Annotated in this window: 53 protein-coding genes and 2 tRNA genes (2 of these 55 running past the window's edge); 22 read left to right on the top strand and 33 right to left on the bottom strand. The window is 62.6% G+C overall.

The genetic code is table 11. The features are described from left to right. A protein-coding gene (gene ttcA, locus LB543_RS02315; protein WP_140755186.1) for a tRNA 2-thiocytidine(32) synthetase TtcA crosses the window boundary here: on the bottom strand, positions 1–518 show its 5' portion. 370 nt of this gene lie to the left of the window's left edge; only the first 518 of its 888 coding nucleotides appear in the window; the start codon lies at positions 516–518; its stop codon lies beyond the left edge, outside the window. A gap of 150 nt (positions 519–668) precedes the next feature. After that, positions 669–1286, bottom strand: a complete 618-nt coding sequence (rpsD, locus tag LB543_RS02310; RefSeq protein ID WP_140755188.1) for a 30S ribosomal protein S4 — start codon at positions 1284–1286, stop codon at positions 669–671. A 374-nt stretch (positions 1287–1660) separates the two neighbouring features. Here rpsD and LB543_RS02305 point away from each other — a divergent pair, with 374 nt between their 5' ends. Next, entirely contained in the window at positions 1661–1855 is a 195-nt protein-coding gene (locus tag LB543_RS02305) for a hypothetical protein (protein WP_140755190.1), read from the top strand. Positions 1856–1940: 85 nt separating this feature from the next. Here the strand turns inward: LB543_RS02305 and LB543_RS02300 are convergent, their stop codons facing one another. Then, positions 1941–2123: a DUF3008 family protein gene (locus LB543_RS02300; protein ID WP_140755192.1), complete on the bottom strand. Its 183-nt coding sequence runs from the start codon at positions 2121–2123 to the stop codon at positions 1941–1943. Between the two features lie 157 nt (positions 2124–2280). On the opposite strand from LB543_RS02300, the gene LB543_RS02295 reads away from it, so the two are divergent. Next, positions 2281–3663 (top strand): RNB domain-containing ribonuclease, encoded by a 1383-nt coding sequence (locus LB543_RS02295; RefSeq protein WP_224612819.1) that lies wholly within the window; start codon positions 2281–2283, stop codon positions 3661–3663. Here the strand turns inward: LB543_RS02295 and murI are convergent. Continuing rightward, complete coding sequence (gene murI / locus LB543_RS02290; protein WP_224612817.1) at positions 3607–4476, bottom strand: glutamate racemase; 870 nt, start codon at positions 4474–4476, stop codon at positions 3607–3609. The genes LB543_RS02295 and murI overlap by 57 nt on opposite strands. Beyond that, on the bottom strand, positions 4469–5389 hold the full coding sequence (locus tag LB543_RS02285; RefSeq protein WP_224612815.1) for an RNA methyltransferase: 921 nt from the start codon (positions 5387–5389) through the stop codon (positions 4469–4471). The genes murI and LB543_RS02285 overlap by 8 nt, the downstream gene beginning before the upstream one ends. Before the next feature lie 213 nt (positions 5390–5602). Between LB543_RS02285 and LB543_RS02280 the strand changes: the two genes are divergently transcribed. Then, positions 5603–6814: an NADP-dependent isocitrate dehydrogenase gene (locus tag LB543_RS02280; protein WP_140812898.1), complete on the top strand. Its 1212-nt coding sequence runs from the start codon at positions 5603–5605 to the stop codon at positions 6812–6814. 78 nt (positions 6815–6892) lie between these two features. Beyond that, positions 6893–7519: a glutathione S-transferase family protein gene (locus LB543_RS02275; protein WP_224612813.1), complete on the top strand. Its 627-nt coding sequence runs from the start codon at positions 6893–6895 to the stop codon at positions 7517–7519. 22 nt (positions 7520–7541) lie between these two features. Here the strand turns inward: LB543_RS02275 and LB543_RS02270 are convergent, their stop codons facing one another. The 4 genes from LB543_RS02270 to recA form a co-directional block, all read right to left on the bottom strand. Next, positions 7542–8021: a DUF2269 family protein gene (locus LB543_RS02270; RefSeq protein WP_224612811.1), complete on the bottom strand. Its 480-nt coding sequence runs from the start codon at positions 8019–8021 to the stop codon at positions 7542–7544. Then, the gene (locus LB543_RS02265; RefSeq protein ID WP_224612809.1) at positions 8018–9313 is read right to left on the bottom strand and encodes an SDR family oxidoreductase; all 1296 of its coding nucleotides are present in this window, start codon (positions 9311–9313) and stop codon (positions 8018–8020) included. The genes LB543_RS02270 and LB543_RS02265 overlap by 4 nt, the downstream gene beginning before the upstream one ends. Before the next feature lie 10 nt (positions 9314–9323). Beyond that, positions 9324–11990, bottom strand: coding sequence for an alanine--tRNA ligase (alaS, locus tag LB543_RS02260; protein WP_224612799.1), 2667 nt, complete (start codon positions 11988–11990; stop codon positions 9324–9326). Positions 11991–12261: 271 nt separating this feature from the next. Then, positions 12262–13362, bottom strand: coding sequence for a recombinase RecA (gene recA / locus LB543_RS02255; protein ID WP_013895892.1), 1101 nt, complete (start codon positions 13360–13362; stop codon positions 12262–12264). 302 nt (positions 13363–13664) lie between these two features. Here recA and LB543_RS02250 point away from each other — a divergent pair, with 302 nt between their 5' ends. Both LB543_RS02250 and LB543_RS02245 read left to right on the top strand, forming a co-directional pair. Then, positions 13665–14609 (top strand): carbohydrate kinase family protein, encoded by a 945-nt coding sequence (locus LB543_RS02250; protein WP_224612797.1) that lies wholly within the window; start codon positions 13665–13667, stop codon positions 14607–14609. Positions 14610–14666: 57 nt separating this feature from the next. Next, positions 14667–15584: a pseudouridine-5'-phosphate glycosidase gene (locus LB543_RS02245; RefSeq protein WP_224593754.1), complete on the top strand. Its 918-nt coding sequence runs from the start codon at positions 14667–14669 to the stop codon at positions 15582–15584. Between the two features lie 188 nt (positions 15585–15772). On the opposite strand, the gene LB543_RS02240 is transcribed toward LB543_RS02245, so the two are convergent. Further along, positions 15773–16096, bottom strand: coding sequence for a TfoX/Sxy family protein (locus LB543_RS02240; protein ID WP_224593752.1), 324 nt, complete (start codon positions 16094–16096; stop codon positions 15773–15775). A 91-nt stretch (positions 16097–16187) separates the two neighbouring features. Here LB543_RS02240 and LB543_RS02235 point away from each other — a divergent pair, with 91 nt between their 5' ends. Next, complete coding sequence (locus LB543_RS02235) at positions 16188–16685, top strand: GFA family protein (RefSeq protein WP_224612787.1); 498 nt, start codon at positions 16188–16190, stop codon at positions 16683–16685. A gap of 103 nt (positions 16686–16788) precedes the next feature. On the opposite strand, the gene sufA is transcribed toward LB543_RS02235, so the two are convergent. From sufA to LB543_RS02195, 8 genes are all read right to left on the bottom strand, one after another. Beyond that, positions 16789–17169 (bottom strand): Fe-S cluster assembly scaffold SufA, encoded by a 381-nt coding sequence (gene sufA, locus LB543_RS02230; protein ID WP_027143660.1) that lies wholly within the window; start codon positions 17167–17169, stop codon positions 16789–16791. Positions 17170–17256: 87 nt separating this feature from the next. After that, complete coding sequence (locus LB543_RS02225; RefSeq protein WP_224612784.1) at positions 17257–17757, bottom strand: DUF4375 domain-containing protein; 501 nt, start codon at positions 17755–17757, stop codon at positions 17257–17259. 18 nt (positions 17758–17775) lie between these two features. Next, positions 17776–18168 carry an SUF system Fe-S cluster assembly protein gene (locus LB543_RS02220; protein ID WP_027143659.1) on the bottom strand — a complete coding sequence of 131 codons (393 nt, stop codon included), beginning with the start codon at positions 18166–18168 and terminating at the stop codon, positions 17776–17778. Positions 18169–18173: 5 nt separating this feature from the next. After that, on the bottom strand, positions 18174–19415 hold the full coding sequence (locus LB543_RS02215; protein WP_224612773.1) for a cysteine desulfurase: 1242 nt from the start codon (positions 19413–19415) through the stop codon (positions 18174–18176). Between the two features lie 216 nt (positions 19416–19631). After that, a complete protein-coding gene (sufD, locus tag LB543_RS02210; protein ID WP_224612771.1) occupies positions 19632–20900 on the bottom strand; it encodes a Fe-S cluster assembly protein SufD in 1269 nt (422 codons plus the stop codon). 39 nt (positions 20901–20939) lie between these two features. After that, positions 20940–21695, bottom strand: coding sequence for a Fe-S cluster assembly ATPase SufC (gene sufC / locus LB543_RS02205; RefSeq protein WP_224593735.1), 756 nt, complete (start codon positions 21693–21695; stop codon positions 20940–20942). Positions 21696–21725: 30 nt separating this feature from the next. Next, positions 21726–23243, bottom strand: a complete 1518-nt coding sequence (sufB, locus tag LB543_RS02200; protein WP_224612768.1) for a Fe-S cluster assembly protein SufB — start codon at positions 23241–23243, stop codon at positions 21726–21728. A gap of 215 nt (positions 23244–23458) precedes the next feature. After that, entirely contained in the window at positions 23459–24619 is a 1161-nt protein-coding gene (locus LB543_RS02195) for a cysteine desulfurase family protein (RefSeq protein ID WP_224612766.1), read from the bottom strand. 254 nt (positions 24620–24873) lie between these two features. Between LB543_RS02195 and LB543_RS02190 the strand changes: the two genes are divergently transcribed. Beyond that, positions 24874–25548, top strand: a complete 675-nt coding sequence (locus tag LB543_RS02190; RefSeq protein WP_027028091.1) for an alpha/beta hydrolase — start codon at positions 24874–24876, stop codon at positions 25546–25548. Between the two features lie 104 nt (positions 25549–25652). Here LB543_RS02190 and LB543_RS02185 read toward each other — a convergent pair whose 3' ends face one another. From LB543_RS02185 to LB543_RS02170, 4 genes are read right to left on the bottom strand one after another with little or no spacing between them, the layout of a single operon-like run. Continuing rightward, positions 25653–26474 carry a phosphatase PAP2 family protein gene (locus tag LB543_RS02185; protein WP_140809290.1) on the bottom strand — a complete coding sequence of 274 codons (822 nt, stop codon included), beginning with the start codon at positions 26472–26474 and terminating at the stop codon, positions 25653–25655. 25 nt (positions 26475–26499) lie between these two features. Continuing rightward, positions 26500–28149: an ArnT family glycosyltransferase gene (locus LB543_RS02180; RefSeq protein ID WP_224612765.1), complete on the bottom strand. Its 1650-nt coding sequence runs from the start codon at positions 28147–28149 to the stop codon at positions 26500–26502. A 33-nt stretch (positions 28150–28182) separates the two neighbouring features. Next, the gene (locus tag LB543_RS02175; protein WP_214471789.1) at positions 28183–28515 is read right to left on the bottom strand and encodes a lipid-A-disaccharide synthase N-terminal domain-containing protein; all 333 of its coding nucleotides are present in this window, start codon (positions 28513–28515) and stop codon (positions 28183–28185) included. Then, complete coding sequence (locus LB543_RS02170) at positions 28508–29242, bottom strand: glycosyltransferase family 2 protein (protein WP_224612755.1); 735 nt, start codon at positions 29240–29242, stop codon at positions 28508–28510. The genes LB543_RS02175 and LB543_RS02170 overlap by 8 nt, the downstream gene beginning before the upstream one ends. Before the next feature lie 320 nt (positions 29243–29562). On the opposite strand from LB543_RS02170, the gene tyrS reads away from it, so the two are divergent. Further along, entirely contained in the window at positions 29563–30816 is a 1254-nt protein-coding gene (tyrS, locus tag LB543_RS02165; RefSeq protein WP_224612753.1) for a tyrosine--tRNA ligase, read from the top strand. A gap of 7 nt (positions 30817–30823) precedes the next feature. Here the strand turns inward: tyrS and LB543_RS02160 are convergent, their stop codons facing one another. After that, positions 30824–34204, bottom strand: a complete 3381-nt coding sequence (locus LB543_RS02160; protein ID WP_224612751.1) for a DUF3971 domain-containing protein — start codon at positions 34202–34204, stop codon at positions 30824–30826. Positions 34205–34299: 95 nt separating this feature from the next. On the opposite strand from LB543_RS02160, the gene LB543_RS02155 reads away from it, so the two are divergent. Beyond that, positions 34300–34767, top strand: a complete 468-nt coding sequence (locus tag LB543_RS02155) for a peroxiredoxin (protein WP_140809275.1) — start codon at positions 34300–34302, stop codon at positions 34765–34767. Between the two features lie 41 nt (positions 34768–34808). Here the strand turns inward: LB543_RS02155 and LB543_RS02150 are convergent, their stop codons facing one another. Continuing rightward, positions 34809–35945, bottom strand: a complete 1137-nt coding sequence (locus LB543_RS02150) for a GNAT family N-acetyltransferase (RefSeq protein ID WP_140809273.1) — start codon at positions 35943–35945, stop codon at positions 34809–34811. Then, the gene (locus LB543_RS02145) at positions 35942–36943 is read right to left on the bottom strand and encodes a sterol desaturase family protein (protein ID WP_140755244.1); all 1002 of its coding nucleotides are present in this window, start codon (positions 36941–36943) and stop codon (positions 35942–35944) included. The genes LB543_RS02150 and LB543_RS02145 overlap by 4 nt, the downstream gene beginning before the upstream one ends. 302 nt (positions 36944–37245) lie before the next feature. Here LB543_RS02145 and LB543_RS02140 point away from each other — a divergent pair, with 302 nt between their 5' ends. The 6 genes from LB543_RS02140 to LB543_RS02115 all read left to right on the top strand — a co-directional run bounded on the left by LB543_RS02140 (position 37246) and on the right by LB543_RS02115 (position 43666). Then, positions 37246–38550, top strand: a complete 1305-nt coding sequence (locus tag LB543_RS02140; RefSeq protein WP_140809270.1) for a M23 family metallopeptidase — start codon at positions 37246–37248, stop codon at positions 38548–38550. Between the two features lie 179 nt (positions 38551–38729). Further along, complete coding sequence (locus tag LB543_RS02135) at positions 38730–39893, top strand: ROK family transcriptional regulator (RefSeq protein ID WP_140755248.1); 1164 nt, start codon at positions 38730–38732, stop codon at positions 39891–39893. Continuing rightward, positions 39893–40657: an ATP-binding cassette domain-containing protein gene (locus tag LB543_RS02130; protein ID WP_224612749.1), complete on the top strand. Its 765-nt coding sequence runs from the start codon at positions 39893–39895 to the stop codon at positions 40655–40657. Before LB543_RS02135 ends, LB543_RS02130 begins: the two co-directional genes overlap by 1 nt. A gap of 39 nt (positions 40658–40696) precedes the next feature. Continuing rightward, positions 40697–41737 carry a sugar ABC transporter substrate-binding protein gene (locus LB543_RS02125; protein WP_224593710.1) on the top strand — a complete coding sequence of 347 codons (1041 nt, stop codon included), beginning with the start codon at positions 40697–40699 and terminating at the stop codon, positions 41735–41737. Positions 41738–41853: 116 nt separating this feature from the next. Then, on the top strand, positions 41854–42849 hold the full coding sequence (locus LB543_RS02120; RefSeq protein ID WP_224593707.1) for an ABC transporter permease: 996 nt from the start codon (positions 41854–41856) through the stop codon (positions 42847–42849). A gap of 46 nt (positions 42850–42895) precedes the next feature. Next, the gene (locus tag LB543_RS02115; RefSeq protein ID WP_224593705.1) at positions 42896–43666 is read left to right on the top strand and encodes an SDR family oxidoreductase; all 771 of its coding nucleotides are present in this window, start codon (positions 42896–42898) and stop codon (positions 43664–43666) included. Positions 43667–43778: 112 nt separating this feature from the next. Here LB543_RS02115 and LB543_RS02110 read toward each other — a convergent pair. Continuing rightward, positions 43779–43855, bottom strand: a tRNA-Asp gene (locus LB543_RS02110). Positions 43856–44071: 216 nt separating this feature from the next. On the opposite strand from LB543_RS02110, the gene LB543_RS02105 reads away from it, so the two are divergent. Together LB543_RS02105 and LB543_RS02100 are read left to right on the top strand one after the other, a co-directional pair. Continuing rightward, a tRNA-Val gene (locus tag LB543_RS02105) sits at positions 44072–44147 on the top strand. A 393-nt stretch (positions 44148–44540) separates the two neighbouring features. Continuing rightward, entirely contained in the window at positions 44541–45293 is a 753-nt protein-coding gene (locus tag LB543_RS02100; protein WP_224612747.1) for a hypothetical protein, read from the top strand. A 107-nt stretch (positions 45294–45400) separates the two neighbouring features. Here LB543_RS02100 and rbsK read toward each other — a convergent pair whose 3' ends face one another. Genes rbsK through LB543_RS02085 form a run of 3 tightly spaced genes read right to left on the bottom strand, consistent with a single transcriptional unit; the run spans position 45401 to position 47891 of the window. Then, complete coding sequence (gene rbsK, locus LB543_RS02095; RefSeq protein WP_224612745.1) at positions 45401–46357, bottom strand: ribokinase; 957 nt, start codon at positions 46355–46357, stop codon at positions 45401–45403. A gap of 4 nt (positions 46358–46361) precedes the next feature. Next, positions 46362–46814: an RbsD/FucU family protein gene (locus LB543_RS02090; RefSeq protein WP_149905107.1), complete on the bottom strand. Its 453-nt coding sequence runs from the start codon at positions 46812–46814 to the stop codon at positions 46362–46364. Between the two features lie 27 nt (positions 46815–46841). After that, positions 46842–47891, bottom strand: coding sequence for an ABC transporter ATP-binding protein (locus LB543_RS02085; RefSeq protein WP_140755280.1), 1050 nt, complete (start codon positions 47889–47891; stop codon positions 46842–46844). A 276-nt stretch (positions 47892–48167) separates the two neighbouring features. Between LB543_RS02085 and LB543_RS02080 the strand changes: the two genes are divergently transcribed. The 3 genes from LB543_RS02080 to LB543_RS02070 all read left to right on the top strand — a co-directional run bounded on the left by LB543_RS02080 (position 48168) and on the right by LB543_RS02070 (position 51981). Continuing rightward, on the top strand, positions 48168–49832 hold the full coding sequence (locus LB543_RS02080; protein WP_140809252.1) for a sugar ABC transporter substrate-binding protein: 1665 nt from the start codon (positions 48168–48170) through the stop codon (positions 49830–49832). Between the two features lie 97 nt (positions 49833–49929). Beyond that, on the top strand, positions 49930–51051 hold the full coding sequence (locus LB543_RS02075; RefSeq protein ID WP_140755284.1) for a carbohydrate ABC transporter permease: 1122 nt from the start codon (positions 49930–49932) through the stop codon (positions 51049–51051). A 12-nt stretch (positions 51052–51063) separates the two neighbouring features. Then, positions 51064–51981, top strand: a complete 918-nt coding sequence (locus LB543_RS02070) for a carbohydrate ABC transporter permease (RefSeq protein ID WP_140755286.1) — start codon at positions 51064–51066, stop codon at positions 51979–51981. Between the two features lie 53 nt (positions 51982–52034). Here LB543_RS02070 and LB543_RS02065 read toward each other — a convergent pair whose 3' ends face one another. Next, positions 52035–52778, bottom strand: a complete 744-nt coding sequence (locus LB543_RS02065) for a creatininase family protein (RefSeq protein WP_224612743.1) — start codon at positions 52776–52778, stop codon at positions 52035–52037. Between the two features lie 3 nt (positions 52779–52781). Beyond that, on the bottom strand, positions 52782–53348 hold the full coding sequence (locus LB543_RS02060; RefSeq protein ID WP_224612734.1) for an SIS domain-containing protein: 567 nt from the start codon (positions 53346–53348) through the stop codon (positions 52782–52784). A 190-nt stretch (positions 53349–53538) separates the two neighbouring features. On the opposite strand from LB543_RS02060, the gene LB543_RS02055 reads away from it, so the two are divergent. Next, the gene (locus LB543_RS02055; RefSeq protein WP_224612725.1) at positions 53539–54561 is read left to right on the top strand and encodes an aldo/keto reductase; all 1023 of its coding nucleotides are present in this window, start codon (positions 53539–53541) and stop codon (positions 54559–54561) included. 91 nt (positions 54562–54652) lie between these two features. Here the strand turns inward: LB543_RS02055 and LB543_RS02050 are convergent, their stop codons facing one another. Further along, positions 54653–54925 carry an HU family DNA-binding protein gene (locus LB543_RS02050; protein WP_027143628.1) on the bottom strand — a complete coding sequence of 91 codons (273 nt, stop codon included), beginning with the start codon at positions 54923–54925 and terminating at the stop codon, positions 54653–54655. 292 nt (positions 54926–55217) lie between these two features. Continuing rightward, positions 55218–56335, bottom strand: partial view of an endopeptidase La gene (gene lon, locus LB543_RS02045; RefSeq protein ID WP_224612723.1) — the final stretch only. The gene runs 1294 nt beyond the window's last position; only the last 1118 of its 2412 coding nucleotides appear in the window; its start codon lies beyond the right edge, outside the window; it ends in the stop codon at positions 55218–55220.

Below are 56335 nucleotides of genomic sequence, written 5' to 3'. Positions count from 1 at the left end.
GTTTCGAGAATATCCTCGCGATGATGGCCGAGGACCAGGGCCGAACATCCCTCCTCACGCGCGATCCGGTAGAGATGGCCGCGCCGCAGCCGCGAGCAGAGCGAGCAATAGGTGCTGCCTTCGGGGAGCTTGCCGGTGACGACCGAATAGGTGTCCCGGTATTCGATCCGGTGGGCTATGCCGTTGGCGTCGAGGTAGTCAGGCAGGATGTGCTTGGGGAAATTCGGCTGGCCCTGGTCGAGATTGCAGGCCAGCAACTCGACCGGCAGCAGCCCGCGCCATTTCATGTCCAGCAGCAAGGCTAGCAAGCCGTAAGAGTCCTTGCCGCCCGACAGCGCCACCAGCCAGCGCTCGCCGGGCTTCACCATCGAGAAGTCCTCGATCGCCTGGCGGGTCTGCCGCAGCAGCCGCTTGCGCAATTTGTTGAACTCGACCGAGGACGGCACCTCGGCGAACAGCGGGTGGGAGCCGCCTTCGGCGGCCGGTTCAAGTGTTTCGATGTCTGGCTGCATGTTCATGGCGCGACGGCCCCGGATGTGACTTCCGCCGGCTTAGCGCATTGGCCGGAAAATCGAAATTGATTTCAGCGACACGCCGCAAAGCGGATGCCTGAAACAAAAAGGCCGCCTCGATGGGCGGCCTTTCCGGTATCGCAGAAAAGCGTTCGCTTAGCGCGAATAGAATTCGACGACCAGGTTCGGTTCCATCTGCACGGCGAACGGAACGTCGGCGAGGCCCGGGATGCGGGAGAAGGTCGCGACCATCTTGTTGTGATCGGCATCGATGTAGTCCGGCACGTCGCGCTCGGCGAGGCCGACCGACTCGAGGACGATGACCAGCTGCTTCGACTTTTCGCGCACTTCGACGACATCGCCCGGCTTGCAGCGGTACGAGCCGATGTTGACGCGCTTGCCGTTGACGTTGACGTGGCCGTGGTTGACGAACTGGCGGGCGGCGAAGATGGTCGGTACGAACTTGGCGCGGTAGACGACCGCGTCGAGACGCGATTCGAGTAGGCCGATCAGGTTCTCCGAGGTGTCGCCCTTGCGGCGGTCGGCCTCTTCATAGACCTTGCGGAACTGCTTTTCCGAAACGTCGCCATAGTGACCCTTCAGCTTCTGCTTGGCGCGCAGCTGCAGGCCGAAGTCGGAAAGCTTGCCCTTGCGGCGCTGGCCATGCTGGCCGGGGCCGTATTCACGCTTGTTGACCGGGGACTTCGGGCGGCCCCAGATATTTTCGCCGAGACGGCGGTCGATCTTGTATTTCGCGGATTCGCGCTTGCTCATCGCATTCCCTTTTCAAAACAACACACCCGGCACCTCATGGTCCGGGTGAAGGAAACGCGCCCTCCTCTGGCCTCCGTTTTCGAGACCTGACAGGGTTTTCCCACGCAACGCGGCGGAAAACCCACGGGACACGTCAGTTCAAACAAGATCGGAAACGACTATCGTGACAGACCTTGCGTATACAAAACAAACACCGGACATCGCTGCCCGGCGTTGGCGGCTGGTTAAACCGAGATTTAACCGGTGTCAAGCTTGTGAGTGGCGCGGCGTGGCGCAACCGTATAGCGTTTAGGGCGTTGATGCGATGCCGGATGTGGCGGGAGGTTTGCGCCAGCGGCACCAAGAAGGGACTGGAGCTAGAGGAGCCCAATTGCATGAAGAAGTTCTTCCTTACCCTGGCAGGCGCCGCGGTGCTTGCAGGATCGATGGCGGTGGCCCCGGAGCCGGCGATGGCGCGCCATTGGCATGGCCATAGACAGGTCTGCCGCGTCATCGTCAAAAAGCGAGTGGTGTGGCGGCATGGTCATCGCAGGGTGATCGTCGAGAGAGTACGGCGCTGCCGCTGGTAGGCATTTCAACGCGACAATCCCAAGGCCAGCGAACCGTCGCTGGCCTTTTTTCATTCCAAGGTAGTCTGGCTCGAAGCGCTCGATCCTAGGATTTTTTCGCCGGTAATCCCTTACGCTTCGTCTCGGCGAATTCCTCGAGCTGCTTTTCGCTCATCGATTCATACATGCCCTTGGAAGCGCCTTTGAGTTCGCTTTTCTTGGTCTCGCCGCGTTTGGCGGAGAGTGCGGCGCCGGCGGCCTTCTGCTGGGCTTTCGAGGTGGCTGGCATGGCGGGTTCTCCTTTGCTGTCAAGAGAAACGCCGCGTTTCGGCGGCGGTTCCAGCGCCTGTGGCTCGTTCCGGTCCACCCGGCGCCAGCCGGTGGCCGGCCAGGCGATTTTCGTTGGCAGCCTTCCCGTGTCCGGAACCCCAGTGTAGGACGGCTCAATGAAATCCCTGACAGATCCCTCACAGGCTCTCTCCACTGGCTTGGCGAAAATCCGCACCGAATTACACGTGCCGGATGGATTTCCGGCTGATGTAGTGGCCGCGGCCGAGGCGGCGGCCAAACGTGTGCCCGACCAGCATGCCGATCGAAGGGCGATGCCCTTCGTCACGCTCGATCCGGCTGCCTCCACCGATCTCGATCAAGCGTTCTCGATCGAGGCGAGCGGCGGTGATCTTCTGCTGCATTATGCCATTGCCGACGTGGCCTGGTTCGTCGAGGACGGCGACACGGTGGATCTCGAGGCCTGGACGCGGGGCGAGACACTCTACATGCCGGACGGCAAGGCCGGGCTCTACCCGCCGGTGATTGCCGAGGGCGCGGCAAGCCTGTTGCCGGACGGACCCCGTCCAGCTGTTATCTTCACGGTTCGGGTTGCGCAGGACGGCGCGACGAAGTTGGACGGCGCGGAGCGGGCAATCATTCAAAGCCGCGCGAAGCTCGCCTATGACAGCGTGAAGGATTCCGACGTTCCGGCCGGCTTCGCCGAAATGGCGCTGCGCATGGCAATGAACGAACAGCGCCGTGGGGCTTCCCGCGTCGATCCACCCGAGCAGGAGGTGGAGAGGCTTGCCGATGGCACATACCGGCTTTCGTTCAGACCGCTGCTGCAATCCGAGCAGGACAACGCAGCACTTTCGCTGGCCGCCAACATGGCGATTGCCGATGCCATGCTGGCGCATCACACCGGCTTGTTTCGGGTGATGTCGGGGCCGGATGCCTTCAAGGTTCAAAGACTGCGCAACGCGGCACAAGCCCTCGGACTGTCCTGGCCGGCCTCCACCGGGTTGCGAGACTATCAGCGAACCCTCGACCCGACCGATCCGCGACAGGCGGCGCTGATGCTGGAAATCCGCCATGCAAGCCCCGGCGCGTCTTATCAGCCCTATCAGGACGGCGTTGTCCCCTGGCATGAGGCGATGGCCGCGACCTATGCCCATGCAACGGCGCCACTCAGGCGACTTGCCGATCGCTATGTCGTGCGCTGCGCGCTGGCTATCGCCAACGGCCAGCCCTTGCCCCAGGCAGTAACCGACGCGTTCGCCCGATTGCCGAAGGCGATGGGACGTGCCGATAGCCGCGCTTCGCAGATCAACCACGCGGCCATCGACCTTGCGGAGGCGATAATGCTGGAAGGCCGCGAGGGTGAGACATTCAAAGCCGTCGTCACCGACTTCGTCGACCATGGCGTGCGCGTTCAACTTGCCGACATGCCTGTGGTCGCCACCGTGAAGGCCTCCGGCCCCAGACAGGGCGACGGTCTGACGCTAAGGCTGGTCCTGGCCGATCCTGATCAACGCAGGACCGTTTTCGAACCTGTTTGAGTGGCGGGCAGCTCCGCCACTTTCCAAGTGCACGGTCAGCCCAAAACCCTGCATAAGGCGGCTGACGGCGAAATCCGCCTTGCCCGAGGTGAAGACCGCGATGTCGGGCTCGCCCTGCGGCAGCGCCCCATCGATGGGCGGCAGCAGCGAAAGGGCACGCCGTGCGATCGCCTCGGCCGGATCGATCCAGTCGACCGGCCACGGCGCGGTCTTGCGCATGCGATTGACCAGAAAGGGATAGTGCGTGCAGGCCAGCACGACGATATCGGTGCGCATACCGTCACGCTCGATGAAGCATGGAGCGATCTCGGCGCGTACGGCCTCCTCGTCGACGAAGCCCTCGCGCATGTAGGCTTCGGACAGGCCCGCCAGCCTGTCGCTGCCGACCAGGCGGACATGGCATTTCTGCGCCCATTTGCTGATCAGGTCGCGCGTGTATTGCCGCTTCACCGTGCCCGGCGTCGCCAGCACCGAGACCAGCCCCGAGCGCGTGCGCTCGGCCGCCGGCTTGACCGCAGGTACCGTGCCGACAAAGGGATGGCCGGGAAAGGTCTCGCGCAAAGCGTCGATTACCAGCGTCGAGGCGGTATTGCAGGCAATGACCGAAATGGCCGGCTTGAACCGGTCGAGCAGTCTGGCGAACAGCTCCAGTACATGGATGCGCAGCGCCGGCTCTTCCCAGGCGCCAAAAGGAAAAGCGGCGTCGTCGGCGACATAGATGAAGCGCCGGTCGGGCATCAGGACACGCGCCTCGCGCAACACGGTGAGCCCGCCGACGCCGGAATCGAACATCAGGATCGGCTGCTCAGTCATTGTCGGTTCCCTTGCCGCCGAGCGGCGGCGTGTCCGCATCGTCGCCGTTGGCGTCCGGCAGCCGGCCAGCAGCCTCCGCCTTGCGCGCGCGCGCGGCGGCCGCGGGCAAACGCCGCGGGTCATCGCCCGGTGACCCATCGCCGCGCGGCATCGCGGGTGAAAACCGGTCGAGCGACGAGATGATGCCGCGCAACACCTTGAGCTCCGGTTCGGCGAAGCCGGCGCGCGTCAGCACGGCGCGCAGATTGTCGACCATTTTCGGCTTCTTCGGCGCCGGCCGGAAATAGCCGCGCGCTTCCAACGCGCCTTCCAGATAGGCGAACAGGCCGTGCAATTCTTCCTTGCTTGCCGGCTTCATCTCCGGCCCCGAAAAATTGGTTCTGGTCTCGTCCTCCAGGCCCGACTTCATCCACTCATAGGACATCAGCAAGGCCGCCTGGGCGATGTTGAGCGAGGAGAAATCGGGATCGACCGGGAAAGTGACGATCTCGTCGGCAAGGCCAACCTCGTCATTGTAGAGACCGAAGCGCTCACGACCGAACAGGATACCGGTGCGTTGCCCCATTCCGTGACGGGCACGCAGCATCCTGCCCGCTTCCACCGGGCCGCGCACGGATTTGAAGCCGTCGCGCTGCCTGGCGGTGGTGGCGAAGACGAAGTTCAGGTCGGCGAGCGCCGAGGCCAGATCCTCGTAAACGGTGACCGCATCGATGACATGGTCGGCACGGCTGGCGGCGGCGCGCGCCTTCTCGCTCGGCCAGCCGTCGCGCGGGTTGACCAGGCGCAGCTCCGACAGTCCGAAATTGGCCATGGCGCGGGCGACCATGCCGATGTTTTCGCCGAGCTGCGGCTCGACCAGAATGATCGCCGGGCCGGCGGCTGCGGTGTTAGCGGGGTCTTTGGTGATAGGCATGACTGTCAATGAACTGCTGTTTGCGGCATTTCAGCGTCCCCTGCCATATTCGGCCGTGAAAATGAAGCGTTCGCAAATGAAGGCGGCCATGCCTCCCATTCGTGACAGATCGCCGTTTGCGTGGCCAAAAGCGCTTTGATATAGGGGCGGCATCCCCCGGCCGACGCCACACGGGCAAGGTCGTCCCATTCCCAGCAACGAGGCATTCTTTCCATGGCGAAGATCAAGGTGGCGAACCCGGTCGTCGAACTCGACGGCGACGAGATGACCCGCATCATCTGGCAGTTCATCAAGGACAAGCTGATCCACCCTTATCTCGACCTCAAGCTCGAATATTACGACCTCGGCATCGAGCATCGTGACGCCACCAACGACCAGGTGACCATCGATTCGGCCAACGCCATCAAGAAATACGGCGTCGGCGTGAAATGCGCGACCATCACCCCCGACGAGCAGCGCGTCGAGGAATTCAAGCTGAAGAAGATGTGGAAATCGCCCAACGGCACCATCCGCAACATTTTGGGCGGCACCATCTTCCGCGAGCCGATCATCATGAAGAACGTGCCGCGCCTGGTGCCCGGCTGGACCAAGCCGATCATCGTCGGCCGTCACGCTTTCGGCGACCAGTACCGCGCCACCGATTTCCGCTTCCCCGGCAAGGGCAAGCTGACAATCAAGTTCGTCGGCGAGGACGGCCAGGTGATCGAGCATGACGTATACGACGCGCCCGGCGCCGGTGTCGCCATGGCCATGTACAATCTCGACGAGTCGATCCGCGAATTCGCCCGGGCGTCGCTGAACTACGGCCTGCTGCGCAACTATCCGGTCTACCTGTCGACCAAGAATACCATCCTCAAGGCCTATGACGGCCGCTTCAAGGATATTTTCCAGGAGGTCTACGAGGCGGAATTCGAGTCCGAGTTCAAGTCGAAGAAGCTGTGGTACGAACACCGCCTGATCGACGACATGGTGGCGTCGAGCCTGAAATGGTCCGGCGGCTATGTCTGGGCCTGCAAGAACTATGACGGCGACGTGCAGTCCGACACGGTTGCGCAGGGTTTTGGGTCGCTCGGCCTGATGACCTCGGTGCTGATGACGCCGGATGGCAATACCGTCGAAGCCGAAGCCGCGCACGGCACCGTCACCCGCCACTATCGCCAGCATCAGAAGGGCGAGGAAACCTCGACCAATTCGATCGCCTCGATCTTCGCCTGGACGCGTGGCCTAGCGCACCGCGCCAAGCTCGACGACAACGCCGAACTGAAGCGCTTCGCCGAGACTCTGGAAAGGGTCTGCATCCAGACCGTCGAGAGCGGCTTCATGACCAAGGACCTGTCGCTCTTGATCGGCCCCGACCAGCCCTGGCTCTCGACCACCGGCTTCCTCGACAAGATCGACGAGAATTTGCAGAAGGCGATGGCGTAAGTACCCGTAGTTCCAAATGCGAAGGCTCCGAAAGGAGCCTTCGCATTTTAGGGCCGGCGAAAGCGAAGGGCCGACAGCATGACCAAGCCAATCCTCTACGGCGCGGATTACAGTGTGTATGTGCGCATCGCGCGGATGGCGCTGGAGGAAAAAGGCATCGACTACGAGCTGGTGCCGCTCGACATCTTCGCCTCCGAGGGCATTCCCGCTTGGTACCTCGAACACCACCCGTTCGGCCGCATCCCGGCTTTCGAGCATGACGGCTTTCGCCTGTTCGAGACTAGCGTGATCGCGCGCTATGTCGACGAGGCGTTCGACGGTCCGGCGCTGCAGCCGACGGACCCGCGCAGCCGTGCGCGGATGAACCAGATCATCGGCATGCTCGATGCTTATGGATACCGGTCGATGGTCTGGGACGTCGCGGTCGAGCGGCTAGAGAAGGCGGAGCCCGACGAGAGCTTGATCGCCTCTGGCCTGCGGCAAGCCGAAACGGTGCTCAAGGTGCTGACGTCGCTGAAGGCACAAGGGCCTTGGCTGCTTGGCGACCAGCTGACCTTGGCCGACCTGCATGCGGCGGCGATGATTGGCTATTTCGTCAAGGTCAGCGAGGGGCGCGAGCTTCTCGCCCAGTTCGCCGAAATCCAGGCAGGGTGGAACCGCATCGCCGTCCGCAAGGCCATTGAGACGACCCAAAAGGCCGATTGAGCAGTCATCATGTGGTAACGGGCTAAAGCCCTATTTCGGGCCGCGTGACCATCAGCCAGAGGATGGCAAGCACCGCAGCGAAAGCTGGAAAGCCGCAGATAAACCAGGTGCGGAACAAGCGCTTTTCCGCTGCCGGCAACGGTGCGTTTTCGGTGGCGGCCTGCTGCGCGAGGTTTCGGATCCGGATCTGAATCCAGACCACCGGCAACCAGAACAGACCGGTCACGACATAGAGTAGCAGCGACAGCACGATCCAGCCTTCAGACAGCGGCCAACCGATGGCCTGCGCCAGCAACAAGCCCGTTATCGGCTGCACCACGACGGCCATGGCGGTGAATATAGCGTCGGCGAGGACGACCGTGCCCGCGACATGGGCGACGAGGTCGGCGCGACCAGTGCGTTGCGCCATCAGCATGAAGAAAGCGATGCCGGCGCCCGTGCCGAAGAGCACGGTAGCGCCGATGACATGCAGCCAGCGCAGGGTATCGACCCAGAGGTTCATCGTTCTTCCAAAATCGCCAGAGCCACCAGGACGAGGCAAAGCGCGGGCACTGCCTTGACCATTGCTCCCAGTGGATCGAGCCACAGGTCGGGAGCAAATACGGTGGCCCCAGCAAGATAAAGCAAGGTGATTGCAATCATGCCCATCAGCGCGTGGCGCGCGAGGGATCGCACGAGAACCGCGGCTCCGACAACGATGTCCGCGACACCGCCGGCAAGAACCATTCCGAGCGCCAGCGTGGGCGGCAGGCCATGCGAGACAAGAATACCGGCGGCCGCATCCTGCCGTATCAAGCCGATAACGCCAGAGGCCAACCAGAACATCGACAGGACAGCAAACACGACCGGTTTCAGCAACCACAGGCGTGCAAACCACCGCTCCTGGACTCGCGCGGGCATGGCGGACAGCGTCGCCTCGAGCGGTTGCAGCGGATTGCCGCTCACCTCGTTCCAGGGTTGGGCATTGCCAGTCACGCCGCGTGCCAAGGCCGCAAGGGCTGCACTGCGCAAAGGCGACCGCCAGCCAAGCAGGCCAAGGCCATCGGCAACAGCCGCGGCAAGCCGGCCGACAATGGCCGGCATCGGGACGACCCTGGCCTGCGGCAGGCCAAGCCAGGCACGAAAGGCGCAGATAACATCGGCGAGCGATCGCGCATCTGTTTCGACGAGATTGAGGACGGAGCTGGGCGGAAGAGATCCGGAAACCGCTCGCGAGACGGCTTCGGCAACGTCGGAAACCGCCACGGACTGGATAGGCTGGCGCGACATGACGGCCGGGATAAAACCGGGAAAGGCCGCCAGGGCTCGCAAAAGCGCGGTCCCGCCGTAGGCGGCCGGCGCGATCACCAGGCCCGGGCGCAGAATAGCCCACTCCAGCGAAGAGCCGGCGACAGCTTCGTCGCCTTGCGCTTTGGTCCTGAAGAAAACATCGGATGAGGCCGGATCGGCGCCAATGGCGGAAATCTGCGCCAAGCGGCGCACACCAGCCTGTTCACAGGCCGCGACCAGCGCCACCACCGAGCCCCGGTGTATGGCGTCGAGCCGGTCGCGCGGGCCGTCCTGCAAGGCGCCCGCCGCATTGACGACCGCGTCCATGCCGGCGACGATCGGCATCCAGTCCTCAGGAGCAAGCAGCCGCGACATGTCGGCTGCAACCCATCGCACCGCCGGCCAGCGCCGCCCGGCATCCCTGATATCGCGACCGAGGCCGGTCACATGATGGCCTTCACCAAGCAGATGTCCGACGACGGCTTCGCCGATCAGACCATAGCCACCAAGGACAAGCACTTTCATGCTGTGACTTTCAGGCTGCCTCCAGCGCCGCCTTTACCGCGGCGATTGCATCGTTGGCTTTCGACGCATCCGGGCCACCGGCCTGGGCCATGTCGGGGCGGCCGCCGCCGCCCTGCCCGCCCAATGCGGCGGAGGCCACGCGTACCAGGTCGACGGCGCTGAAGCGGCTGACGAGATCATCGGTGACGGCGACCACGACGCTCGCCTTGTTGTCCTCGCCAGCGCCAACGAAGACGACGACGCCAGAGCCAAGCGAAGTCTTGCCGGCGTCGGCAAGCGGCTTCAGATCTTTTGGTGATACGCCGGAAACCGCCTTGCCGAGGAAGCCGACGCCAGCGACGATCTCGTTGGCGGCTGGCGCATCGGCAGGCGACCCGCCGCCCAGCGCCAGCTTCTTGCGCGCTTCGGTCAGGTCCTTCTCGAGCTTCTTGCGTTCTTCGAGCAGCGCTTCGACGCGCGCTGGCACATCTGCCGGCGAGATCTTCAGCGTGGCGGCGGCCGCCTTCAGCCGCCTGTCCTGTTCGTCGAGATGTTTTCGCGCGGCTTCGCCTGTCAGCGCCTCGATGCGGCGCACGCCTGCGGCGACCGCACCGTCCGAGACGATGCGCACGAGGCCGATATCGCCGGTCGCCCTGACATGCGTGCCGCCACACAGTTCGACCGAATAGGGCCGATTGGCCTTGGCGCCATGCAGGCCCGTGCCCATCGAGACAACGCGCACTTCATCGCCATATTTCTCTCCGAACAGCGCCATCGCGCCCTCGGCAATGGCGTCGTCGACCGACATCAGGCGCGTGGTGACCGGGCTGTTCTGGACAACGATCTCGTTGGCCATGCGCTCGACCTCATCGAGCTCCTCGGCCGAAATCGGCTTGTTGTGCGAAATATCGAAGCGCAGGCGCTCGGGTGCGACCAGCGAGCCTTTTTGCGCGACATGGGTGCCCAGCACCTCGCGCAGCGCCTCGTGGATCAGATGCGTCGCGGAATGGTTGGCGCGTAGCCTGGAGCGCCTGGCATGATCGACCTTCAGTTCGACCGCGGCACCCGTCTTGACCGTGCCCGCGATCACCTTGCCCAGATGCACGAACAGACCATCGGCCTTCTTTTGTGTATCGGAGATCTCGACCGAGAACCCCTCACCCGAGATAACGCCGGTGTCGCCCATCTGGCCGCCGGATTCGCCATAGAACGGCGTCTGGTTGACGACCACGGCGACCGCATCGCCCTTGGCGGCGCTGTCGACGGTCTTGCCGTCCTTGACCAGCGCCTGGATGAGGCCCTCAGCCTGCTCGGTTTCGTAGCCGAGGAATTCGGTGGCGCCGGTCTTTTCACGCACGGAGAACCAAACCGTCTCGGTGGCCGCCTCGCCGGATCCGGCCCAGTGCTTACGCGCTTCCGCCTTCTGCTGCTCCATCGCATTGGTGAAGCCGGCAAGATCGACCGAAATGCTGCGCTGCCGCAGGGCGTCCTGTGTCAGGTCGAGCGGGAAGCCATAGGTGTCGTAGAGCTTGAAGGCCGTCTCGCCATCCAGCATGTCGCCGGCGCCGAGCTTCTCCGTCGCCTCGGAGAGCAGCCCGAGGCCACGCACCAGCGTCTTGCGGAACCGTGTCTCCTCGAGTTTCAAGGTCTCGGTGATCATCGTTTCGCCACGCACCAGTTCCGGGTAGGCCTGGCCCATCTCGCGCACCAGCGCCGGTACCAGCTTCCACATCAATGGATCTCGGGCGCCGAGCAACTGCGCATGGCGCATGGCGCGGCGCATGATACGGCGCAGCACATAGCCGCGGCCTTCATTCGACGGCAGCACGCCGTCGGCGACCAGGAAGGAGGACGAGCGCAGATGATCGGCAATGACGCGGTAGGACGCAACCGTTTCCGCATCGGGCGCGCGCCCAAGCGCGGAGGACGCCACATCGATCAAATGACGGAACAGGTCGGTCTCGAAGACGCTCTCCACCCCTTGCAGGATGGAGGCCATGCGCTCCAGTCCCATGCCGGTGTCGATCGACGGGCGCGGTAGGTCGACCCGCTCCTCCTTCGTCACCTGCTCATACTGCATGAACACCAGGTTCCAGAATTCGAGGAACCGGTCGCCATCCTCCTCCGGACTGCCGGGAGGGCCGCCCCAGATGTGCTCGCCACGGTCGATGAAGATCTCCGAGCACGGGCCGCAGGGTCCGGTGTCGCCCATCGCCCAGAAATTGTCGGAGGTCGGGATGCGGATGATGCGATCGTCGGAGAAACCGGCGATCTTCTTCCAGAAGCCGGCCGCCTCGTCGTCCGTGTGGTAGACGGTGACGAGCAGCTTGTCCTTCTTCAGCCCGAATTCCTTGGTGATGAGGTTCCAGGCAAGCTCGATGGCGCGCTCCTTGAAATAATCGCCGAAGGAGAAATTGCCGAGCATCTCGAAGAAGGTCAGGTGGCGCGCGGTATAGCCGACATTGTCGAGATCGTTGTGCTTGCCGCCGGCGCGAACGCTTTTCTGGGCCGTGGTGGCACGCGAATAGGGCCGCTTCTCCAAACCGGTGAAGACGTTCTTGAACTGCACCATGCCGGCATTGGTGAACATCAATGTCGGATCGTTGCGCGGCACGAGCGGGCTCGAGGCCACGACCTCATGGCCCTCCTTGCGGAAATAGTCGAGAAAGGTCGACCGGATCTCGTTCACGCCACTCATGGATACTGCCTTTTCGAGAGAGCCGCCGGCCGGACCGGCGGGAGATGGCTCTGTGTTTTCTAGAAGATGGAGTTGGCCTTTTAGCCGTAGCTCTTGACCCTGTCCAGAAACACGGAATTGGGCCAATTCGCGCCTTGCACCGGCATTTGCGCGGGCGCGCAAACGAAAACCGCCGGCGCGAAGGCCGGCGGTTTGGAACGCGGTACTACAGAACTCTGTTACTTAAGCATCAGATAATAGGCCGGATTTATGGCCAAACTCTGGCATTGCCCTACATCGCGCCGGCTTCGTCCTCGAAACCGTCGTCGCCATTGCCTTCAGAGCCGCCATTTTCGAGGAATTTTTCGGCGATCAACCCGGCATTCTGCCTGAGCGCCAGTTCGATCTCGCGCGCGGTGTCGGGATTGTCGCGCAGGAACAGTTTGGCGTTTTCGCGGCCCTGGCCGAGACGCTGCGAATTGTAGGAGAACCAGGCGCCCGACTTCTCGACCACGCCGGCCTTGACGCCGAGATCGACCAGTTCGCCGGTCTTGGAGACGCCCTCGCCATACATGATGTCGAACTCGACCACCTTAAAGGGCGGCGCCAGCTTGTTCTTGACCACCTTGACGCGGGTCTGGTTGCCGACCACCTCGTCGCGATCCTTGACCGAGCCGATGCGGCGGATGTCGAGGCGCACCGAGGCGTAGAATTTCAGCGCGTTGCCGCCGGTCGTCGTCTCAGGCGAACCGAACATGACGCCGATCTTCATGCGGATCTGGTTGATGAAGATGACCATGGTGTTGGAGCGCGAGATCGAGGCTGTCAGCTTGCGCAGCGCCTGGCTCATCAGGCGGGCCTGCAGGCCGGGCAGCGAATCGCCCATCTCGCCCTCGATTTCGGCACGCGGCGTCAGCGCCGCCACCGAATCGACCACCAGCACGTCGATGGCGCCGGAACGGACCAGCGTGTCGCAAATCTCCAGCGCCTGCTCGCCGGTGTCGGGCTGCGAGATCAGCAGGTTTTCAAGATCGACGCCGAGCTTGCGAGCGTAGACCGGATCGAGCGCGTGCTCGGCGTCGACGAAGGCGCAGATGCCGCCCTTCTTCTGGGCTTCGGCCACGGTGTGCAGGGCCAGCGTCGTCTTGCCCGAGCTTTCCGGCCCGTAGATTTCGATGATGCGGCCGCGCGGCAGGCCGCCGACGCCGAGCGCGATGTCGAGGCCGAGCGAGCCGGTCGGCACCGTTTCGATCTCGACGACCTGCTCGTTGGCGCCGAGCCGCATGATCGAGCCCTTGCCGAAAGCCCGCTCGATTTGCGACAGCGCCGCATCCAGAGCCTTTGATTTGTCCACTGCCTTATCCTCTACCAGCCGCAAAGAATTCTGAGCCATGATACATCACCCCTTGGTCGTCAATGAAGGCCGGACAATCCGTAATCCCTGCCATTTTGTACCTTTTTTGTTCTCATTTGGCAAGGGGTGACAACCAACTGAAAAACAAGCGATATCCCAATTTGTTCTTTTTTTGTCTCGCAACCCCGGGCAGGAGAGGGCTCCGCCCGGGCAGGAACAGGCTCCGCATTGGGCCAGACGGCTCGATCCTATCGCCCGGCCGAATCGCCGTCCTGCATGCGAAGCTCTGTCGCGCATTGTAGCGCTTGTGCGTCTGCAACAACAAAGGTCATATCGCCGCCATGGTGGAATCCCTAGAGATACTGGCCGTGGGCGGCGCCCATATCGACCGGCGTGGCCAGGTGTCCGGCCCCTATGTGCCGGCCGCCTCCAATCCCGGCACGATGCGCGAGGATGTCGGCGGTGGCGTCTTCAATGCGTTGCGCAGCATGGTGCGGCGCGGCCTCTCCGCATCGCTGCTCTCGGTGCGCGGCGGCGACGCGTCAGCCGATACGGTTTCACGGGCCATCGCCGAGGCAGGCATCGTCGATTTGTCGGCGGTGTTCCTCGACCGTACCACGCCGAGCTACACGGCACTGATCGATCGCGAAGGCGAATTGATCGTCGGCTTTGCCGATATGGCATTGTACGACCTGGCCTTTCCCAAGCAGATCCGGCGTTCCAAGATACGCCAGGAAGTGGCCGCCGCCGATGCCATCCTGTGCGACGCCAACCTGCCGTCGGCCGCGCTGGAGGGGTTGCTGTCGCTCGCCGCCGGCAAACCAGTTTTCGCCATCGCGATTTCGCCGGCCAAGGTGACGCGGCTAATACCGGTGCTCGGCGGGCTGGCCCAGCTCTTCATGAACCGGCGGGAGGCCCTTGTGCTGGCCGGCGTCAATGCAGGTGCCGCCGAGGGGGAAATGATCGACGGCTTGCGATGCAGCGGCCTTGCCAGCGGCGTGGTCACGGCAGGCAGCGGCCCCGTGCTGGGTTTCGATGAGACAGGTGCCTTTTCGATCCTGCCGCCTGCCCCCAGAAAGGTCGCCGATGTCACCGGCGCCGGCGACGCGCTGGCGGGCGCGACGGTCGCGGCGCTGCTGCGCGGCCTGCCGTTGCGCCAGGCCCTGCGCGAAGGCGTCGCGGCGGCAACGTTGGCCATCGAAAGCGCCAACGCCGTGCCCGAATTCACCGCGGCGAGCTTCGCGGAAGCGCTGGCCCTTGTGCCGGATGCCAGGGAAGTGGCATGAGACCGGCAAATTCATAGAGCGCAGTGGATGCGCCGCACTCCGGATTGGAGATCAGAGATGACGCCAGAAACCGCCCGCCCTTTCATCGATATCCACGCACCGGTGGCGCAAGCCCTGGCGGCCGGGCGTGCGGTGGTGGCGCTCGAAAGCACCATCATCACCCATGGCATGCCCTATCCCGACAATGGCGCCATGGCCGCCAATGTCGAAAAGATCATCAGTGACGGCGGCGCGGTGCCGGCGACGATCGCTGTGATTGGCGGCCGCATCAAGATCGGCCTCTCCGACGGCGAGCGCGAATCGCTGGCGATGACGGGTGACGCCATGAAGCTGTCGCGTGCCGATCTCGGCTTCGCCGTCGCGCAGGGACGCACGGGCGGCACCACGGTCGCTGCCACGATGATCGCGGCTGACATGGTCGGGATAAAGGTGTTCGCCACCGGTGGCATCGGCGGCGTGCACAAGGGCGCGGAAAAGAGTTTCGACATCTCGGCCGACCTCGATGAACTGGCGCGCACGCCGGTCATCGTCGTCTCGGCCGGCGCCAAGGCGATCCTCGACATCGAAAAGACGCTGGAGGTGCTGGAAACGCGCGGTGTCCCAGTGGTCGGCCATGGCTGCGAGACGATGCCGGCCTTCTGGTCGCGGCAGTCGCCGTTCCGGGCGCCATTGACCCTGCACAAGCCGGAAGACATCGCGCATTTCTACCAGACGCGCCTGGCTCTGGGGCTCAGCGGCGGCTTGCTGGTCGCCAATCCGGTGCCGGAAAACCATGAAATCCCCGCTGAAGAAATGGCCAGCTACATCGAAGCCGCGCAGAAGGCGGCCGAAGCCCTCAACGTCACCGGCAAGGCGGTGACGCCGTTCCTGCTGGGAAAAATCCTCGAACTCACCGGCGGCCGCAGCCTGAAGACCAACATCGCGCTGGTCGAGAACAATGCAAGGCTGGCGGCGCGGATAGCGAAGGCGCTGTAGTTTCTCGCGACGAAGGTCCCCCTCACCCGGATTGCCAAGACCGAATTGCAAAAGAGCAATTCGGGGCAATCCGACCTCTCCCCGAAGGGAGAGGAGCTGGCTAGCGCCGATGTCGACCTCTTCTCCCCTCGGGGAGAAGGTGGCCGCGAAGCGGCCGGATGAGGGGGCTGCCTCGCGCTTACGGGAATCTACCTCCCGGCGCGCCGCCCCGCCTCATAGGCGCGGCGTGCCCAGACCGTCATTTCGTCCGGATCGTCAAACGCGCTGTCGGGAATGCTCCAGTAGGGCATCGCCACCAGCTTGCCGTGGCGCGTGCCGGTATAGGTCCACTGCCGGCAGCCCGCGGCTTCGAAATCCGGTGCGCCTTGCTCGTCGGCTTTCAGCAGCAATTCGCCGCGCAGCACGATGGCGACGATGACGCCGTCGAAATAGATGCCCTTGCCGCCGAACAGTTTTCGGATGCTGACCGGACCGAGGCCTTCGAACAGTTCGGCGATGCGTTCATTGTCCATGCCGCGATCATGTCACCGGCATTTGGCCTTGTCATCGCCGCAACCAAAATCATGCTGACAGGTTGAGGCTATCCTGTCGGAGTTTTTTGCCATGCCTGTCCTGCTCAAGGGGTCCTGTCGCTGCAACACCGTGCGTTTCGAAGTGGAAAGCCACACGCCCGTGCCATTCATGCTGTGCTACTGCTCGATCTGCCGCAAGCAGCAGGGCGGCGGCGGTTTCGCCATCAATCTCGGTGCCGACTACGAAACGCTGAACATCAGGGGCAAGAGAAACCTTGGCGTCTATCGCGCCGAGATCGAGGACGACGAGCATCCCCACTGCGAGGTCTCGACCGGCGAGCGCAATTTTTGCCGCAAATGCGGGTCAGCGCTCTGGCTCTACGACCCGACCTGGCCAGAACTGGTGCATCCCTTCGCCTCGGCGATCGACAGCGACCTGCCGAAGCCGCCCGAAAAGGTGCATCTGATGCTGAAATATAAGGCGAACTGGGTCGAGCCCGATGTCGGGCCGAAGGACAAGGTGTTCGACGTCTATCCTGAGGAATCGATCGCCGACTGGCACAAGCGGACAGGCATGTGGGTGGATTAGCGGGGCAGGTAGATGGGGGACGGCGCCAAATTCTGAGAGGCAGGCGCTGCCCCTCATCCGGCCCTTCGGGCCACCTTCTCCCCGTAAACGGGGCGAAGGAAGGCTAGGCCGAAGCGCGCGCCTCGGCCAAGGCTTTCAGATCGGCTGGCTTCAATTCGACCGATTCGCCGCAGCCGCAGGCCGAGCTCTGGTTCGGGTTGCGGAAGGTAAAGCCGGTGCGCAGCGTCGTCTGCTCGAAATCCATCTCGGTGCCGAACAGGAAAAGCGCTGCTTCCGGCGCGACATAGACATGCGCGCCATCGCGCTCGATGTGGTCATCCTTCGCGTTGGGCTCGGTTACCAGATCGACCGTGTATTCCATGCCCGCACAGCCGCCCTTCTTGATGCCGAGGCGAATGCCATGCGCGTTGTCGCGCGTGGCGACGATCTCGCGCACCCGGTCGGCGGCCTTTTCGGTCATCGTGATGACGGCAAACCGTCCCATATCATTCTCCACTTTCGCGCGAGTTCAAGGCCCGCAGAATGAGTCTTCCCTAAAAATGGTTACAATAGCACATTGCTGCAAGAGATTTTATTGCCATTGTCCGTGCAGCGCTGCCGTCGCGTATGCATCGAGAACAGCTTCCGACGACTCCCGTTCATTCTCCTCCAAGGCATAGAACGCGTTATCCAAGGCATTGAAATCTATGCCACTGCCGCCGGCTTCCCCCAGGATTTCCATTCTTGCCGAACGCTCTTCAGGAAAACGTCCGCCCAGCAGGACGCAGGCTTGTCGAGTCAATTCAGCGTGCATTTCAAGGCCCATCGCGCGGAACCCTTGAATGGCCCCCTGAGCCGTTATCCCATAAGAATTCCAAAAATACTGCCTGAAGCCCCCGTTGAGAACCTGCCAATTCAGCAACTCGACGCAGATGACGTTGCTGATCGCGGAAGGCATTGCACTGATGATTCTACGATACTCGGACGGTTGATCGAGAGCGTCGATAACTGGAGCGCCCCAAAGCTCAACGACTTTCGCCGAAGGCGGAATATCCCTTGCGCTCAAGTGATCCGGCGGAAAGTTGTCGGACATAAATTTCGTCTGACCGCGTCAATACCAGCCCACCGCGACCTGCGCCTCTTCGGACATGCGGTCGGGCGTCCAGGGCGGATCGAAGGTCATGTTGACCTCGACCCCGGAAACGCCTTCGACGGCGCCGACGGCATTTTCCACCCAGCCAGGCATTTCGCCGGCCACCGGGCAGCCGGGCGCGGTCAACGTCATGTCGATCTTGACCGATCGGTCGTCCTCGACGTCGATCTTGTAGACGAGGCCGAGCTCGTAGATATCGGCCGGGATTTCCGGGTCGTAGACCGTCTTCAGCGCCGAGACGATGTCATCGGTCAGCCGCGCCAGTTCATCCGCCGGGATGGCCGAGGCGGAAACGACGCTGTTGCCGGCGGTTTCCGGCGTAGCTTCGGTGGTGGTGCTCACATCATCCATGGTCGTCACCCGAAAAACTTGCGCGCTTTTTCAAGCGCCTCTGCCAAAGCGTCGACTTCGGCCCTGGTATTATACATGCCGAACGATGCCCTGCATGTGGAGGTTACGCCAAAGCGTTTCAACAGCGGCTGGGCGCAATGGGTGCCGGCACGGACAGCCACGCCTTGCCTGTCTATCACCATCGATACGTCATGGGCATGAATGCCTTGCAGTTCGAAGGAGATGATGGCGCCCTTGCCAGGCGCATCGCCGAAGATGCGCAGCGAATTGATGGCGCGCAGGCGCTCATGGGCATAATTCTTGAGGTCTTCCTCGTGTGCCGCGATGCGCTCACGCCCGACAGAGTCCATGTAGTCGAGCGCGGCACCCAGTCCGATCGCCTGGACGATCGGCGGCGTGCCGGCCTCGAAGCGGTGCGGCGGCTCGTTGTAGGTGACGATGTCTTCCGTCACCTCCTCGATCATCTCGCCGCCGCCCATGAAAGGCCGCATACCGGCGAGACTATCCTTCTTGCCGTAGAGCACGCCGATGCCCGAGGGGCCGTAGACCTTGTGGCCGGTGAAGACGAAGAAATCGCAATCGAGGTCCTGCACGTCGATGGGCATGTGCACGGCGCTCTGGCTGCCGTCGACCAGTGCGGGAATGCCGCGCGCATGCGCGATCCGGACGATTTCCTTGATCGGCGTCACCGTGCCCAGCGCATTCGACATCTGCGTGATGGCGACCAACTTGGTGCGATCGGTCAGGCGCTTCTCGAATTCCTCGATGTGGAAGACACCGAGGTCGTCGACCGGCACCCAGACCAGCTTGGCGCCCTGGCGTTCGCGGATGAAATGCCACGGCACGATGTTGGAATGGTGCTCCATGATCGACAGGACGATCTCGTCGCCCTCGCCGATATTGGGCATGCCATACCCATAGGCGACGGTGTTGATCGCCGAGGTCGTGTTCGAGGTGAAGACGATGTTGTCGGTGCTTGGCGCATTGAGAAATCTCTGCACCGACTTCCGCGCGTTCTCATAGGCGTCGGTGGCGGCATTGGAGAGGAAATGCAGGCCGCGATGGACGTTGGCATATTCCTGGCTGTAGGCGTGCTGGATGGTATCGAGCACCACCTGCGGCTTCTGCGCCGAGGCGCCGTTATCGAGATAGACGAGCGGCTTGCCATAGACTTCGCGCGACAGGATCGGGAAGTCGCGGCGGATCGCCTCGACGTCGTAGGGGGTGGTCTCGATCTTCTGGTCCATCACAACTTCATCGCCTCATTCTGCCGCGCACCCCTCATCCGACCGCTTCGCGGCCACCGCCCAGGGCGAGTCGCTTGCCTCGCCCGCCTTTCAGGCCCCACAAGGGGAGAAGGAAGGCGAAGGAAGAGCACTTTACCTTCTCCCCTTGTGGGAGAAGGTGGATTGGCGCGTAGCGCCAAGACGGATGAGGGGTGGCTTAGCCAGGCCCCATCCAATTTACCCGTGCGTCACGAACCACTCGTCGAGCCGCGCTTCCAGCGCCTCGACGATCGCCTCGTCGTCCAGTTCCTCGATCACTTCCGCGACGAACGCCTTGACCAGCAGGCCACGCGCGCTCTTTTCGTCGACGCCGCGCGCCATCAGGTAGAACAGATGGTCGTGGTCGATCTCGGTGACCGTCGCGCCATGGCCGCAGACGACGTCGTCGGCGAAGATTTCGAGCTCCGGCTTGGTCGAGAACTCGCCGTCGTCGGACAAAAGCAGCGTGTTGCAGGCCATCTTGGCGTTGGTCTTCTGCGCATATTGGTGGACGTTGATGCGTCCCTGGAAGACCCCGCGCGCCTTGCCCGTCACCACATTGCGGATGACCTCGGTCGATGCCGTATGCGGCACGGCATGGTCGAGCACCATGGTCACGTCGGTGTGGGTGTCGCCGGCCAGCAGGTTGATGCCGCGCAGCTTGAAGTCGGCGCCCTCGCCTGTCGTCTTGACCATGATCTCCTGGCGCACCAGCCTGCCGCCGGCGTTCATGACGAACAGCGTCAGTTTCGCATCCTTGCCGATATGGGCCTTGAATTGCGCCAGATGCGTTGCCGTTTCCGGCTGTTCCTGGACGATAAGCCACGTCACCTCGGCGCCCTCGCCGAGCACCAGCTGACTGACCGAGCTCGTCAGCGCCGCGCCCTCGCCGGCCTGGCGTTCGACGATGACCGCCTTGGCGTTGGCGCCGACCCGCACCGGCAAGCGCACATGGGTCTGGCCACCGGCCTGCAGGTTCTGCAGCTCGATCGGCTTTTCCAGCTCCGTGCCATCGGCGATGTCGACGAAATAGCCGTCGGCGACGAAGGCGGTGTTCAACGCACCGATGGCATCGTCGCTGCCATAGGGATCGAGCCCCGGCGCAATGCTGCCATCGGTCAGCTTTTCGGACAGGCGCTGGACGCTGACGCCTTCGACGACCGGCGCCTTGGCGCTCGAGACCCCGTTCAACAGGCTCAGAACCGTCGAACCGTCGACGATTGGCGCGATGGCTTTCGCGGCGGCGGCCGGATCGAAGTCCGGCACCGCATTCAACAGCCGGCGCAGATCGGTGTAATGCCAGGATTCGATGCGCCGCGTCGGCAGGCCGTGCTTGACCGCCTCGATGGCGTCGTCGCGCTTCAGCATGACAGCGCCGTCGCCCGGCAGCAGCGACAGTCGGTCACCGAACGCGTCGATCAACGCGGTCTCGGCCGGTGTCCGCTGCGGTTGTGTGTGCATGTTCATCAGTCTCGCCTGTCTTTTGGAACAAAATGACTTGGCATCTCACGCGGCTTCGCCGATCACGCCGGCATAACCGTTGGCCTCGAGGTCGAGCGCCAGCGACTTGTCGCCCGACTTGATGACCTGGCCCCTGTAGAGCACGTGCACGCTGTCCGGCACGATGTGCTCCAAAAGGCGCTGGTAGTGGGTGATGACGACTATGGCGCGCTCCGGCGAGCGCAGTGCGTTGACGCCGTCCGAGACGATCTTCAGCGCATCGATGTCGAGACCGGAATCGGTCTCGTCGAGCACGCAGAGCTTTGGCTCAAGCAGCTTCATCTGCAGGATCTCGGCGCGCTTCTTCTCGCCGCCGGAGAAGCCGACATTGAGCGGCCGCTTCAGCATCGCCATGTCCATGCTGAGCGAGGCGGCGGCTTCCTTCACGCGCTTCAAAAATTCCGGGATCTTCAGCGGCTCCTCGCCACGCGCCTTGCGCTGCTCGTTCATGGCCACCTTGAGGAATTCCATGGTCGCCACGCCCGGTATCTCCATCGGATACTGGAAGGCGAGGAAGATGCCGGAAGTGGCACGCTCGGCCGGGTCCATTTCGAGGATCGACTGGCCGTTGTAGAGAATGTCGCCTTCGGTCACCTCATAGTCCTCGCGGCCGGCGAGGATGTAGGAGAGCGTCGATTTGCCCGAGCCGTTCGGCCCCATGATGGCGGCGACCTCGCCGGCTTTCACCGTCAGGTTCAGGCCGCGGATGATTTCTGTGCCGTCATCGACGATGCGGGCGTGCAGGTTCTTGATCTCAAGCATTTTTGTTTCCTGAATATTTGTCTGGGCCGGTCAGCCCACCGAGCCTTCCAGCGAGATGCCGATCAATTTCTGCGCCTCGACCGCGAATTCCATCGGCAGCTGCTGGATGACATCCTTGACGAAGCCGTTGACGATCAGCGCGATCGCTTCCTCTTCCGGAATGCCGCGCTGCATGACGTAGAACTTCTGGTCCTCGGAAATTTTCGACGTCGTCGCTTCGTGCTCGAACTGCGCCGTCGAGTTCTTGGCTTCCATGTAGGGCACGGTGTGCGCGCCGCACTGGTCGCCGATCAGCAGCGAGTCGCAGTTGGTGAAGTTGCGGGCGTTGGTCGCCTTGCGATGCGCCGAGACCTGGCCGCGATAGGTGTTCTGCGAGAAGCCGGCGGCGATGCCCTTGGAGATGATGCGGCTCGACGTGTTCTTGCCGAGATGGATCATTTTGGTGCCGCTGTCGACCTGCTGGTAGCCGTTCGACACCGCGATCGAATAGAACTCGCCGCTGGAATCGTCACCGCGCAGGATGCAGCTCGGATACTTCCAGGTGATCGCCGAGCCGGTCTCGACCTGCGTCCACGAGATCTTCGAACGGTGGCCACGGCAGTCGCCGCGCTTGGTGACGAAATTGTAGATGCCGCCCTTGCCCTCGGCATCGCCGGGGTACCAGTTTTGCACCGTCGAATATTTGATCTCGGCATCGTCAAGCGCCACCAGTTCGACCACCGCGGCATGCAGCTGGTTCTCGTCGCGCTGCGGCGCCGTGCAGCCCTCGAGATAGGAGACGTAGGCCCCCTCCTCGGCGATGATCAGCGTGCGCTCGAACTGGCCGGTGTTCTTCTCGTTCATGCGGAAGTAGGTCGACAGCTCCATCGGGCAGCGCACGCCCTTGGGCACGAAGACGAACGAGCCGTCGGTGAACACGGCCGAATTCAGCGTCGCGTAGAAATTGTCGGAGGTCGGCACGACCGAACCGAGATATTTCTGGACCAGCTCAGGATGCTCGCGGCTCGCTTCGGAGATCGAGCAGAAGATGACGCCGGCCTGCGCCAGCTCCTTCTTGAAGGTGGTGACGACGGACACGGAATCGAACACTGCGTCGACGGCGACGCGGCCCGATTTGTAGACGTTGTCGCTGATTTCCTCGAGCTCCGAGACGTCGGTCTTCTGCACGCCGGCGAGGATTTCCTGCTCCTTCAACGGAATGCCGAGCTTCTCGTAGACCTTCAATATCTCGGGATCGACGTCGCTGAGCGAAGTCGGTCCGGGCGTGCTCTTGGGCGCCGCGTAATAGTAGATGTCCTGGAAATCGATCTTGGGATAGTTGACGCGCGCCCAGGTCGGCTCTTCCAGCGTCAGCCAGCGCCGATAGGCTTCCAGGCGCCACTCCAGCATCCAGGACGGTTCATCCTTCTTGGCCGAAATGAAACGGATGATGTCATCGCTCAGGCCCTTGGGAGCCTTGTCGACAGCGATCTCGGTTTGGAATCCGTATTTGTATTGGTCGACGTCGATCTTTCGGACCCGATCGATCGTGTCCTGCACAGCAGGCATATGCGTTCTCCATCCACGCCGGGGTCAAGGCCCGACAGTTTTCAAACTATGGCACCGCCGATTGGACGCCGAGCAGCGTCCGCGGCAGCGTAAGTTCAATATAGTGCGCCTCGACCGGAAATTCACCCGGCCAGCATGAAACGCACGGCTCTACCAGGCCGAAGCCCAAATCCGTTTTTCTCAAGCATCGGATTTTCGGTCCGATGCTCAAACCGCTACGCGGCTTTCTCTCTACCCGCCCGGCGCGCGGCAATGCCTGCCAGCGCGGCGCGGAACAGTTCGATGTCCTCGGCTCCGGTCGCGGCACCGACCGACACGCGCAAGGCGCCAAGGCTGTCACCGTACCCCATGGCCTTCAGCACATGGCTCGGCCCAACCTTGCCCGACGAGCAGGCGGAGCCGGCGGAAAGCGCCACGCCCGCCAGATCGAAGGCGATCTGGGCGGTCTCGGCTTTGACGCCGGGAATAGCGAAGAATGTCGTGTTGGCAAGCCTTGGTGCGCCGGCTCCGAAGATTTCCACATCCGGCACCAGCGTCTTGATCGACGTTTCGACCGCATCGCGACGCTGACGCACGGCACCGATGGCGTTCAGTCCGGCCAGGGCTTCTCGCGCGGCGGCGCCAAAACCGGCGATGCCGGGCAGGTTCTCGGTGCCGCCACGGTGGCCCTTTTCCTGGCCGCCGCCATTGATCAGCGGCCTCGGCATCATCAGGTCGGCGGCGGCAACGATGGCTCCTGCGCCCTTGGGGCCACCAATCTTGTGCGAGGACAGAATCACATAGTCGGCGTATCCAGCCGACATATCGATGGAAACGCGGCCCGCGGCCTGGACGGCGTCGACGGCAAGAATGCCGCCCGCCGCCCTGACGATCTCCGCGATGCGGTCGATCGGCTGGATGACGCCGGTTTCGTTGTTGGCGGCGTGGATCGCGACCAGCGGCAAGCCATCGGCCTTGTCGTGACCGCCGAGCGCCGCCGTCAAGGCGTCGAGACTGACGATGCCATCAGCGCCGACACCGATCCGCGTCACAAGGTCCGCCGGGAAGCGTCCGCCATTCAGCAGGCACGGATGGTCGGCCTCGCACACGTAGAGGCGGCTCATGCGAATGGCGCCGCGCCCCATCCGCCAGTCCGGCGTCAGAAGCGTCGAGGCAGCCTCGGTCGCGCCCGAGGTGAAGACGACATGCTCAGCCTTGCCATTGACCAACGCCGCGACGTCGCGCCTGGCATTCTCGACCAGCCTGTGCGCGGCACGCCCCTCGGCATGAACCGACGAGGGATTGGCTGCGTCAAACGCCGCGACCATGGCCTCGCGCGCCGCTGAAAGCAGCGGCGCACTGGCATTGTAGTCGAGATAGGCGCGTATCGCGGCCATTTTCGTCCAGTTCTTCCCGTCAGAAGCCATTCCGCCGACGTATGGCGTTATTTCCTTGAAATTCCAAGGCAAGCCGTCCTATTTACGCGGCTTGCGGCGAGTGCGACCGGGCGATCGCGTTTCGGCCACCCAGTTTTGAACAATTCTAAACTAGCTTCTAGGAAGACGCTCGCCCTGCGTCAAGGTCTGTGGAAGCGCGGCCAGAGGAAGAGTTCCGGGCGCCGCGCACTTGTATATGTCACGTGGAGTATTTCATGCCTGAGGTCATTTTTACCGGTCCGGCTGGCCGCCTGGAGGGACGCTACCAGCCCTCGAAGGAAAAGAGCGCGCCGATTGCCATCGTGTTGCATCCGCACCCGCAGTTCGGCGGCACGATGAACAACAAGATCGTCTATGACCTTTTCTACATGTTCCAGAAGCGTGATTTCACCACGCTGCGCTTCAATTTCCGCGGCATCGGCCGCAGCCAGGGCGAGTTCGACCACGGCACCGGCGAGTTGTCGGACGCGGCAGCCGCACTCGACTGGGTGCAGTCGCTGCATCCGGATTCCAAGAGCTGCTGGGTGGCCGGCTATTCCTTCGGTTCGTGGATCGGCATGCAGCTCCTGATGCGCCGGCCCGAGATCGAAGGCTTCATCTCGATCGCGCCGCAGCCCAACACTTATGATTTCTCGTTCCTGGCACCCTGCCCGTCCTCGGGCCTGATCATCCATGGCGACGCCGACAAGGTGGCGCCGCCGAAGGACGTGCAAGGCCTGGTCGACAAGCTGCATACGCAAAAGGGCATCACCATCACGCAGAAGACCCTGCCCGGCGCCAACCATTTCTTCGCCAACGACGCCGATGTGCTGATCGAGGAATGCGCCGACTATCTCGATCGCCGGCTGGCGGGAGAATTGTCCGATCCGCGGCCGAAACGGCTGCGCTAAGACATCAGGCGATCCGTATCCCCGGGCTATGAGCGGGCGGGCAATGCCCGCCTCCTCGACATGTGTCTTGTGTCTTGCCGCCGTGCTGATGGTCCGGCAGCGACCTATTTTTCAGGGGCAATAAGCCGGAACGATGGCTTGCGGACCGGCAATCCTGAAGGTGCCGGCCGGAAGATGAAGCCAAGCCTGGCAAAGACCAGTCCGCACGCCAACGCGAAGGCGCAGCCGAGGCCGAAGCCGGCAACGGTGTCGCTCGGATAGTGCGCGCCGACGAAGACCCTGGTCGAGGCGACGCAGGCCGTGACCGCCAAAGCGATGTACCAACGTCGCGGGAACAAAAGCAGCAGGATACCGAACACGGCACCCATCGTCGTGGCATGGCCGGACGGAAAGCCGGCAAAGCGCGCATCGAAGGCAAAAGGGTGCAGCGCAAGGACGCCGAAATCCTGGAAGTAGAGCGGGCGGGCCCTGCCAATGGCATATTTCAGGACATTGACGGTTAGGCCGGACAGGCCAACGGCGCTCAGCACCAGGAAAGCCAGACAAGTCCAACTGTAGACCAGCATCAGCGCGCGCCGCGAAAGGCTTCGCCAATCCGTCAGATTGGCCGCCACAAGCAGCAGCGCGGACGGGATGAGATACCAGCCGCCCAGTCCGAATTGCGTGAAGAACTCGGCAAGCCTGGCCACATCAGGCGACCATTGGCCATGCGCCACCCCTGCCGGCGTATCGAGACGGACAAAGGCCGCTGCCGTCAGAAAGACCCAGACCAGGCCCCACGCCCACCACGAAATGTTGGGATAGCGACCCGGGCGAACGGCAAGGCGCCGTCTTGCGATCTGCAGGGTGTCGCGAAAATTGCCGAGGGATCGGCGTCCTATCCCGAGGAGCGATCTGGAAACTGGAGGACGCGATTTCACGAGCATTGGGAACTCGACCCCATCACCGAAGTCATTGCGCTATACGGTAGAGACCGAGCGACAGTTTGTCTCCCGACGAATAGTTGAGGCCGTCGACTTCGGCGAGGCGGTTCGCCGACTTGCCTTGCACAGACAGCATGCCATTCAATTTCTGTTCGTCGCCGGTCGGCACCAGGCCCAAGGAGCAAGCAGGATCGGCGAGCAGATGTTCCGCCACGCCACCGACATCGGTCAGGACCGTTTTCGTGCCGACCAGGAACACAAGGCTCGGCTCCTGATAGCGCGCCGAGGCCAGCACCGTCGAGTCGCAAGGTTTGTTGGCGCGCACCGCTTCCTTGATCGCCGGGCTCAGCCAGATCGGCTTCAGCGACGGGGCGATGACCCCGAACAGCAAGGCGTAGGCGATACCCGCACAGGCTGCGGTGGCGCCGATGCGGGGCAGCGGCACCTGCAACTGCCGCGAAAAAGCAAAATAGCCGGCGCCGAGTGCGGCCGCGGCCGCCGGAATGCTCCACCAGGAGAAAGTGTGGGCAAGGTAGATCGGCGCTCCGATGCAGACCGCCGCCAGGCCAAGGCTGACCACGACAAGACCGAATGCGGTCGACCACCACAACCATTGCTGCCAGCGCCTGAGCGGCGCATTGGCATCCTGCGGTTGCAATGTCAGCAGCCAGCCGATCAGCAGCGCCATGCCGGGATAGGCCGGCAGGACATAATGCGGCAGCTTGGTGGGAATGAGTTCGAAGACGAGCCAGAACGGAATGTACCAGGCGAGGCAGAAGCGCAGCCTGACATCGTCGCGCAGACGGTTGAGGGCCTGCAGGCCAGCGCCGACCGCGATCAGGCCGAACGGCCACATGAACAGCGAATAGGTCAGCATATAGAAGCCGGGCGGCAGGCCGTGCGATTCCGCGCCTGACGCGACCTTGCCGAGCATGTCCTTGCCGACGGCCTGCTGCAGGAAAGCACCGTGGCTCTTCCAGGTGATCGCGGCAAGCCAGGGCAGCGCAATCACCAAGACAAGCAGCAAGCCGCGCCCAACCCTGAGCTTCGACAGCCAGCGCCCGTCGCGTTCGAAGGCGAACAGGACGGCGATGGTCAACGTGGACAGCAGCGGCGCAATCGGCCCCTTGATCAGGATCGCGGCCCCTTGCGCGATCCAGAAGATCCACCAGAGATGGCCGGCGACCGGTTCATTGCGGCGCGATGCCAGATAAATCTGCGCCAGCGCGCCTTGCGCCGCCACGCAGCAGGCCAGCAGCATCGCATCGGTCTTGGCGTCGCGGCCCTCGAAAGCGGTTGCGAAGATCGCGGCCATCACCAGGCCGGCCGCGAGGCCGGCATTGGCACCGAAGAGATTGGTCCCTGTCCAGGCGATCGCCAGCACGGCAATGGCAATGCCAAGTGCCGAAACCGTGCGATAGACCCAGATCGGTGCCTCGGCACCCTGCCCGCTCAGCGCCACGGCCGCCGATTGCAGCCAGTAGATGCCGATCGGCTTCTGATAGCGCGAGGTCTCCTGAAAGCGGATGTCGACGTAGTCGCCGCTCTCGACCATCTGTTTGGTGGCCTGGACGAAGCGCGGCTCGTCACGGTCGATCGGCGGCATGGAAGCCAGCCCCGAAGCCGTCATCGCCAGGCTGAACAGGAAGAGGAAGATGTAGTTCCTGTTCAACGCCATTTTTTGAGCCTCTCCGATCATTTCTTTTTGGGCTCAATCGACCTTGGTCATCGCCGCCTTGCGCTCATTGGCGATCAGCCAGAGATTTCTGATGTAGATGAACATGCCCATGGCCTGCCCGGCGATGAACACCGGATCCTGACGCTGGATGGCATAGATCAGAAGCAGGCCGCCGCCGAACAGCGAGAAGAACCAGAAGGCCACCGGCACGACGCTGCGCTTGGCCTTTTCCGAGGCGAGCCACTGCACGACGAAGCGCATGGTGAAGAAGAACTGGGCGATGAAGCCGAGCAGCACCCATGCGTCGAATTGCTTGATGAAGACCTGGTGAAGCCAGGTCGCCAATTCCTGAAGCACGTTAACCACGCCTGATTTCCTCTATCTTTGGCATTCTGCGGCGCCTGCGGCGCAACCACCAGACACCACAGAGATCGAGCACGCCCTGCAGGCCGCGATCGAAAATGCCGTAATTCGATTTGCCGTGCCGGCGCGAGCGGTCGACCACGTCGCAATGCACGACGCGATACCCCTCCTGGATGACCAGGGCCGGAACGAAGCGATGGGTGCCGTCGAAGAACGGCAGTTTGCGCAGGATGTCGGTATGAACCGCCTTCAGGCCACAGCCGGTGTCGCGCGTCTCGTCATGCAGGATGGCGTTTCGCAGCCAGTTGGCGAACCGCGACGCCAATTGCTTGACCTTGCTGTCGCGGCGCTTGAGGCGCTGCCCTTGCGCGGCGCCGAAATCCGGCCCCGCCTGGCGCAGCGCATCGACCAGAACCGGAATGTATTGCGGATCGTTCTGGCCGTCGCCGTCGATGGTCGCGACGATGCCGCCCCGTGCCGCCCAGGCGCCCGAACGCACCGAGAGGCTCTGGCCCGCGGACTTCTGATGCCGCAACTCGCGTAGCGCAAACGGGCGACGCGCCGCCTGTTCGGCGAGCACGGCGGTGGTCTCGTCGGTCGAGCCGTCATTGACGATGATCAGTTCGAAGTCGCGGCCAACCATCGCCGCCTCGATCTCGTCGATCAGCAGCGGCAGGTTTGCCGCCTCGTTCCTGCAAGGAATGACAATGGATATCAATGCGTCCGGCATGTCGCGTCGGGGCTCTGTCGTCTTATGTGGCATTCGGAGATGCCGTGCGGTGCCGCTCGAGGTCGTGGGCTGCAAGAACCTTGTGGCGCGGCGCCTCATTACGCCAGCCGAAACGATGAAGCAAGCATTCGTGCGGGGTGCTCGATGACGTTGTCCGCGCGGGTGCAAAACCGGATTCCACTTTTGCTGATGCCAATTCTTGGTTGGCGCGCGATCCGGCGCAAAACCGGAATCCACTTTTGCTGATCGCGCTTGGGTGCTAAACGCGCGCGTTCACATATGCCCGCGACGGACCGGGCGTACGCTTCGGGAAAGAAAACATGCCTGCCTTCAAATCCGATTTCCTGCGCACGATGAGCGAGCGCGGCTTCATCCACCAGACCTCGGATGATGCCGGCCTCGACACTATTTTCGCCAAGGAAACGGTGACGGCCTATATCGGCTTCGACGCCACGGCCAAGAGCCTGCATGCCGGCTCGCTGATCCAGATCATGATGCTGCACTGGCTGCAGCAGACCGGCCATCGGCCGATCGCGCTGATGGGCGGCGGCACGTCGATGATCGGCGACCCCTCCTTCAAGGACGAGGCGCGCAAGCTTCTGACGCCCGCGGATATCGACGCCAATCTCGCCGGCATCCGCCGTAACTTCATGCCCTACCTCAAATTCGGCAATGGTCCGAACGACGCGGTCATGGTCAACAATGCCGACTGGCTGATGGAGATCAACTACGTCAATTTCCTGCGCGATGTCGGTCGGCACTTTTCCGTCAACCGCATGCTTGCATTCGATTCCGTCAAGTTGCGGCTCGATCGCGAGCAATCGCTGTCGTTCCTCGAATTCAACTACATGATCCTGCAGGCCTATGATTTCGTCGAACTCTACAAGCGCCTCGGCTGCCGCCTGCAGATGGGCGGCTCCGACCAATGGGGCAACATCATCAACGGCATCGATCTCGGCCGCCGCATGGAGGATGCTCAACTCTACGCACTGACCACGCCGCTGCTCACCACCTCGTCCGGCGCCAAGATGGGCAAGTCGGCCTCGGGCGCGGTGTGGCTCAATCCGGAGATGCTGAGCCCCTACGAATTCTGGCAATACTGGCGCAACACCGAGGATGCCGACGTTGCCCGTTTCCTGAAACTCTACACCACGCTGCCGCTGGACGAGGTCGCACGGCTCGAGCGGCTGGGCGGCTCCGAGATCAACGAGGCAAAGAAGATTCTCGCTACCGACATCACCGCCCATCTGCATGGCCGCGCGGCCGCCGAACAGGCCAGCGAGACGGCGCGCAAGACCTTCGAGGAAGGCGCGCTCGCCGACACGTTGCCGACCGTCGAGACGGACAAGGCCGCTCTCGAAGCCGGCGTCGGCATCCTGTCGCTGTTGGTCAGCGCTGGGTTGGCTTCATCCAATGGCGAGGCACGACGGCACATCCAGGGCGGCGCCGTGCGCCTGAACGACCAGCCGGTAAGCGACGACCGTCGACTGGTCACGCTTCAGGATTTGAGTCCGGAAAACGTCGTAAAGCTTTCATTGGGCAAGAAAAAACACATCCTGGTGCGGCCGGCCTGAGAACCCCTCACCGATACTCGAAGATCGACCTGAATATCCCCGGCGCGATCACCGACAGCGGGTTGACGTCGAGCACCGGCTTGTTGGCATTGCCCCTGAGCCGGTAGGTGACGCCGATCAGGCCGCGGTCGCGGCCATTGCCCAGAAGCGCGCCGACGATGGGCAGTTCGCCGAAAATGCGGTTGAGGCCGTAGGCCGGCATGAAGGTGCCGGTCATGTCCATATTGTCGTTCTGGTCGTAGAGGATGCCCTGGAACGTCGTGCCGATGCGCGGGCCACGCAGCACGCCATTGGTCAGCTTCAGATAGCCGCTGCCCTTGTCGATCTCGGCGTAGCCACGTTCGAACTTCACCCGCGACGTGTCGAGCTGGCCCTTCACCGCCTGGTTGAGGCTGCGGCTGTCGCCGGCCGGCGTGGTCGAGACGATGGAGGCCAGTTTCGGTTCGTTGACGACGAAGAAGTTGCTGGTATCGACCTTGCCCTTCATCGGTCCGTCGCCGGCTCCCGTCAGCGCCATAGTGATCGATCCGCCTTCCATGTGATCATAGATGTTGAGGAACCGCAGGATGGCTCCGGCGTCCGCCGACTGCACGTTGAGCGAGCGCCTGCCGCCGCCGGTGGTGTTGCTGATGGCGATGGCTGCGCCGGAACTCGCCGTCGCGCTGACCTTCAATCCGTTGACCCTCGAACCAGCCGCACTGTAGTCGAGTTTCAGGTTGGACAGTTGCTCATCGTGGAAGCCGGTCAACTGATCGATATCGGCGCTGACGGAAATGTTGTCTGTTCCCGTCGTCTTGGTTGCGGTGTCCACGTCGGACGTGAACTGCTTGATGAGCGAACGAGCATCGAGCGCGTTGCCGGTGATGTCGACCGCATAGCCCTTGCCCGACCGCTTCACCGAAACCGCTACGTCGTCGCCCCTGTTCAAGGTGACCTTGCTGAACTTGGCCGAAGACAGGGCGCCGTTGACCAGCACGATGCTGCCGTCGACGGAGAACGTCTTGCCGTCGAGGTTGAAGTCGGACAGCGTCGTGGTGTCGCCGGACTTGGTCATGACGAAGGTGGCGCTGGCGGGAACCCCCGCCCCCTTGCTCCAGCCGGCCCAGGGAACGTCCACCCTGGCATTGGTCAGGTCGGCCGAGACATTCTGGTTGCCGCTGCCGCTCTTGTCGATCGCGACCTTCACCGTTCCGCCAAGCAGCGGCGTCAGGCCGGGCATGGCGGCGGCGCGGATCTTGTCATCGAGCACCAGGGCCACCTTGCGGCTGCGCGCCGGCCCGTCATCCGCCAGCGGCTCGACGAGGTCGAGTTCGGCCGGAATGCCGTTCAGCGATGCCTTGGCCGAAATGACAGCCTTTTGCGGGTCGACGGTGATCGAGCCATCGGCATCGGTCACGGTCTGTCCCTCGAACGGCTTGGCCAAGGACAGGCCGGTGTAGTCGAGCGACACCAGCCAATCGAGCTTCTCGGTATCGACCCCCGACTGCAGCGGAATGTCCGCCTTGACGTGGCCGGTGACGCCGCCGGAAAGGTCCTCCGGCAGAATACCGACATGGCGCATGGCATTGATCGGTTCGTAGGATGCAAGCTCGGCGACGGCGGACGCATCGCCGGCAACGTCGATATCGAGAGCGCCGATGACCGGCGGGCGGTTGGCTGCCTTGACGGTCAATGTCCCGTTGCTGGCCGCAACCATGCGGCCACTGGGCATGAAGACGGTGCCCGACGACAACGAAATGTCGACGTCGTTGCCGTGGAATCCGACGACGCCCACTGCGTCGCGGATCGGCGGAATGCGGCCTGCCGTGTCGAAACGCGCCCCCTCGATCTGGAAGCGGCCGAAGACCTCGTCGGCGGAAAGCGGCACGCCGTTGCCCAGGCGATCCGGCACCACCTGGAACTGGAGATTGGCGTCTACCACGCGGCCGCCGAACAGATTGTCCAGCACCCAGAGCCGCGCATTGCGCGCCGAAAACCACGGCCACAACTGTTTGACATGGGAGACCGGCATGTTGTGGACGTTGAGCGCCAGATTGATCCCGGGGGCCTTGCCGTCGACGAATTCCACCGTCGCGGTGCCAAGCACCTCACTGGAAGCGGCTGATCGAACGGCGATCTGCTCGGCCACCAATTTGTGGCTTTTGGTCTGATAGACGCCGGCGACGCGGGAGAGGAAGGTCAGCGCGGGCTCCGGCGATTCCGACGGCGCCAAGGTCGAGCCGTCGCTGGTCAGGTCGTAGCGGTAGGCGGGCTCCTCGCCCGCGGCGCCGGACGAGGGCTTTGGCCCGATGGAGCCGGCAAAATCGAAAGTCGAGCGGCCGGTCTTGAGCAGCAACCTGTCCACCTGGATCTTGTTGGAGCCATAGACAAGCGTCGCATTGATATCGGCATCCGCCTGCAGCAGCCCACGCGTGCCAAGATCCAGCACCGACCCGGTGGACGAAAGGGTGGCCGTCAAGCGTGATGCAGTGGCATCTGAGCCCTCCGATCCCGCCAGCTTCAACGCGACGGCTCCAAGCTTGCCGGAACCGGCAGCGGCGGCGCCGGCATCCGCCAGATTGATGCTGGCATGCAGGTCCGTCACCCGGTGCGCGGCGATATCGCGAGTGGCTGAGGCGGCAACGGTGACTGTCCTGCCGTCGACATCCGCCTCGGAAGTAAACTCCATGCCGCCCGGCCCCGACTGGACGACGGTCGCGTCGGCGATCTTGACCAGTTTGATCGACCCGGCATCAGGCAGCACGAATTCGACATTTCGGAGATCGATCCGGCGCATCGAATCTTCCCGCACGGCGTCGAGCGCGCGATGGATGTTGGCGAACACCGCGTCCGACAGTTTCTCCGGATCGACGAGGCCGTCCTGGTTGCGCAGCGCCGCGGTCCAGTCGCCGCCGGACGGCATCGCAGCCGTGACGATGCGGGCATCGGAGATCCTGGCACTGGTCAGCCGCACCTCGCCCCATAGAAGCGGCACCAGGCGCACGCCAAAGCGCACTCGCCCGGCATCCGCCATCGGTTTGCCATCACTGGTCTTCAGGCTGACATCACTCACCTGCAGCGCGACGAAGCTCGAACTGTCGAGTGTGATGTGCGCGGGCCCGACCGCGACATCGACGTCGACGCCCGCCAGCCTCTCTATGGCGCTCTCCGCTTCGACGCGCAGCCGGTCCGACCCGATGCCGGAAAGGCCGATGAGATAGACGGCCACCGCAGCCAGCATGATGAATGCGACCAGGCCGGCAAACAGGCGCGAAAGCATGCGGAAGCCGCGGCCGATCGCCGCCTGGCCGAGAGGCGGGACACGGCACGCGGACGGCAAAGCCCCCAGGTCGGTGATCTCGTCCCGCCTGAACCTGATCTTCTCGTGCTGGGGTTGCTCCTGATCCACGCAATTTTCCGTTGTACGAATTCGCTCGTGGACGAATCCCCGCTCGACACTATATCGCTGTGGCTGCGCGCGTAACCTCAAACAAGGGCATCGATATGGCCGACCTCGAAGTAGGCGATCCCGCGCCGCAATTCGATCTTCCACGGGATGGCGGCGGATCGCTCAGCCTGGCGGCATCCGCCGGCAAGCCGGTCGTGCTCTATTTCTATCCGCAGGACGACACGACAAGCTGCACGCAAGAGGCGATCAGCTTCTCACAACTGAAGCCGGAATTCGAGAAGGCCGGCGCCGTCGTCATTGGCCTGTCGCCCGACAGCGCCAAGAAACACGACAGGTTCAAGTCGAAATACGATCTCACCATCGATCTTGCCGCCGACGAAGAGCGCAAGGTGATCGAGGCCTACCATCTGTGGGTCGAGAAATCGATGTACGGCCGCAAATACATGGGTGTCGAGCGCGCGACGTTCCTGATCGGCCGCGACGGGCGGATCGCCAGGATTTGGCGCAAGGTCCGGGTCAAGGGCCATGCCGAGGCCGTGCTGGAAGCCGTTCGCGCGCTCTGAGCGCAGCCAAAGCCCACGCAGGCAATCGACAATTGCGGTCGTTACTCGTCAGATGCCTCGACCTTCGGCTGCCGCCCAGTCCTCCAGGATTTCGAAACCTGGCTCACATGATCGGCCAGCGCGGCGAGATGACCACGCAGGCCGCGCGCGCCCATCATCGATGACAGCGCGACTGACTGCGTGGCGAAGCGCCGCTTGAAATCCTCGCCGCCGCAGAGAAAGTCAATTGTGGCAAGACCACGGTCGAGCGACCACTGGATATAGTCCATCATCAGTACCATACCCGGCGAGCCGCGCTCATATTCGGGGTCGTAGGTGGTGACGAAAGCCATCATCGTGCCGTGCTGTTCGAAATTGATCGAGACGGCGACGATCGTGTCGTCAAGCTCCAGCACGAAGATGCGCAACAGCCCGAGGTCGGCCAGCACCGAAATGAGCGCGGCGAGAACCGGCGAGCCCTTATCGAACAGATCCGAGGCGCGACCATGCCGGGCGAGCCAGAGGCGCTTCAGCGTCGCGACCCGCTCGAGCACCGGCTCACGCGGGTCCTCCGCATCCAGGAGCCGGAAACGCAAAGCACCGCTCTCTTCCATGAACTTGCGGCCACGACGATAGTTCTGCCGGCCCTTCTTGGACAACGTCTCGAACCATTCCGCCCCGCGCTGCCAGGGACCCGCGACACGATAGCTGATTTCAGTGCGGTGGTTGGGCCGAAGCGCCTTGCCATGGGTAGGTTCCAGCAGGGCATGAACACCGGCATCCGGCAACAAACGGTTGAGATAGATCAGGTCGAAGCCGCCCTGGTCAAAAACATACTGCCAGAGGCGGGAGATCGCCCGCGGGTCGCCGTCGGGTGCAACCAGCGCATCGCCATAGTCACTGTGATCCTTCGCCGCCCATTCGAGCATGCGAATGCCGGAGCGCCTGAAGGTCGCGAGCGCTATCACGCCATCGAGCCGGTCGCCGTTCCAGGCAAGCCCGATTCTGAGTGCGCGCCGCTCCTGATGCGGGGTGGTGCGCCACCAAGCCGCGATCCAGTCCGGGTGCTGGAAGACAAGCCCGCCAGCCCGCTGCCAGAGCGCGCTCCAGGCCGGTGCGATCTCGGCCAGGCGCACCGCCGATGTCACGACTTCGAAGGTACGTGTCCGCGGGACCGCAAGCACAACGGGAGCGTTCATGGCCGTGTCCCTTCCGATGATCGCGAGGTGCGTGGCCGTGGCTTACCAGGCCGCATGCGCCTGGCGATATGCCCCCACATCCGCTTCAACGGCATGACGTAGAGGCCGGCGAGCGACTGGTAGTCACGCACATCGCGGTCGACCAGCCCGAACTTGAAGTCCTCGTCGGGCCTCGGCACGCACAATGTTCCGAAGAGCCGATCCCAGAACGAGAAGAGCAGCCCGAAGTTCTTGTCGTAGTGGCGCGGATCGACGCTGTGATGCAACTGGTGCCAATGAGGACACAGGATCAAATTGTTGAGCGGGCCGAACGAGATCTTGAAATGCGTGTGCCTGACGAAATCCATCATCAGGATGTTGCGCATGACGTAGACGTTGACGCCAAAGACGGTCAGTTCGACAAGGTTCAGCGAAATCAGCGACCAGATGCCGAAGCAGAACCCCACGATGAGGCCGTCCCAGGCTCGATTCATCAGCTCGTCGAGCGGATGGACCCTGTCCTTGGTGACCCCGACCATCACCTCGGCCGAGTGATGCACCTTGTGCAGTTCCCAAAGCAGAGGGTAGCGATGCTGGGCGACGTGATAGAGATAATAGGAAATGTCGTAGGCGAGCAGCATGCTGACGGTGAAGATCAGCACCGTCACCGGACCTGCCGGCCCCTCGATCAGAGGCGGCTGAAACTGGAACAGTGTCGAAAACAGCCAGTTGGTCCCGTAGCCCACCGCCGTGACGAAAACGATTCCGGCTGGCAGCATCAGGAAAGGCATCAGGGCCTTCTTCGTGACCCAGAACAGCAGGTCGGCCTTCGCGGAGGGATGGGTGATGACCTCATGCGGGATGACGAACTCGAAAAACTCCTTCCAGCTCTTCTCCTCGACCGTGCGCCAATAGGCCACGAGCGCGCTGACAAGGGCAGTCAGCAGCAAAAGCCCGGTCGCCAGCAGACTGGTGCCCGAAATCTTGTCGAGTATCTTGCCAATCAGATCGTTCAGCATCCCTACCGCCACGGTGAATCCGAAATACCAGCACGCCTTTACTCGAAAAACGTCAATCAAATGCAATCGAAGACAGTTAAGAAACCCAAGCCTTGCTCTGCGCACGACAGGTCGCTGCTGGCAGAACATTGGTGCTCATCGCCAACCATTTCGCGGCATGGCGGCCGCACCCTGGCGATTTACAAGCAACCTCTTGCCCGCGCTGCGTGCATTCGGCGCCGCGCAGTGGACAAGGCAAACCTTTGTTAACCCTAATAATGTGTAATCGGGCGGTCGTGGTGTCGTAACGAAAGCTTGGTCCCGTGAACGCAACCGGTCAGTCCGCAGTCTTCGGCAGGCGCAAGGAACCCCACACGGTCATCATCGCCCGAGGCAACGAGATCAGGCACTTCACGATCCGTCCCTGGCTCGCGGCATTCATCGGCTCGGCACTCGCCGCCATTGCCATCGGCTACCTTCTGGCCACATCCTATCTCGTGCTGCGCGACGACCTGATCGGCGCCACCACCGCGCGCCAGGCGCGGATGCAGCAGGCTTACGAGGACCGCATTTCGGCGCTCCGCGCCCAGGTCGACCGCATCACCAGCAGGCAGCTGCTCGACCAGCAATTGATGGAGACCAAGGTCAGCGAACTGCTCGAGCGCCAGACGCAGCTAAGCCAACGGCATGGCCGTCTCGGCCCGCTGCTCGAACGCGCCGAGAACGATGTCGGAACGGCGCCCGCCAACGATCCGGCCGCGGCCGCCAAGCCCGACAAGCGCGCCGAGGTGACCGGCAGCATCAACCAGCCCGCGCAGACCTACGCGGTCGCCGGCCTGGCCGCCGACCTCGGCACCGCCGACACCAGGCCCTTCTCCTTGTGGTCGACCCGCACCGATCCGCTGCCCAGCGATTCAGCCGCCGATCGCGCCGACAAGCTGTTCGTCTCGATCAACCAGTCGCTGAAATCCATCGAGAATGAACAGCTCAGCCGCATCAGCACGCTCGCGGACAATGCCTACAAAAGCGCCGATGCCATCCAGCAGGCGCTGCAGGCAGCCGGACTGCCGGTCGACAGCGATTTCGGCAAAAACGAAAACGATGTCGGTGGACCGTTGATCCCGCTCAACGCCTCCATGATCTTCGACACCAAGGTCAAGGAACTGGACGAGGCGCTGGACACGCTCGACCAGCTGAAAAAAGAAGCGCGCCGGCTGCCGCTTGCCAACCCCGCTCCCGGCCACCCCGTCACCAGTCCGTTCGGCGTGCGCACCGACCCCATCCTCGGCACCGCCGCGTTGCATTCGGGCATGGATTTCAGGGCGCCGATCGGCATGGCGGCCAAGGTCACCGCGCCCGGCATCGTGACCAAGGCCGGCTGGAACGGCGGTTATGGCCGCATGGTGGAAGTCGATCACGGCAACGGCTTTGCGACCCGTTACGGGCATCTCAGCGAGATCGACGTGACGGTGGGCGAAAAGGTCGACGCCGGCGCAACTATCGGCAAGACCGGCAGCAGCGGACGCTCGACGGGCCCGCATCTCCACTATGAAGTGCGGCACAATGGCGAGGCGATCGATCCGCTGCGCTTCCTGACCGTCGGCAAGAAAGTCGCGCAATATCTCTAGCAAGGGCAACCGCTCGCTTGCCGGCTGAATCCGGAGGTCCGGCCGGGCCGCGCCTCCCTCTTGCCAAGCAGTATCCCGCACCGCCAAACCAGCTCGGTCCCGCGTCCCGAGAATTTTTGAATTCCATTTGACTGAATAAATGTTTGATGCGAACCTTACGTCAAGTGGGGGCGCAAGGCATGGCATTGCGGGGAACCAATCAGGAGTTCGGGCGGCCGTACAACCGGCGCATCGTGCTGGAGTCCATCCGCCGTCATGGCCCGATCGCACGTGGCGACATCGCCAGGCATGTCGGGCTCACCGTCCAGACCGTGTCGACCATCGTTCGCGAACTGGAGGAACAAGGCTACATCCTGTCCGTGCGCGAAGATCCGAAGGGGCGTGGCCTGCCACCGGCGACGCTGCGCATCAACCCGGAAGGCGGCTATGCCGTCGGCATCCACCTGACGCCGCTTGGAATAGACGCCGCACTGATCAATCTCAGCGGCGACGTCATCGAGAGTTCGCGCCGCGAAGCGCCCAATGCGGCGCCCGATCATGCTTTCGACCAGATCGGCGCCATGGTCCGGGACCTGACCGGCAAGCGGCCCGGCGGCCGCGTCATCGGCGTCGGCATGGCGCTTCCCGGCCCGTTCGACGTGGACTCCATGAGCTTTGTCGGCCCGACCACGATGACCGGCTGGAAGCATGTGGCGCTGCGCGAGCGGCTGACGGCCGCGACGGGATTGCCGGCCTTCTTCGAGACCGACATGGCCGCAGCCGCGATGGGCGAGCGGCTCTATGGCATCGGAGCCCGCCATTCCGACTATTATTATCTCTATTTCGGCGTTGGGCTCGGCGGCGCCATGATGCACGACGGCAGCGTTCTGCGCGGCGCCTGGGGCAATGCGGGCGAGATCGGCCACATTCCCGTGGTCGCCGATGGCGAGATTTGCCCCTGTGGCAACCGAGGCTGCCTCGAGCGCTACCTCTCGCTCGAAGCGCGGGGCCGGCGGGCCGGCAATGACGCCGATTGGGTGGCACAGGTCGGCCCGATCTTTCGCAACGCCATCGCCATCATCGAAAACCTCTTCGACCCGGAGACGGTCGTGCTCGGCGGCCTGGCGGCATCGGAGTTGCTCGAACGCCTGGCGGACGCGGCCGAACCGCTGCACAATTCGGTTTCGGCCCGCGCGGACCGCAAGACGCCGCGTGTCATCGTTGCCAGCGGCGGCCAGCATGCCGTGCTGCGCGGCGCGGCGGCACTTGCCGTTTCCGGGGTATTGTCGCCCCGCTTCGGCCAGATGTTCGCCGCCGAACGCGAGCGCGGCCGCGACGTCCTTTCGGCCCGGGAGATTGCCTGATGAGCGAACCCCTGCTGGTGCTCGACAACGTGACCAAGAATTATGGCGCGATCGAAGCGCTGAAGGGGATCAGCTTTTCCATCGGCAAGGGCGAGGTGGTGGCGCTGCTCGGCGACAATGGCGCCGGCAAGTCGACGCTGGTCAAGATCATCGCGGGCGGTCTCGAACCGACGTCGGGCCGCATGCTGTTCGAGGGCAAGGAGTTCCTGGCCCGGTCGCCGGCGGAAGCCAAGGCGACGGGCATCGAGACCGTCTACCAGGACCTGTCGCTCTGCACCAATGTCGACGTGGTGGCCAATTTCTTCATGGGCCGCGAGATCACCAGGAAGGTGCTTGGCATTCCCGTGCTCGACGAACGCGCCATGGAAGCCGTCGTCGGCAAGGCGCTGGCCAGCGCCGGTACCCGCATTCCTTCGCTGCGCACCAATGTCGAGCATCTCTCGGGCGGCCAGCGCCAGGCCATCGAGCTCAACCGCTTCGTGCACTGGGGCGGCAAGCTCGTGCTGCTCGACGAGCCGTTCGCCGCCCTTGGCGTCGAGCAGACGCGGCGCGGTCTCGACATGATCCGCCAGGTGGCGAGCCAAGGCATCGGCGTCGTCATCATCACGCATATCATGCAGCAGGCTTTCCAGGTCGCCGACCGGATCGTGGTGATCCGGCAGGGCGTCGTGGCGGGCGATGTCGCACGCAACAAAACAAGTCCCGACGCGGTGATCAACATGATCACCGGGGAAACGCTTGCCGGTGCCGGACCGGCGAGCTGAGGGACAAAGAGGGGTCCGGCTTAACAGGGAGCCAACGACATGAAGCGAATACTTCTTGCTGTCATCGGTATCCTGGCACTGGCTTTTGCCACGCTCACGCCGGCATTCGCCCAGTCCAAGGGTATCGTCTACTACATGGTGCCGACATTGCTCGACGAGTTCCAGACCGGCTCGGTGAGCGCGCTGGAGTTGTTCCTGAAACAGACCGGCTACGAGATGAAGACGCTGAACGCCGACAACAAGACCGACGCCCAGCAGTCACAGATGAACGACGTCATCGCGCTGAAGCCGGCGGCGATCATCCTGGCCGCCGTCGATTTCAATGCGCTGAAACCATCGATCGAAGCCGCGCGCGCCGCCGGCATTCCGGTGGTCGAGTTCGACCGCCAGATCACGTCGACGCCGTCCGACTTCACCTCGGTCGCGGGTACCGTCGAGATCGGCTACGTCGCCGCCGACCAGGCCGAAAAGCTTCTGAAAGCCAAGAACGGCTCGGTGAAGGGCAAGGTCCTGCAGGTGCTTGGCGACCCCGGCGATCCCTACACGCTCGACATCCAGAAGGGTTTCGAAGAGAAGATGAAGGCGTTCCCGGACGTCAAGATCATCTCGCTGCCGGCCATGCAATGGGAGGCCAGCAATGCCGGCACCATCGTTGCCGACCAGATGCTGGCCAACCCCGACATCGACCTGATCTTCAGCCATGCCGCACACCTGTCGGTCGCCGCCGTCGCCTCGCTCGAGGCCGCCGGCAAGAAGCCGGGCGACGTCATGCTGATGAGCTCGAACGGCGCGCCGGTCGGCCTCGACCTGATCCGCAAGGGCTGGCTCAACGTCGAGGTCGAGCAGCCGCTTTACGCACAGGCCGCGGCCGTCGCCATGTTCATGGACAAGGTCGTCAAGAAGGAAGAAATCAAGCCCGGCGAATACGATGTGCTTGGCCTGAAATCGACCGTCACCAAGGAAGCCTGGGGCCCGAACATCAAGATCCCGGGTGCCGCCATCACCAAGGAGAACGTCGACAATCCGGCCTTCTGGGGCAACCAGAAGCCGCCGACCGACACGGTCAAGTCGGTCGAATAGACAGACGGCCCAGGCGCTCCGGGCCATACCCGGCCCGGAGCGCTTCCCTGCCCGCATGAAACGAGACGCAGGCAACCTGCCGCGGCCTCGATTGCGCACGCCAACCGGATCGACACATGAACCTTCGCACACGCCACGCACTGGAGTTCGTCCTCGACAACCTCGTCTGGTTCATGCTGCTTTTTGTCCTGGTCGTCTTCTCGCTGTTCATCCCGAACTATTTCCAGCTCGGCATTTTCGCCAACATCATCGAGGCGTCGAGCGTGCTCGGCGTCATGTCGATCGGCCTGGCGCTGGTCATCATTGCCGGTCACATGGACCTGTCGGTCGAATCCGTCGCAGCGCTCAGCGCCATGGCGGTCGGCATCCTGTTTTGTTCCTCGGGCATCGGCCTCGGCGTCCAATTGCACCCGGAATGGCTGATGGTTCCGGTCTCGCTGCTGCTGGCGCTGGCCGTCGGCGGCCTCATCGGCGCCTTCAACGGCTATCTCGTGGTCAAGGTCAAGATGAGCGCCTTCATCATCACACTCGCCTCCTACATCTGGGTGCGCGGCCTGGTGCTGGTCATTTCGGGCGGCCGCTCGGCGCAGGATCTGGCACCTGCCATCCGCTGGTTCGGCATCCAACGCCTGATCGGCCTGCCGCTTACCGCCTGGATCGCGGTGGCCTGTTTCGTGGTGTTCTCGCTGATCATGGCCAAGACGCCGTTCGGCAGGCACCTCGTGATGATCGGCGGTAATGAAACCGCGACCTTCCGCGCCGGCATCCGGGTGAACCGCAACCTGATCATCGCCTTCGTGCTCGCCGGCGCCATCGCAGGGCTCGCCGGCTGGCTGCTGGCGATCCGCACATCGGGCGCCACGGCCAATCTTGGCGTCGGCCTTTTGTTCAACGCCTTTGCCGCGGTCGTCATCGGCGGCGTCAGCCTGAAGGGTGGTGTCGGCTCCTTGCCCGGCGTCTATGCCGGCGTGCTCCTGCTCTCCGCCATCAACACGGCGATCAACCTGATGGGCCTGCCCGCCAACTTCACCCAGGTCATCCACGGCCTGCTGGTTCTGGCAGCCGTGCTGCTCGACGCATTCAAGCAAACCATTCGCCAAAGACTGGCGTGAGCGGGGATTGGCATGAGGTGGGGATTGGCATGACAGGACGGTTCGCATGACAGGACGACTGGAAGGCAAGGTGGCGTTGATCGTCGGCGGCGCGCGCGGCATCGGCAAGGGCATCGCGCTGCGCTTCGCCGAAGAAGGCGCAAGGCTTGTGCTGGCCGATACGGAGGGCGAGGCCGGGCAAGCAAGTGCGGATGAGCTCGGCGTCCCCTTCATCCGCACCGACATCTCGCAAATGAGCGACGCCGAGGCCGCGGTGGCACTAGCGCTGAAACACCATGGCCGCCTCGACATCATCGTCCAGAACGCCGGCATCTATCCCTGGCAATTGATCGAAAACACCAGCGCCGACGACTGGGACCGCGTGATGGCCGTCAACCTGCGCGGCACCTTCAACGCCAGCCGCGCGGCCCTGGTGCCGATGAAGGCCCAGCGCTTTGGCCGCATGCTCTACACCTCCTCCATCACCGGACCGCACGTCACCAGCCCTGGCCATGGCCATTATTCGGCGACGAAAGCGGGCATCAATGGCTTCATTCGCGCTGCGGCGTTAGAATTCTCCGGATATGGCATCACCGTCAACGGCGTCGAACCCGGCAATATCCTCACCGAAGCCATCCAGCAGCATCGCGGCGCCGCCTATATCAAGAACATGGAGGATTCGATTCCGCTCGGCCGGCTCGGCAGTCCGCGCGACGTGGCCAACGCCTTCCTGTTCCTCGCCTCGGACGACGCCAGCTACATCACCGGCACGACCATCGTCGTCGATGGCGGGCAATTGCTGCCCGAGGGCAAGGATTTCCGTATGGTGCCGACGTGAGCGGGGCAAGATCAAGCCGGATACGAAAGGATCCTGGCTACCTCCTGAAATCTTTTGATATTCGACGTCTACATTTCTCCGAAACCAAGGGCTCGAAATCCCTTGAGAGAAATGGCGCGAGTGACGGGGCTCGAACCCGCGACCTCCGGCGTGACAGGCCGGCACTCTAACCAACTGAGCTACACCCGCGCATTGACGAGCACGTGTCAACCGTGTTCGTCGTTGGGGCGGTGGATAAGGGGTTCGGTACCGAGTGTCAAGCGCGGGAAGACAGCATAAACGCAAAGTCGAGAAGGTTTTTTGACAGCCGGTGATTTGGTCGCAGATGCGCTCGTCGAACAGGGTGCCGGCTGCTCATTTGGCCTTGCGAAGCCGAGCCTGAGCGCTTAAAGGTCCGGCCGGAGAGGGCGATTAGCTCAGTTGGTAGAGCGCTTCGTTTACACCGAAGATGTCGGCGGTTCGAGCCCGTCATCGCCCACCACGTCGATTCAAAGTTCGCAAGACTCCAAATGCCTTCAAAGGCCGAGCGACCACCTACAAAATAGCAACAACTTTCGAAACGTAGCGCGATTGCGGCCGCAGTGTCGGAGCGCCACTGAGACATCAAAGATTTCTGCGTGACGCACGCCAGGCTATTGTAGTGCCCCAAGGCGCTTACTAGCCGTCAACCCAAGGGAGAAGAAGGCTCCTGCCTCAAAGGACTATCTCGGCTTGCCTTGATCAAGTCTTCGGCGCAATTTCGGATCGCTTTTTCGATTGGCGCCAGATACATCTTAGCGATCTTCACCGACAACCGAGGTCCCAAGATTGGCGCACCCTGTATTCAGAGTTACGAATTAGGCTTCGCTTGGATCACGTCTACGAGGGGCATTTGATGCGAATTTCACATGCTTTCTTTTTGTTAGTCGTCTCAACTGTGACTATGTACGTCGCAGTCCAATTCGCCGTTGCCGACAAGGCGAAGTCTATACAGCAAGAGCCGATGACTTTTAAGATCATCGAGAATCCCCACTGCGAGAACTGCGTTGTCGTGTTCGCCGACGGCGAGATTTCTGACACGACCATCGACCGCTTCCAGACGACGCTCGATCATCTCGAGAAGTCCACAAACTGGTCGCGAGACAACGCCAGAAAGGGCCTAGGTCCACATTTTATCCTACTTCTTGATTCTCTTGGCGGGCTGGCCAGTCCAGCCTATTCAGTGTCAAGACAAGCTAGAATTTACGGCGCAATAACGGTTGTCGCACGCCCGTCTGTAACAGTTGAGATCGACGGCGCGCTTGATCCCTCATCATGTAATTCTGCCTGCAGCCTCATTTTGATGGGCGGCAAGCAGCGCTTCTCCCACATTTTCTCCAATATCGGCCTCCATCAAATTTATCCTTTAGTCAAGGATAAGCGCAATTTCACGCGAAGCGAGGTTCTGCAATATTTGTCATTTTTCAAAGAAGGATCAGCTGATCTTGCTAGACATATTTCTGAGATGGAAATGGATCAGAGAATTTTTCTGATTGCGATGCAGCAGACGGAAGATGAATTTCATTTTCTCAGTGCTTCAGAGGCCATATCGCTCAAATTGATAAACGCAAATGTTGACTCACTTGTTGGGATTGACCATCGCTCTTAGCATTCCTTGCATTGAATAACCGCATATCCAGGACCATTGACAAAATTTCTTTGGTCAATGCTTTACATCTGATATGCGGGCCTAGGCAAAAACTTCTTGCCCAATCGCTATGTCTTTAGCCCTTCAAACTTTTTTAACCCCTTGGCCAGCAGCTCCCCAACCTCCTGCAATGTCGGCATCGACGGTGCGGTGCCTGGACGGGTCACGGAAATGCCGGCAACGGCGCAGGCGAAGCGCACCGCCTCCAGCGGCTCCATGCCGCGCGAAAGTGCTGCGGCCAGGCCGCCATTGAAGGCGTCCCCCGCGCCGGTGGTCTCGACGACAGGGCCGGCACTGATGGCTGGAACATGCTCGGACCGATTCTTCGCGTGCAGCAGCGCGCCCTTGTCGCCGAGCGTGACGATGACCGTGCCGACGCCCTTTTCAAGCAGCTTGTCCGCGGCGACGCGCGCTTCATCGACAGAGGAGACTTTCAGCCCGGTCAATTCCTCGGCCTCTGTCTCGTTCGGTGTAAGATAGTCGCAGAGCTTGTAGATGCGGTCGGGAAGCGTTGCGGCGGGTGCCGGATTGAGAATGGTCGTCACCCCTGCCCCGCGCGCGATCTCCAGGGCCCGCATCGCGGCATCGATCGGCTGTTCGAGCTGCGTAACGAAAACACCGGCACTCCTGACAAGGTCGGCATTGGCATCGATATCCTCAGGCGTGATCAGCATGGCGGCGCCGGGGCTGACGATGATGGCGTTGTTGCCGCTTCCCTCCTCGACGAAGATGTAGGCGGCGCCGGTATAGCTGTCCGGCGTGTCGATTGCGGCGCTCTTCACGCCGGCATCCTTCCAGGTCCGCTTGGCCATGTCGGCGAAGGCGTCGACGCCGAGCCTGGTCAGGAATGTGACGTCCGCCCCCAGCTTGCCGGCGGCCACCGCCTGGTTCGAACCCTTGCCGCCTGGTCCCAGCTTGAAGGAATTGCCGAGGATCGTTTCACCCATGCGCGGCTGGCGATCGGCGCGATAGGCGGTGTCGGCAACAAACACACCGAGAATGACGATCGGCTTGCCCGAGGCCATGCCGCTACTCCGCATCCGGTGGCACGACGCCCTTGCGGAAGGCAAAGCAGCCGTAGAATCGGCGTTCTCCGGTCTGGATGACGCAATAGGCCTGCTTGGCTCGCTCGTAGAAGGCGTAACGCTCGACCGGCACCATCGGCCAGGACTTGCCCTCGGCGGCGTCGATCTCCTTCTGCACTTCCTTTTGCACGGTTGGAATCTCGTCCGGCTTGCCGACGATCTCCATGCGGGCGGCCGAGTCGTCGACGAACGTGTCCAGCGGGTAGAGCGACAGCACCGCCTTCACCACCTGGGCCGCCGAGGCATCGATGCGCAGCACGCGACCGAGCGCCGTCTGGCGCGCCACCGAATCGGAGGGAAAGTTGGTGTCGGCGATGATCAGGTCATCGCCATGGCCCATCGCCCGCAATGCCTGGAGCACATCGGCATTGAGCAACGGATCGATCCCTTTGAGCATGATGGTCCTCGTGAAGTGCGTTTGAGATCAGAGACGCTTGCCGGTCTCGGCATCGAACAGATGGATATGGTCGAGCCTTGGCCGAAGCCTCAGCGTGTCGCCGGGCTTGAAGTCATGGCGCTCGCGAAACAGCGCCACCATCTCGCCGTCGCCGAAGCGCAGGAAGACCAGGGTTTCCGATCCGGTCGGCTCGACCACCGAAATCTTGGCCGGCACGCCATCGGGATGGATCTCGAGATGTTCGGGCCGCACGCCATACACCACGGAGCGCCCCTCCTCGACGGCGTTGTTCGGAGCAACCGGGAACAGCGTTCCGGCAATGTCGACGCCACCCTTGCGCCCGGTGCCCTTGAGCAGGTTCATCGACGGCGAGCCGATGAAACCGGCGACGAAAAGGTTGGCCGGCCGGTCGAAAAGCTCCAGCGGCGCGCCGACCTGTTCGATGCGGCCGTCGCGCATGACGACGATCTTGTCGGCCATCGTCATGGCTTCGATCTGGTCGTGGGTGACATAGATGGTGGTGGTCTTCAGCCGCTGGTGCAGCTCCTTGATCTCGGTGCGCATCTGCACGCGCAGCTTGGCGTCGAGGTTCGAAAGCGGCTCGTCGAACAGAAATACCTGCGGATTGCGCACGATGGCGCGCCCCATGGCGACGCGCTGACGCTGGCCGCCGGAAAGCTGGCGCGGATAGCGCTTCAGATAGGGGCTGAGGTCGAGGATGTCGGCGGCGCGCTTGACCCGCTCGGCAACCACGGCCGGATCGGTCTTGCGCAGCTTGAGGGCGAAGGCCATGTTCTGCTCCACCGTCTTGTGCGGATAGAGCGCATAGTTCTGGAACACCATGGCGATGTCGCGTTTTGCGGGCGGCAGGTGATTGACGACGCGGTCGCCGATGGCGATCGTGCCGCCAGAGACAGTCTCCAGCCCCGCCACCATCCTGAGCAGCGTGGACTTTCCGCAGCCTGACGGGCCGACAAGCACGACGAACTGGCCATCGGCAATGTCGACGCTGACTTCGTGCAGAACCTTGACGGTTCCAAACGCCTTGGCCACCTTGCTTATCGCGACTTGAGCCATCGTTCCCCCATCGGCTCCAATGGCCGTAGGCGCAGAAGCTAACCAACGCGACCGGTCAGGGCAAGCCGGTCTCTTATAGATAAAAACCGTTCTCGTTGACACGGCGTTTGGTTGCGAGAATAGTGACGAGCGCCGATCCGAAACGCTGGTACTCTATCCGAAAAAACGGAACGCGAAGTGACGCAGGTTGGGGTCCTGGTTTCGCATCTGAACAAAGCCAGCGCCCGGCACGATTGGCACTTCGATTCACGACTAACGTTCTGGGAGGAATAGTCCATGCGAGTAGATCTTTACGACAAACTGGTCCGTGCCGGCGCTACAAGGCGCGACATATTGAAGGGCGCGGCCTCCATGGCCGCGATCGCGGCCGCATCCGGCGCCGGACTTGGCGCCCTGACGCGCCCGGCTTCGGCCGCAAGCGAACTGCGCTCGAAAATCTTGCAGATTCCCGGGGTTGGCAAAGGTCAACCGACCGACGCCGACTTCCAGAAGGTCGGCGAACTCTGCCTCGATGCGACCAAGGCAAGTGTCAAGCAAGGCGAGTTCGCCGGTGTCGAGCTCGCCTTCATGGGCCTCAACAACCAGAATCTGCACAATGTGCTGTTCCGCGGCTTCCTGAAGCCATGGGAGACCTATACCGGCGCCAAGATCAACTGGATCGATCTGGCGCAAGCGGATTACAATGCCCGCCTGCAGCAGTCGATTGCCACCGGAACCGTCGACTTCGACATTGCCGAGATGGGCGCGCCTTTCGAAGGCGACGTCTGCGGCAAGGGCCTGACCTCTGAAATGCCCGACTGGGTCAAGAAGCAGATCGACTTCGACGATCTCGTCAACTACCTCAAGCCGCCGGTCGGCACCTGGGATGGCAAGCAGTATCGCGTCACCATCGACGGCGACACGCACAACTTCAACTACCGCACCGACGTGTTCGCCGACGCAGACCTTGCCAAGCAGTGGAAGGACGGCGGCGGAGCCGGTGAATGGGGCGTACCGAAGACCTGGCAGCAGGTGCAGGCCGTCACCAAGTTCCTCAAGGGCAAGAAATTCAAGGGCCAGGACGTCTATGGCTATCTGGATGCGCCCAAGCCCTGGGGCGGTTTCGGCTTCTACTTCCTCGGCAGCCGTGCCACCGCCTACGCCAAGCATCCCGACGACAAGGCGTGGCTGTTCGACGCCGACACGATGAAGCCGCGCATCAACAATCCGGCCTGGGTGCGCGCCATCCAGGACGTCATCGACGCCTTGCCGTCCGAACCGGCCGACCAGATCAATGCCGACCCGAACACCACCGGTTTCCAGCAATTTCTGGCCGGAACCGGTTCAATGATCCCCTGGTGGGGCGACATCGGTTCCAACGCCAAAACCAACGATTCCTCTGTGATTGGCGACCTTTGCGGCTTCGACATCCTGCCGGGCTCGGATGACGTCTACAATTCCAAGGCCGGCAAATGGGAAAAACTGCCGAGCGGACCGAACTACGCGCCCAACCTCGCCTATCTCGGCTGGGGCGTCTATGTCATGGCCCGCGTCGACGGCGATCCGAAGAAGCACAAGGCCGCCTGGAGCGCGGCGGCGCATCTCGGTGGCAAGGATCTGGCAATCTGGACGGCGATGTATCCGTCCGGATTCCAGTGCTACCGCAACAGCCAGCACGACATCGACGAATGGGTGGCGGCCGGCTACGACAGGGCATTCATCACGAACTACCTCGACTCCCAGTTCAACTCTTACAATCATCCGAATGGCGCTATCGAGCCACGTATCCCCGGCATCTTCCAATACTACAGCGCTGCCGAGGACATCCTGGCCAATACGTTCGCAGGCAAGATGAAGGCACAGGAAGGCGCCGATGCCATCGCCGCTGCCTGGGAGAAGCTGACCGACCAGATCGGCCGCGAGAAGCAGATCAAACTCTACAAGGCCTCGCTCGGCGCATAGGTGGACGTTTGATAAAAGTCACGGCCCGGCGTCACATCATCGCCGGGCCGAGTTTTGACCGGCTCTGCCGGCCATCGTACCAGAAGAGGCGAGAGGCGTGGCTGAACAGACCTCGACCACGAATGCGTGGCCGGCAAATTCCACACCAATGGATCTGATCCCGCCTGGCCGCAAACGCTTCGGCTGGACACTGATGGCCTTGGCCACACTCGGCCTCCTGGCGACGATCCTGCTTCAGATCCTCTACAAGACCGAGGTCGATACGATCGGCTTCGAGACATGGCGGCCCGTGGTCTACGCCTATGTGCTATGGGGCGTTGCTATCGGGATCGGCCAGGTTCTGACACGCGGCGAGGACGGCCAGCGCGCGCTGTTCCTGCTGCCGGCGCTGCTGTTCACCATCGCCATGGTGATCTTTCCCACGCTGTTTGGTTTCTATATCGCGCTCACCGACTGGAACCTCAGTTCCTTCAGCGGCCGCAGGTTCAACGGGCTCGACAATTTCTGGCAGATGCTCGGCGATCCATACTACCGCAATGCGCTGTTCAACATGGTGCTCTATGTGCTTGCGGTGCTGGTCGAATATGTCATCGCCTTCGGGCTGGCGCTGTTGCTCAACGCCCAGATCCGGGCGCGAAAATTCTTCCGCGTCGTCTTCCTGATGCCGCTGATGCTGTCGCCGGTCGCAGTGTCCTGGATGATCGGCAAATCGCTGATGGAATACCGGTTCGGCCCGGCGGCGACGCTGGCGCGCCATCTCGGCTGGGACAATCCCGCCTTCTTCTCAGAGCCGATCACAGCCCGCATCTCGATCATGATGCTGGACGCCTGGACGTTCATTCCCTTCATGATGATCATGCTGCTGGCCGGACTGCAGGCCATGTCCCGCGAGGTGCTGGAGGCGGCGCGGGTCGACGGTGCCAATGCATGGCAAACCTTCTGGCAGGTCACCTTCCCGCTGATGCTGCCGGTGTCTGTGACCGCCGTCATCCTGCGCATCATCTTCAAGCTGAAGCTTGCGGACATCATCATTACGGTGACGTCGGGCGGCCCGGGCGGAGCCACCGATTCGGTGTCGAGCTTCATCTACCGCGAATATCGCGACCGCTCGAATGTCGGCTACGGCACCATGCTGGCGATGGCCTATCTCGTCATCATCGTCGTGTTCGTGACCTGGCTCCTGAAGATCGCCAACCGCTTCGTGCGCAACGTCAACTAGAGCGGCCGGATCATGAGCGTTCAGACCACCGACTATACCGTCTCCGAAATCCGCTCCCCGGCGAGCTTCATCACCAGCCGTGTCTTCATCTATGGCGCACTTGTCTTCTGGGCTTTCATCTGCCTGTTCCCCATCTACTGGACGATAACGACCTCGTTCAAATCGGCGGTCGACGTCACGCAAGGGCATCTGATCCCGTTTGTCGACTTCCAGCCGGATTGGAAAGGCTGGCGATCGCTTGGCCTGTCGCCGGACTCGATCTTCCAGACCTCGACCGTGCGCGACGAGTTCCTCAAGCGTTTCATGAATTCGGTCATCACCTCGGTTGGTGCGTCGAGCCTGGCTATCATCATCGGCAGCCTCGCCGCGTATGGCCTGACCCGCTATCGCTACCATTTCGCCTGGTTCAAGAACGAGGACATCTCGTTCTTCTTCCTGTCGCAGTTGATCCTGCCACCGGTCGTGCTCGCCCTACCCTTCCTGGTGCTCTACCGCGAAGTCGGGCTGCTCGATACGCGCATCGGGTTGATCCTGCTCTACACGCTGATGGTGCTGCCGATCGTCATCTGGATCATGCGCGACCAGTTCAACTCGATTCCAGTCGAGCTCGAGGAAGCAGCCCTCGTCGACGGCCTGTCGATCTGGGGCGCGTTTTTCCGCATCGTCATGCCGATCGCGCTGCCGGGCATGGTCGCCGCCTTCATCCTGGCAATGGTGCTGTGCTGGAACGAGTATTTCTTCGCCGCCCTTTTGACCTCGACGGACGCCAAGACGATCCCGGTCATGGTTGCCAGCCAGACGGGGTCGCAAGGCATCAACTGGTGGTCGATGGCCGCGCTGGCCACCGCAGCGATCGCGCCGCTTGCGGTCATCGGTATCGCGCTGGAGCGCTACCTGATCATGGGCATGACGGCTGGTGCGGTGAAGTGACCGGGCGCCTCTTCTTTCCCTCTGTACCCCTCTGTGGGAGAAGGAGGGGCGCGCTAGGCCTTCAGGATCGCGCGCAGATGATCCATGATCATGGCGACGCCCTTCTGTCCGAGTTCTGCCGAAGCATCCGCCGCGCTCACCGTATACCAGCTTTTGTTGTCCGCGAAGTGCGCGGCGTCCACTGCTTCCGGACATAGCGCCAGCATCAGCGATGTCTCGCCGATGCCGGCATGGTCGAATGGATATTTGCCGTTCATGGCGGCCGGCATCAGCGGATGCACCTGCACCCAGTTGAAGAAATTTTCGCCCGCGGCATGCCCGGCATAGTAGTCGGCCATCGTCTCGGAACCCCACCAGCCCTCGCCGCGCTGCTTCTCGAGGAAGCGGAAGATCGCCTGCCTGCCGGCGGTCTTGAAGGCGAGATCGGTCGGCATGCCGGCGGCGAAATTCTCGGTCTGGTGATGGACGATGGCGTGGATGTTGCGGAAACCGATACGCAGCAGGCTGTAGAACAGCTCCTCGCCGAACGGCGCCAGTTGATTGCCGCCGACCTGAACGGAGCCACTGCCTTCCGGCGGTGCCACCGCATAACTCGCTGCACCGTAATAGAAGGGCGGCAGGATGACGACATCGCTCTCTTGTTCGAGCAGCTCCAACGTCTTGATGACGGCCAGCGTGTCCATGCCGACGGCCATGTGCTCGCCATGGTATTCCAGCACGCCGAGCGGCAGCGCAACCGGCCAATTCTCAGCGATCGCCTTGCGGATCTGGTGCGGCAGCATCAGTTCATAGCGCATGGTCTATTCCATGTTGGTGTGGCGGGCGCGCATGGCTTCCGGCGACGCCGCGGTCAATTCCCTGAGTTTCAGGATCATGATCTCGAACAGCAGGAACAGCGCGCCCTCGAAAACCGAGCCCATCGGCAGCACCGACGTCTTTTGCGGTCCCTGGTCGTCGGCCATGGTCTGCGCCGGGATCAGCAGCGTCATGTCGGCAAGCCCTACAGCGCTGCCGCCCGCCTGGGCGGTCAGGAGCAGGACGGTCGCGCCGGCCTCGCGCGCGATGCGCATCAGGGTGAGCACGGTCGAGGTTTCGCCAGGCCCGGAACTGACAAGCAAAACATCGCCCTGCGCTACAGGCGGCGTGTTCATGTCGCCGACGACCGAAACCGGCAGGCCCAGATGATAGAGCCGCATGGCGAAGCCCTTCACCTGCAAGGCCTCGCGGCCGCAGCCATAGACGACGATCTGTCTAGCATCCACCAGCATCCCGCAGGCGGCGTCGATCCGGTCGCCATCGACGCGCGCCAGCACCGCGCCAACCTCGTCGAGTGCGGTCCTGAACATCTGCGAGCTGGAGTTGCTCATGGCCGCGCCACCGGCGTGCCGGTAGTCGAAGATGATTGGCAATTCCCGATCATGCTCTTTCCCGGAACAGCTTGATTTCGTTCATGCTAGCAACCGCGAAAATGCGTGTCCAACGCTCAGCGGCGCTTTTGCCTAGCCACGAGCATGATAGTGTCATGTCAGACAAATCAATCCGGGAAAATTTCAAGACATGAAGACACGGCATTTCGACCGCATCGGCAATGGCGGCATCACCTTCACGGAGCTGGGCTTCGGCACGGCTCCGCTCGGCAATCTTTACCGCGCCGTCTCCGACGAGGACGCCAATGCGACGTTGGAGGCCGCCTGGGCGACCGGCTGCCGCTACTATGACACCGCCCCCCTCTATGGGCTCGGCCTGTCGGAAACGCGCCTCAACCCGTTCCTGCGCTCCAGGAAGCGCGACGACTATGTGCTGTCGAGCAAGGTCGGCCGCATCATGCGCGCCTGCCCGCCGGAGGAGCGCACGGGCATCGGCAAGTTCTTCGACACGCCGTCGCGCAAGGAGGTCTACGACTACAGCTATGACGGCGTCATGCGCTCGTTCGAGGCCTCGCTGGAGCGGCTTGGCGTCGACCGCATCGACATCCTGTTCGTGCACGACGTCGACATCTTCACCCATGGCAGCAAGGAGGCGTCCGACCAGCGCATCGAGGAGTTCATGCGCTCGGGCTATTATGGCCTGCTCGCCTTGCGCGACCAGGGCGTCATCAAGGCGTTCGGCGGTGGCATCAACGAATGGCAGGTGGCCCAGAAGCTGGCCGAGCGCGGCGATTTCGACCTGTTCCTGCTTGCCGGGCGCTATACGCTGCTGGAACAGGAGGCGCTGACATCGTTCCTGCCGCTTTGCCAGAAACGCGGCATCGGCATCGTTCTCGGCGGCCCCTACAATTCCGGCATTCTGGCGACCGGACCGAAGCCCGGCGCCTACTACAACTATTCCGAAGCGCCGCAGGATGTGCTCGACCGAGTGACGCGCATCGAGGCCGTCTGCAAACGCCATGGTATCAGGCTCATCGAGGCCGCCCTGCAATTCCCGCAGTTGCACCCGTCGGTGGTTTCGGTCATCCCCGGCGGTCAGCGGCCTGAAGAAGTCGAGAGCAACCGGTCGCTGCTGGACGCGAAAGTGCCTGTAGCGCTTTGGGCCGATCTCAAGAAGGAAGGCCTGATGCGCGCCGACGCCCCGACAGCTTGAGAAGCTTCTGGTCCGATCGATTCGATACGGGGTCCAAAAATGAAAAGCCGGGCAAGCCCGGCTTTTCTGGTTTTTGAAAATTAAAATGCGCTTAGTTGACGGCGTCCTTGAGGCCCTTGCCGGCCGAGAACTTCGGCACGGTGCGCGCCGGGATCTGCACTTCGGCGCCGGTCTGGGGGTTGCGGCCGGTGGATGCAGCGCGCTTTGACACGGTGAAATTGCCAAAGCCGACAAGCCGGACATCGCCGCCCTTCTTCAGTTCGCCGGAGATGACAGAAAACACTGCATCGACCGCCGACTGCGCGTCACCCTTCGAAATGCTCGCGGCGTCGGCGACAGCGGACACCAGTTCGTTCTTGTTCATAAAAATTCCCTTCCATGAGAACACCGGAACTTACGACTCATCCGGCAGGAAACGGACTTTAGAAAGAAGCGTTCCCGCAACCAAGTCGAAAAGGCAGGAAAAAAGCGGAAAAAGCCCGGAATTCCGGGGTTTTTCACATGAAAAAGCCGGGCGCGAAGCCCGGCTTTCTGTTTGTGCGCTGCAACCTTAGCGATTTCTAACGCATGGCCCTGAAAACCGCGGTCGGTTTTCCGAAAGGACCATGCGCAAATCCCCAGTATTGGAGCGTCCTTTGCGCTGGACGCGCAGCGCCCTAATGCGCAAGCGACTTTCCGGCATCGTCGGCGCTGTCGGTCGCGGCCGGCGGATTGACCGGTTCGACCCATTCGATCGGCTCCGGCATCCGCACCAGCGCGTGGCGCAACACCTCACCGACGCGTGAGACCGGAATGATTTCCATGCCGTTCTTCACGTTGTCCGGAATCTCCGCCAGATCCTTGGCGTTGTCTTCCGGGATGAGCACCTTCTTGATGCCGCCACGCAGTGCGGCGAGCAGCTTCTCCTTGAGGCCACCGATCGGCAAGATGCGGCCGCGAAGCGTTATCTCGCCAGTCATCGCCACATCGGCCCGAACCGGAATACCCGTCAGCACCGACACAATGGCCGTGGCCATGGCCGCGCCCGCGGACGGACCGTCCTTCGGCGTGGCGCCTTCCGGCAAGTGCACGTGGATGTCGCGCTTGTCGAACAGCGGCGGCTCGATGCCGAAATCGATGGCGCGCGAACGGACATAGGAGGCCGCCGCCGAAATCGATTCCTTCATCACGTCGCGCAGATTGCCGGTCACTGTCATGCGGCCCTTGCCGGGCATCATGACGCCTTCGACCGTCAGCAGCTCGCCGCCGACCTCCGTCCAGGCAAGACCGGTGACGACACCGACCTGATCGTCAGCCTCGACCTGGCCGAAACGGTAGCGCTGAACACCGAGGTAGTCGGAGAGGTTCGCCGCCGTGATGCTCACCGTCTTCTTCTTCGTCTTCAGGATCTCGGTCACCGCCTTGCGCCCGAGCTTCATCAGCTCGCGCTCCAGGCTTCTGACGCCCGCTTCACGGGTGTAGGTCTGGATGATGGCGCGGATCGCGTCCTCACCGACGGAGAACTCCTTCGGCTGCAGCGCGTGATCGCGGATCACCTTCGGCATCAGGTGCCGCTTGGCGATCTCGATCTTCTCGTCCTCGGTGTAGCCGGCGATACGGATGATCTCCATGCGGTCCATCAAGGGCGCAGGGATGTTCAGCGTGTTCGCCGTCGTCACGAACATCACGCTCGACAGGTCGTATTCGACCTCGAGGTAATGGTCCATGAACGTCGAGTTCTGTTCGGGATCGAGCACCTCGAGCAGCGCCGAAGACGGGTCGCCACGGAAGTCCT

It is taken from the genome of Mesorhizobium sp. ESP7-2 (genome assembly GCF_020164715.1).
Lineage (GTDB): Bacteria > Pseudomonadota > Alphaproteobacteria > Rhizobiales > Rhizobiaceae > Mesorhizobium.
Note: the sequence above shows the minus strand (reverse complement) of the source record. Positions and strands in the feature narration are given on the sequence as shown.

Bases quoted from the DNA above. Each gene is read 5' to 3' on its own strand.
- LB543_RS02050 (WP_027143628.1), bottom strand. From the start codon at position 54,925: ATGAACAAGAACGAACTGGTGTCCGCTGTCGCCGACGCCGCGAGCATT.
- murI (WP_224612817.1), bottom strand. From the start codon at position 4,476: ATGACTGAGCAGCCGATCCTGATGTTCGATTCCGGCGTCGGCGGGCTC.
- LB543_RS02245 (WP_224593754.1), top strand. From the start codon at position 14,667: ATGACGCCAGAAACCGCCCGCCCTTTCATCGATATCCACGCACCGGTG.
- LB543_RS02125 (WP_224593710.1), top strand. From the start codon at position 40,697: ATGAAGCGAATACTTCTTGCTGTCATCGGTATCCTGGCACTGGCTTTT.
- LB543_RS02270 (WP_224612811.1), bottom strand. From the start codon at position 8,021: ATGAACCTCTGGGTCGATACCCTGCGCTGGCTGCATGTCATCGGCGCT.
- LB543_RS02145 (WP_140755244.1), bottom strand. From the start codon at position 36,943: ATGCTGAACGATCTGATTGGCAAGATACTCGACAAGATTTCGGGCACC.
- alaS (WP_224612799.1), bottom strand. From the start codon at position 11,990: ATGAGTGGCGTGAACGAGATCCGGTCGACCTTTCTCGACTATTTCCGC.
- LB543_RS02190 (WP_027028091.1), top strand. From the start codon at position 24,874: ATGCCTGAGGTCATTTTTACCGGTCCGGCTGGCCGCCTGGAGGGACGC.
- LB543_RS02250 (WP_224612797.1), top strand. From the start codon at position 13,665: ATGGTGGAATCCCTAGAGATACTGGCCGTGGGCGGCGCCCATATCGAC.
- rpsD (WP_140755188.1), bottom strand. From the start codon at position 1,286: ATGAGCAAGCGCGAATCCGCGAAATACAAGATCGACCGCCGTCTCGGC.
- LB543_RS02195 (WP_224612766.1), bottom strand. From the start codon at position 24,619: ATGGCCGCGATACGCGCCTATCTCGACTACAATGCCAGTGCGCCGCTG.
- LB543_RS02275 (WP_224612813.1), top strand. From the start codon at position 6,893: ATGACCAAGCCAATCCTCTACGGCGCGGATTACAGTGTGTATGTGCGC.
- rbsK (WP_224612745.1), bottom strand. From the start codon at position 46,357: ATGGCCTCGGGCAAGCCGATCGTCATTCTCGGTGTGTTTGTTGCCGAC.
- LB543_RS02300 (WP_140755192.1), bottom strand. From the start codon at position 2,123: ATGCCAGCCACCTCGAAAGCCCAGCAGAAGGCCGCCGGCGCCGCACTC.
- LB543_RS02065 (WP_224612743.1), bottom strand. From the start codon at position 52,778: ATGCGCTATGAACTGATGCTGCCGCACCAGATCCGCAAGGCGATCGCT.
- LB543_RS02100 (WP_224612747.1), top strand. From the start codon at position 44,541: ATGCGAATTTCACATGCTTTCTTTTTGTTAGTCGTCTCAACTGTGACT.
- LB543_RS02080 (WP_140809252.1), top strand. From the start codon at position 48,168: ATGCGAGTAGATCTTTACGACAAACTGGTCCGTGCCGGCGCTACAAGG.
- sufB (WP_224612768.1), bottom strand. From the start codon at position 23,243: ATGCCTGCTGTGCAGGACACGATCGATCGGGTCCGAAAGATCGACGTC.
- LB543_RS02170 (WP_224612755.1), bottom strand. From the start codon at position 29,242: ATGCCGGACGCATTGATATCCATTGTCATTCCTTGCAGGAACGAGGCG.
- LB543_RS02150 (WP_140809273.1), bottom strand. From the start codon at position 35,945: ATGAACGCTCCCGTTGTGCTTGCGGTCCCGCGGACACGTACCTTCGAA.
- LB543_RS02240 (WP_224593752.1), bottom strand. From the start codon at position 16,096: ATGGACAATGAACGCATCGCCGAACTGTTCGAAGGCCTCGGTCCGGTC.
- LB543_RS02180 (WP_224612765.1), bottom strand. From the start codon at position 28,149: ATGGCGTTGAACAGGAACTACATCTTCCTCTTCCTGTTCAGCCTGGCG.
- LB543_RS02280 (WP_140812898.1), top strand. From the start codon at position 5,603: ATGGCGAAGATCAAGGTGGCGAACCCGGTCGTCGAACTCGACGGCGAC.
- LB543_RS02115 (WP_224593705.1), top strand. From the start codon at position 42,896: ATGACAGGACGACTGGAAGGCAAGGTGGCGTTGATCGTCGGCGGCGCG.
- sufA (WP_027143660.1), bottom strand. From the start codon at position 17,169: ATGGGACGGTTTGCCGTCATCACGATGACCGAAAAGGCCGCCGACCGG.
- LB543_RS02090 (WP_149905107.1), bottom strand. From the start codon at position 46,814: ATGCTCAAAGGGATCGATCCGTTGCTCAATGCCGATGTGCTCCAGGCA.
- sufD (WP_224612771.1), bottom strand. From the start codon at position 20,900: ATGAACATGCACACACAACCGCAGCGGACACCGGCCGAGACCGCGTTG.
- LB543_RS02085 (WP_140755280.1), bottom strand. From the start codon at position 47,891: ATGGCTCAAGTCGCGATAAGCAAGGTGGCCAAGGCGTTTGGAACCGTC.
- LB543_RS02220 (WP_027143659.1), bottom strand. From the start codon at position 18,168: ATGGATGATGTGAGCACCACCACCGAAGCTACGCCGGAAACCGCCGGC.
- recA (WP_013895892.1), bottom strand. From the start codon at position 13,362: ATGGCTCAGAATTCTTTGCGGCTGGTAGAGGATAAGGCAGTGGACAAA.
- LB543_RS02225 (WP_224612784.1), bottom strand. From the start codon at position 17,757: ATGTCCGACAACTTTCCGCCGGATCACTTGAGCGCAAGGGATATTCCG.
- LB543_RS02120 (WP_224593707.1), top strand. From the start codon at position 41,854: ATGAACCTTCGCACACGCCACGCACTGGAGTTCGTCCTCGACAACCTC.
- LB543_RS02215 (WP_224612773.1), bottom strand. From the start codon at position 19,415: ATGGACCAGAAGATCGAGACCACCCCCTACGACGTCGAGGCGATCCGC.
- LB543_RS02285 (WP_224612815.1), bottom strand. From the start codon at position 5,389: ATGCCTATCACCAAAGACCCCGCTAACACCGCAGCCGCCGGCCCGGCG.
- LB543_RS02235 (WP_224612787.1), top strand. From the start codon at position 16,188: ATGCCTGTCCTGCTCAAGGGGTCCTGTCGCTGCAACACCGTGCGTTTC.
- LB543_RS02185 (WP_140809290.1), bottom strand. From the start codon at position 26,474: ATGCTCGTGAAATCGCGTCCTCCAGTTTCCAGATCGCTCCTCGGGATA.
- LB543_RS02265 (WP_224612809.1), bottom strand. From the start codon at position 9,313: ATGAAAGTGCTTGTCCTTGGTGGCTATGGTCTGATCGGCGAAGCCGTC.
- LB543_RS02305 (WP_140755190.1), top strand. From the start codon at position 1,661: ATGAAGAAGTTCTTCCTTACCCTGGCAGGCGCCGCGGTGCTTGCAGGA.
- LB543_RS02130 (WP_224612749.1), top strand. From the start codon at position 39,893: ATGAGCGAACCCCTGCTGGTGCTCGACAACGTGACCAAGAATTATGGC.
- LB543_RS02295 (WP_224612819.1), top strand. From the start codon at position 2,281: ATGAAATCCCTGACAGATCCCTCACAGGCTCTCTCCACTGGCTTGGCG.
- LB543_RS02070 (WP_140755286.1), top strand. From the start codon at position 51,064: ATGAGCGTTCAGACCACCGACTATACCGTCTCCGAAATCCGCTCCCCG.
- LB543_RS02155 (WP_140809275.1), top strand. From the start codon at position 34,300: ATGGCCGACCTCGAAGTAGGCGATCCCGCGCCGCAATTCGATCTTCCA.
- LB543_RS02055 (WP_224612725.1), top strand. From the start codon at position 53,539: ATGAAGACACGGCATTTCGACCGCATCGGCAATGGCGGCATCACCTTC.
- tyrS (WP_224612753.1), top strand. From the start codon at position 29,563: ATGCCTGCCTTCAAATCCGATTTCCTGCGCACGATGAGCGAGCGCGGC.
- sufC (WP_224593735.1), bottom strand. From the start codon at position 21,695: ATGCTTGAGATCAAGAACCTGCACGCCCGCATCGTCGATGACGGCACA.
- LB543_RS02135 (WP_140755248.1), top strand. From the start codon at position 38,730: ATGGCATTGCGGGGAACCAATCAGGAGTTCGGGCGGCCGTACAACCGG.
- LB543_RS02060 (WP_224612734.1), bottom strand. From the start codon at position 53,348: ATGAGCAACTCCAGCTCGCAGATGTTCAGGACCGCACTCGACGAGGTT.